Genomic DNA, 53771 nt, shown 5'->3' with positions numbered 1-53771 from the left:
AGGCACTTGCAGCCGGGGCGGGCGAAGCCGACGGGGCCGGCGAGGGACTTGCCGATGCGGCCGGCGCCGGGCTCGCGGTCTGCGCCAGAGCGCCTGACAGCCCATGCGACAAGGCCGCAGCCGGGATCAGCGCGGCCAAAGCGAGGCGACGAAAAGTGTTCATTTTATTCTCCCCGAGGCCCACTTCGTCGGGGCCTCAATTCATCAAGGCCTTACCCACCAAGGCCTTAACCCGTCCGCGCGTCCCGGTTCGCGCGAACCGCGCCGTTCTAACACGCGAGCGCCGAATTCGTCCCATGACAGATGCGTCATGGCAGGCACCTTGCCCGATGTCCCGACCCGGGTGGCAAATCACTGGCCAAGCGGCCGACGATCGCCATATAAGGCAGGCGAAATTCGGGAATTTTCATGAGCGCGCTGGCCAACCACGCATTTGCCAAGATGAACGGCATCGGCAACGAGATCGTCGTTGTCGACTTGCGCGATTCGGCGGCCAAGGTCACGCCGGACGATGCCCGCGCCGTCGCGTCCGCGAACGGCGGCGTGGCTTACGACCAGCTCATGGTGCTTTCGAGGCCGCGGCTCGACGGCACCGAGGCCTTCATCAGCATCTACAACAATGACGGCTCGGAGGCCGGTGCCTGCGGCAACGGCATGCGCTGCGTCGTGCGCCGCATCTTCGAGAAGACCGGGCAGACCAGTGCGACCTTCGAGACGGCCGCCGGCCTGCTCAATGCCTGGCAGGGTCCGGCGCCCGACCTCTACACAGTGGATATGGGCGCGCCGAAGTTCGGCTGGCAGGACATTCCGCTGGCGGAAGAGTTTCGCGACACCCGCTACATCGAATTGCAGATCGGGCCGATCGACAATCCCATTCTGCATTCGCCCTCAGTGGTGAGCATGGGCAATCCGCACGCGGTGTTCTGGGTCGACGACGTCAACGCCTACGATCTCGGCCGCTTCGGTCCGCTCTTGGAAAACCATCCGATCTTCCCCGAGCGCGCCAACATCACGCTCGCCCATATCGTCGATCGCGAGCACATCACGATCCGCACCTGGGAGCGCGGCGCCGGCCTGACCAAGGCGTGCGGGTCGGCGGCCTGTGCCACGGCGGTCGCCGCCGCGCGGCTGAAGCGCGCCGAGCGCAAGGTCGAGATCACATTGCCCGGCGGCAAGCTCGGCATCGAATGGCGCGAGCGCGACGACCACGTGCTGATGACGGGCACCGCGACCTTCGAATATGAGGGCAGCTTCGATCCGGCGCTGTTCGCGCCGGTCGCCTGATGGCCGTCGACATCGTCACCTTCGGCTGCCGCCTCAACGCCTTCGAGGCCGAGGTGATCCGCAGCAAGGCGGAAGTCGCAGGGCTTTCCGACACCATCGTCATCAACAGCTGCGCCGTCACCAACGAGGCGGTGGCGCAGGCGCGCCAGTCGATCCGCAAGTTGAAGCGCGAGCGCCCCGAGGCGCGCATCGTCGTCACCGGCTGCGCGGCGCAGACGCAGGCTGCGATGTTTGCGGGCATGGCCGAGGTCGATCGCGTCGTCGGCAATGACGACAAGATGCGCGGCGAAGCGTGGCGGGAGACGCGCCACGCTTTCGATCTTGGCGCCAGCGAGAAGATCGCCGTCAGCGACATCATGGCGGTGAAGGAGATGGCGCCGCACCTCGTCGATGGCTATGCGAGCGGCCTGCCGCGCGTCTTCGTGCAGGTGCAGAACGGCTGCGATCATCGCTGCACCTTCTGCATCATCCCGTTCGGCCGCGGCAATTCGCGCTCGGTGCCGATGGGCGCGGTGGTCGATCAGGTGCGCACCCTGGTCGAGCGCGGCCATGCCGAGATCGTGCTGACCGGCGTGGATCTCACGAGCTACGGCGCAGACCTGCCCGGCGCGCCCAAGCTCGGCCTGCTGACCAAGCAGATCCTGCGCCATGTGCCCGAGCTCAAGCGCCTGCGTATCTCCTCGATCGATTCGATCGAGGCCGATGACGACCTGCTCGATGCCATCGCGGAGGATGCGCGCCTGATGCCGCACCTGCACCTGTCGCTGCAGTCGGGCGACGACATGATCCTGAAGCGCATGAAGCGGCGGCATTCGCGGCAGGATGCGATTGGCTTCTGCGAGCAGGTACGCCGCCTGCGCCCCGATGTCGTCTTCGGCGCCGACATCATCGCGGGCTTCCCGACCGAGGCCGAGGACATGTTCTCGCGCTCGCTCGACCTCGTCGAGCAATGCGGACTGACCTTCCTGCACGTCTTCCCTTATTCGCCGCGGCCCGGCACGCCCGCCGCGCGGATGCCGCAGGTGGCGGGGCCGGTCATTAAAGAGCGTGCGAAGCGGCTGCGCGCGGTAGGAGAGGCGGCGCTGCAGCAACGGCTGCAAGCCGAGATCGGCGCGATGCGCGATGTGCTGATCGAGAGCGAGGGGCAGGGCCGCACGGAGCACTATCTGCCGGTGGTGATTGCGGGCGAGCGGGTGGGAAGCATCGTGCGGCTGGAGATTGCTGGCATTGATGGCGAGCGGCTCACGACGTAAGCAGCTGCTCTCTTCCTTCTCCCCTTGTGGGAGAAGGTGGCGCGAAGCGCCGGATGAGGGGTTGTATCCGCGCAATCGCATTGAGAGGTCATGCGCGGAGAGAGACCCCTCACCCGTCTCGCCGCTCTCGCGGCGAGCCACCCTCTCCCGCAAGGGGAGAGGGAAAACTACGACGCCCTGACCTGCCAGAATCGCAGCGTGCGCTTGGCGTTCTCCGCCGTCATTCTCGCAAAATGCCCCTGTGTCCTCGCGATGTCCGCGGGCGTCATCGCGCCTGTCGCGAAACGGCATTCGAGCACGGCCATGGTGGTCTCCCAGCTGAGCTGTGCGGCCTTGCACGGCACCAGCAGGCCGTCCTCGCGGAGACTCTGCATCAGCGGTCGGATCACCTCGACCGTCGATCCCGACAACGCCGCCAGCGCCGCCACCGTCTCCTCATAGCGCCGCTGTCTGGCGAAGCCGAGCAACGTCGCCTCGTCGAGCTGGCCGGTGGCCTTGAGGCCGGCGATGGCGCGCTTGGCGCGTTCGAAATCGCGCACCGCCGACATTTCGCGTTCGGCGCCGATGGCGACGGCGGCGATCGCGCTCTGGATTTCCTCGAACAGATGCGGCGGGGCGCGCGACAGCAGGCGGGTGCGCACGGCGTCCGTCGCCGAGCGCAGCAATTGGCGGCGCAGCTCCGACGGGAGGTCGACGCGGACGCCGACGCTGACCGCGAGCTCCGGGTCGCTTTCGGCCTGGCCGACGATGATGGCGAACCCTTTTCCGGAGACGCGCGCGCCGGGATTGGCCGCAAGCCGCCGGCTGACGCTGGGGTAGCGGCGCGCCAGCAGCGCGTCGGTGACGATCTCCTTCAGCCACCAGCGGCCGGCGACCGCGAGCAGATGCGGCTCGCCCTTAGCTGATGCGATCTTCACCAGCTCGCCGTCGTCGAGGCGCGCGGATTCCTGCAGCACGGGGCCGGCGATGCGGATCTCGTCATTGTTGGCGAGGCGGCGGATCACCGACGGCGGCGCCTGCGCGACCGGCGCCAGCTGCGCGCTGATCTCGGCCAGCGCCACGCGCGCTGCCACATCGGCGATGGCGCGCAGCTCGATGGTGCCGATCAGGCGCTCGAGCACGTCGTCGAACAGCGCGATCTGCTCGTCGTCGAAATTGCCGGCGGAGGAGAGGAACAGCTCGGTGACGCGCCGGGCCGTCGCCAGGCCCTTTTCCGGCGAGCCGATCCGCAGTGCGGATTCGACCTCGTCGATGATCGATAGCCCGGAATTGGTCATCGCGCGCGGCTCGTCCTGAGCGGTTACGGAAGCTTGTTCTAAGCAACCGTTATCATTAGAGGCGAGCGCTGAAGGTTTCGTAAACCATGGCACGGTAGCCGAGCACAGCCGCTTCTCGACCGACCACCGCTCCTCATCCCGAGGAGCCCGCGAAGCGGGCGTCTCGAAGGATGGATACGGCCGCGATGCGCGGGGCCTCTATGGCTCGAGACGGCGCTGACGCCTCCTCACCATGAGGGTCTACGAGGCTACTCGCCCTTCCACCCGCAGGCCCGGAGCTTCTCGTGCATATGCGGCGGGGCCGGCGCCACCACGCGGACCGGCTCCTTGTTCCGGGAGATCGGCACCACGATCTCGCGCGAATGCAGGTGCAGGCGCGGCTCGCCGAAGCGCGGACCGTTGCCGTAGATGTTGTCGCCGAAGATCGGCCAGCCGCTCGCGGCCGCATGCACCCGCAATTGATGGGTCCGGCCGGTCACCGGTTCCATGGCAAGCCAGGTGAAACCGTCGCCCCGGCCCATCACCTTCCAGTTCGTGATCGCCTTCTGCCCTTCCGGATCCGGCTTCTGCCACCAGCCGCGTTCGGCATTGAGCCGGCCGAGCGGCATGTCGATGGTGCCTTCGTCCTCGGCAGGGCCGCCTTCGACCACGGTCCAGTAGGTTTTGCCGATCTTGCCGTGCTTGAACAAAAGGCCCAGCGATGCCGTCGCCTTGCGGTGGCGGCCGAGCACGAGGCAGCCCGAGGTGTCCTTGTCCAGCCGGTGGGCCAGCACCGGCGGTCGCGGCAGGCCGAAACGCAGCGCGTCGAAGCAATCCTCCAGATTGGGGCCGCCCTTGGGGCCGCGATGCACCGGCAGGCCGGCCGGCTTGTCGATGACCAGCATCAGGCCGTCGCGATGGAGCACGCGGGCCAAGATCTCATCGGCGGTCATTTGGGGAACATCGAGCAGTCGCAGGACTTTCGGTCAAGGCTTTCGTTTACGGGCCGGAACGGCTAACACGCCACCATGAACGATACCACCTCCGAGACCCCCAAGCTGAGCTGGTGGCGCCGCCTGTCCAATGGGCTGAAGCGCACCTCGTCCTCGCTCGGGACCGCGGTCGCCGACCTCGTCACCAAGCGCAAGCTCGACCGCGCCATGCTCGACGACATCGAGGACGTGCTGCTGCGCGCCGACCTCGGCACGTCGGTCGCGGTGCGCATTGCGGATGCCGTCGGCACGGGGCGCTACGACAAGGCGATCTCGGCGGACGAGGTCAAGGACGTCGTCGCCACCGAGGTCGAGAAGGTGCTGTCGCCGGTGGCAAAGCCGCTCGTGATCGATGCGGCAAAAAAGCCGTTCGTCATTCTCGTGGTCGGCGTCAACGGTTCCGGCAAGACCACCACGATCGGCAAGCTGTCGCAGAAATTCGCCTCCGAAGGCCGCAAGGTGATGCTGGCCGCCGGCGACACGTTTCGCGCCGCCGCCATCGAGCAGCTCAAGGTCTGGGGCGAGCGGACGAAGACGCCCGTCATCGCGGGCGCGCAGGGCTCGGATTCCGCAAGCCTCGCCTTCAACGCGCTCACCGCGGCGAAGGAGCAGAATGTCGACGTGCTGCTGATCGACACCGCGGGCCGCTTGCAGAACAAGGCCGAGCTGATGAACGAGCTCGAGAAGGTCGTGCGCGTGATCCGCAAGGTGGATGACACTGCGCCGCATGCCGTGCTGCTGGTGCTGGATGCGACCGTCGGCCAGAATGCGCTGTCGCAGGTCGAGGCCTTCCATCGCACCGCCGGGGTCACCGGCCTCGTCATGACCAAGCTCGACGGCACCGCGCGCGGCGGCATCCTGGTGGCGCTCGCGGAGAAGTTCAAGCTGCCGGTGCACTTCATCGGCGTCGGCGAAGGCGTCGACGATCTCGCGCCCTTCACCGCGCGCGACTTCGCCCGCGCCATCGCCGGAATCGAATAGCGTCATCCTTCGGGACGCCGCTTGCGCGGCTCCTCAGGATGAGGTCGTGCCACACATGAGGTCCTCATCCTGAGGAGACCGCGAAGCGGTCGTCTCGAAGGATGGGAGATACGGAAGAGAGAATGGACAAGACCCAGCCGCATCCGCTGTTCAAGCTCGCGACCGAGCTCGGTCCGCTGCTCGTGTTCTTCTTCGTCAACGCGAAGTTCAATCTGTTCGCCGCGACCGGCGCCTTCATGGTGGCCATCGCGGTCGCGATGGCCGCCTCCTACATCGTGACGCGACACATCCCGATCATGGCGATCGTCACGGGCGTGATCGTGCTGGTGTTCGGCACGCTGACCCTGGTGCTGCACGACGAGACCTTCATCAAGCTCAAGCCGACCATCATCTACGGCCTGTTCGCCGCGATCCTCGGCGGTGGCCTGTTGTTCGGCCGTTCCTTCATCGCCGTGATGTTCGACCAGGTGTTCAACCTGACGCCGCAGGGCTGGCGCATCCTCACCTTGCGCTGGGCGCTGTTCTTCGCCGGAATGGCGGTGCTGAACGAGATCGTCTGGCGCACCCAGAGCACGGATTTCTGGGTGAACTTCAAGGTATTCGGCGTCACCCCGATCACGATGATCTTCGCCATCGCACAGATGCCGCTGACCAAGCGCTATCATCTCGCGCCGGTCTCGCTGGAGAGAAGCGAGGCCGAGGCGGGGGATGTGAGCAAGGGTTAGGCGAAGGACAGGCGAAGCGTCGCTCCACATACCGCTGTCATGCCCCGGCTTGACCGGGGCATCCAGTACGCCGCAGCTTCTCCGTATACGACTGGCGTCTCTGGAATACTGGATCGCCCGATCAAGTCGGGCGATGACAGTTGAGCGTGTGGTACGAGCGCGGCATCAGCTTCCTGCCTTCAGCGCCTTCTCCAGCTCCGGCATCAGCACGGCCTTGAGATTTTGCGGCGTGATCGGCCCGACCAGCTTGTAGACGATGGTGCCCTCGCGCCCGACGACGAAGGTCTCCGGCACGCCATAGACGCCCCATTCGATCGACGCGCGGCCGTTGGCGTCGACGCCGACGTGGCCGAACGGGTTGCCGTAGCGGCCGAGGAAGCGCCGCGCATTGTCGGCGGCGTCCTTGTAGTTGATGCCGACCAGCTGGAAGCGCTTGTCTTTTGCCATTTCGGTCAAAAGCGGCGCTTCGTCATGGCAGGGCACGCACCAGGACGCCCAGACGTTGACGAGGCTGACCTTGCCCTTGAACGCAGCCGGATCGAGTCCCGGCACCTGCGTGCCATTCTCTTGCAATCCCTGGAGCGGCGGCAGCACGGTTTGCGGTGCGGGCCGGCCGATCAGCGCGGACGGAATCCGCGAGGGATCGCCACTCCCGAGCCGGAACCAGAACAAAAGCGCTAGGCCGATGAAGACGATCAGCGGCAGCATCACCAGGAAGGTGCGGCGCTGCGGCGAAGCGGAGGCAGGCTGATCGCTCATCGCAGCTCCGTCGCGCTGCGGCCCGACGGGCGGGTGATGCCGCGCTGCTCCAGCTCGCGCAGGCGCTGCGTCTGGCTGCGATAATCGAGCATGACCCAGCCGATCAGGATCGCGACCACGAGGGCGACAGCTGCGTAAGACGCCACGATGAAAGAGGCATAAGGACCGAGCGACATCGTCATGCAGCCCCAGCTTCTTTGGACGCGTTGTCTTCACGCGAACCGGCGGCCATGTCGCTCGAAAACGCCATGCGGCTGGCCTGCATCATCTGCAGCGAGCGGACACGGCGGCGCAAAATCTCGTTGCGCATCGCGGCCAGGTGCAGCGTGACGAACAGCAGCGTGAAGGCGACCGCCATCACCAGCAGCGGAATCAGGAACGACTTGTCCAGCGCCGAGCCGCCCATGCGCATCACCGAGGCGGGCTGGTGCAGCGTGTTCCACCAATCGACCGAGAACTTGATGATCGGCAGGTTGATCGCGCCGACCAAGGTCACCACCGCGGCGGCGCGCGCTGCACGCGAGGGATCGTCGACGGCGCGCCACAGCGCCATCAGGCCGAGATACATCAGGAACAGGATCAGCACCGAGGTCAGCCGCGCGTCCCACTCCCAATAGGTGCCCCACATCGGCCGGCCCCAGAGCGAGCCCGTGAGCAGCGCGAGGAAGGTGAAGGCGGCGCCGATCGGAGCTGCGGCCTTGGCGGCGACGTCGGCGAGCGGATGCCGCCACACCAGCGTGCCCAACGATGCGATGCTCATCACGCCCCACACGAACATCGACAGCCAGGCATTGGGCACGTGGATGAACATGATCTTGACGGTCGCGCCCTGCTGATAGTCGTCGGGCGCGAGCGCAGCTTGATAGAGACCGATCGTGAGCAGGATGATTGTCGCGGCCGCCAGCCACGGCAACACCCGCGCTGTCAGCGCGAGGAACCGCGTGGGGTTGGCGAGGTCGATCAGCGTCATGGTATCCTGATAATCACCGGGGGCCGCTCAGGCAATCAGCACGAAAGCCCGTCGCGAAAGTTGATCCGGGTCAAGGTCCGTCGAGCCCATCTCAGTCGAGGCCATGCCGCAGGCTTGCTGCGGCCGCGAACGGGCCGATCACGAGGCTGACCAGCGACAGTGCGCACAGGATCGAGAACGGCGCGCCGAAGGTCATGGGACCGACGATCACCGCCTGCGAGGCCGCAACGCCGAAAATCAGCACGGGAATCGACAGCGGCAGCACCAGCACCGCCATCAACAGCCCGCCGCGATGCAGCGTCACCGCCAGCGCCGCGCCGATCATGCCGGTGAAGGTCAGCGCCGGAGTGCCCGCCAGCAGCGTCAGCGCCACCGCGGCCGTGGCGATCATGTCGAGGTTGAGCAACAGGCCGAGCACGGGGGTTGCGACAATCAGCGGCAGGCCGGCGGCGAGCCAATGCGCCAGCGCCTTGGCGGCGCAGGCGAGTTCCAGCGGCGTCCGGCTCATCGTGATCAGGTCAAGCGAGCCGTCCTCATGGTCGGCCATGAACAGCCGGTCGAGGGTCAGCAGGCTCGCGAGCAGGGCGCCGAGCCAGAGGATCGCAGGTCCCAGCCGCGACAGCAGCGCCAAATCCGGCCCGACCGCGAACGGCATCAGCACCACCACGGTCAGGAAGAACAAGACGCCAATCAAGGCCCCGCCGCCGACGCGGAGCGCGATGCGGATGTCCCGGCGGATGAGGGCGGCAAGGGCGGTCATGGGGCGGCTCTCCCGGCGGAGCGGACGTGGGAGCCGGGCTGGAGCTCCGGGTGCGGTGCGCTCCCTCCCCCGCCTGCGGGGGAGGGGTGGGGAGAGGGTGTCTCGACAACGACGACTCCCCCAGAGGAGAGAACCCTCTCCCGGCGCTCCGCGCCCGCCTCTCCCGTACGCGGGAGAGGCGAGGGAACGGGGAGAGCAGCGCGCGGCCGCTTGGAAAACTGAGGGTGCCTGAACTTCACGCCACACCTCCGATCCGCAGCTCCCGCGATTCGATGCCGAGCGGGGCATGCGTCGCCGCGACGATCATGCCGCCGGAAGCAAGATGCTCGCGCATCAGGCCGGCGAACATGTCCTGACCGGCGACATCAAGCGCATTGGTCGGCTCATCCAGGAGCCAGACCGGGCGGCGGACGGTCAGCAGCCGCGCCAGCGAGAGCCGGCGGCGCTGTCCCGCGGACAGGAATCCGGCGGGCAGATGGATGGCGTGGTCGAGCCCCACCTTGGCAAGGCTCTCGACGGCATCGAAACGCTCGCCGCCGAGAAAATCAGCCCAAAACGTCAGGTTTTCGGCCACGCTCAGCGCCGGCTTCAGGGCATCGCGATGGCCGAGATAGTGGCACTGCTCCGCCAGGGTCAGCTCACTATGGCCCCCCTCCAGCGCGATCGTCCCGCCGGCCGGAACGAGCAGGCCCGCGATCAGCCGCAGCAGCGAGGTCTTGCCCGATCCATTGCGGCCGACCACAGCCACGGCCTCGCCCGACCCGGCCGCGAAATCGAGCCCGGCGAACACCTCGCGCCCGCCCCGCACGCATCTCAGCCCGTGACCTGACAGCCGCATGTCGCCTTGGTTCAGTCCGCTCACAGCCGGGCCTCAGGAAATCTTGGGGTAGCGCATGGGAATTTTTGGCTCGCGAATTGCTGCGGCACGATAGTGGCTGTGGCGGCGCGGTTAGAAAGCTTCTATAAGCCCGGAACTACTTGATGCAGCAACTCAACCTGCCCCTGCAAGCGGCCCAGCCTGATACGCTGACGGTGTTAAAATACCCTGCCGGGTATAACTAGCAATTGGGATCTCCTACATGACCTCGCTCGACAGCTTCAAATGCAAAAAGACTCTCAAGGTCGGCGCCAAGACCTATGTCTATTACAGCCTGCCCACCGCCGAGAAGAATGGTCTGAAGGGAATTTCGAAACTTCCCTACTCGATGAAGGTCCTGCTCGAGAATTTGCTGCGCAACGAGGATGGCCGTTCGGTCAAGAAGGAAGACATCGTCGCGGTGTCGAAATGGCTGCGCAAGAAGTCGCTGGAGCATGAGATCGCCTTCCGCCCGGCGCGGGTGCTGATGCAGGACTTCACCGGCGTGCCCGCGGTGGTCGACCTCGCCGCGATGCGCAACGCGATGCAGAAGCTCGGTGGCGAGCCTGAGAAGATCAACCCCTTGGTGCCCGTCGATCTCGTCATTGACCATTCCGTGATCGTGAACTTCTTCGGCGACAACAAGGCTTTCGGCAAGAACGTCACCGAGGAATACAAGCAGAACCAGGAGCGCTACGAGTTCCTGAAGTGGGGCCAGAAGGCGTTCTCGAACTTCTCCGTCGTGCCGCCCGGCACCGGCATCTGCCACCAGGTCAATCTCGAATATCTGGCCCAGACGGTCTGGACCAAGAAGGAGAAGATGACCGTCGGCAAGAAGACCGGCACCTTCGAGGTGGCCTATCCCGATTCGCTGGTCGGCACCGATTCGCACACCACCATGGTCAACGGCCTTGCCGTGCTCGGCTGGGGCGTCGGCGGCATCGAGGCGGAAGCCTGCATGCTCGGCCAGCCGCTGTCGATGCTGCTGCCCAACGTCGTCGGCTTCAAGCTGAAGGGCGCGCTGAAGGAAGGCGTCACCGCGACCGACCTCGTACTCACCGTGACGCAGATGCTGCGCAAGCTCGGCGTGGTCGGCAAGTTCGTCGAGTTCTTCGGCCCCGGCCTCGACCACCTCTCGGTCGCCGACAAGGCGACGATCGCCAACATGGCGCCCGAATACGGCGCGACCTGCGGCTTCTTCCCGGTCGATGCCGCCGCGCTCGATTATCTCAAGACCTCCGGCCGTGCCTCGGCCCGAGTCGCGCTGGTGCAGGCCTATGCCAAGGCGCAGGGCCTGTTCCGCACCGCCAAGTCGCCCGACCCCGTGTTCACGGAAACGCTGACCCTCGACCTCGGCGACGTCGTGCCGTCGATGGCAGGCCCGAAGCGTCCCGAAGGCCGCATCGCGCTGCCCACCGTCGCGGACGGCTTCTCGCTCGCGCTTGCCAGCGAGTACAAGAAGGCCGAGGAGCCGGCCAAGCGTTTCTCCGTCGAAGGCAAGAACTTCGACATCGGCCATGGCGACGTCGTGATCGCTGCGATCACCTCCTGCACCAACACCTCGAACCCGAGCGTGCTCATCGGTGCCGGCCTGCTCGCGCGCAATGCGGCTGCGAAGGGTCTCAAGGCCAAGCCGTGGGTGAAGACTTCGCTCGCGCCGGGCAGCCAGGTGGTCGCGGAATATCTCGCCAATTCCGGTCTGCAGCCCGATCTCGACAAGGTCGGATTCAACCTGGTCGGCTTCGGCTGCACCACCTGCATCGGCAATTCCGGTCCGCTGCCTGAGGAGATCTCGAAGTCGATCAACGACAACGGCGTCGTCGCGGCCGCCGTGCTCTCCGGCAACCGCAACTTCGAAGGCCGCGTTTCGCCGGATGTGCAGGCGAACTACCTGGCCTCGCCGCCGCTGGTGGTCGCCTACGCGCTCGCGGGCAGCGTCACCAAGAACCTCGCCACCGAGCCGCTCGGCGAGGGCAAGGACGGCAAGCCGGTGTACCTGAAGGACATCTGGCCGACGACCAAGGAGATCAACGCCTTCATGAAGAAGTTCGTGACCGCGTCGATCTTCAAGAAGAAGTATGCCGACGTGTTCAAGGGCGACACCAACTGGCGCAAGATCAAGACGGTCGAGAGTGAGACCTATCGCTGGAACATGTCTTCGACCTATGTGCAGAACCCGCCCTACTTCGAAGGCATGAAGAAGGAGCCGGAGCCGGTCACCGACATCGTCGAGGCGCGCATCCTCGCCATGTTCGGCGACAAGATCACCACCGACCACATCTCGCCGGCCGGCTCGATCAAGCTCACCTCGCCCGCCGGCAAATATCTCAGCGAGCACCAGGTGCGTCCGGCCGACTTCAACCAGTACGGCACGCGTCGCGGCAACCATGAAGTGATGATGCGCGGCACCTTCGCCAACATCCGCATCAAGAACTTCATGCTGAAGGGCGCGGACGGAAACATCCCCGAGGGCGGCCTGACCAAGCACTGGCCCGACGGCGAGCAGATGTCGATCTACGACGCCGCGATGAAGTACCAGGAAGAGAAGGTGCCGCTGGTGGTGTTCGCGGGTGCCGAGTACGGCAATGGCTCCTCGCGCGACTGGGCCGCCAAGGGCACGCGCCTGCTCGGCGTGCGCGCCGTGATCTGCCAGAGCTTCGAGCGCATCCACCGCTCCAACCTGGTCGGCATGGGCGTGCTGCCGCTGACCTTCGAGGAAGGCACCTCCTGGCAGTCGCTTGGGCTGAAGGGCGACGAGAAGGTGACCATCCGCGGCCTCGTCGGCGACCTCAAGCCGCGCCAGAAGCTGACCGCGGAGATCGTCTCCGGCGACGGTTCGCTGCAGCGCGTTTCGCTGCTCTGCCGCATCGATACGCTGGACGAGCTCGACTACTACCGCAACGGCGGCATCCTGCACTACGTGCTGCGCAAGCTCGCGGCGTAAACGCGGATTTGTGAATGATGGCTCACTGCGAAGTGAGTAGAAGCCTTAACGAAGGCGGCCTATCAAAGGCCGCCTTCGCGCGTTTGCGGTACGCTTCAGATGGGCCCGCCCGGCGGAAAACCTCCCTTTGGACGGTGGCCCGGATGGATGAATGTACCGCGCCCCGTAAGACTACGGTGACCATCCGGCGATAAGATTTCCCCCTGAGAGCAACGGTGTGCGGCGTTCGACATGACGACAATGACGGCTTCCCATCTGATTCCACGTTGGTCCGGCGCCCTCTGGTCGGGAGCTCTCGGCATATGTGCGATCATCGCCGTCATTCGTCCTGCCGAAGCTGAACCCCGCGCCGTCGTCGAATTGTTCACCTCGCAGGGCTGCTCCTCCTGCCCGCCCGCCGACCAGATCATCGGCGATCTCTCCAAGGACCCCTCCGTCATCGCGCTGAGCATGCCGATCGATTATTGGGACTATCTCGGCTGGAAGGACACACTGGCGGATTCGCGCTTCTCTGCACGGCAGCGTGCCTATTCGCGCATGCGCGGCGACCGCGAGGTCTACACGCCGCAGGTCGTGGTCAACGGCTCCACCCATGTCATCGGCAGCGATCGCACCGGCATCGAGAACGCGATCGGCAAGACCGACAAGGGCACTGGCGTGATGAGCGTGCCGGTGACGATGTCGCTCTCGGGCAAGCAGATCAACGTGTCGGTCGCCGCAAGCAAGGAGCCCACGGTCTCGCGCGGAGAGGTCTGGATCTGCTCGATCGCGAAGTCGGTGCCGATCGCGATCACCCGCGGCGAGAACAAGGGGCAGCAGGTCACCTATCACAACGTGGTGCGCAGCCTGCTCAAGGTCGGCGACTGGACCGGCCGTCCGGAGAGCTGGACGGTGCCGATCGAGAACCTCACGCGCGACGGCGTCGACGGCGCGGTGGTCTACGTCCAGGACGGCAGCCGCGAGCGACCGGGCCCGATGCTGGGTGCGGCCTACACGTCGCTGCATTGAAGCAGGCAGAACGTCTCAGCAATTGATGCTCGTCATTCCGGGGCGCGCCTCTTGGCGCGAACCCGGAATCCATTTCTCAGCTTGTGATGGTAAATGGATTCCGGGCTCGCGCTTCGCGCGCCCGGGAATGACGGCGGACCCGGAAACATCTCGGCACAAACAAAAAAGGACCAACTTGCGTTGGCCCTCCTTGTCGTGCGTACAGACCCGATCCTGTTCGACCCCGGGGGGCTGGGGGCTGAGGAATCCGGAACCGAAAGGACCGGGTCAACGCACGTCACCCTTTTCGCAGTGCAGGGCGGCAGGCGGTTGGCGGAAAAGCGGCGATACTATGATTCCTGCTAACGATCCCGTGACGGTTTGCCGCGACGGAGTTCCACCCTTGCGTGTGCCCTTATGCGACGCCGATTCGATAGGTCGAGCCCCTTGCGATGCGGAACGGTTGGCGCAATCATGCAATTGTCACGAACGCGGTTCCGGGACGATCTTGGCGGACGCGGGTAGCCGTGCGATGAGGAGGCGCTTCCCATGAGTCTGACGTCGGAGGATGCCGATCCGAGCGAGCAGCGCGCGGCGGCGCGTCCTGCCGCGGCGCATGCGCAGCCGAACCGGGTGACGTTCAACCGGCTCGAGCTGCACCGGATTCTCAATCTCTACGGCCGCATGGTCGCCGACGGCGAATGGCGCGACTATGCCATCGACTTCCTGAAGGACCGCGCCGTGTTCTCGGTCTATCGCCGCGCCTCGGAAGTGCCGATCTATCGCATCGAGAAGGACCCGCGCCTGGCGCGCAAGCAGGGCATGTACAGCGTGATCTCGGCGACCGGCCTGATCCTGCGTCGCGGCCACGAGCTCGAGCGGGTGCTGCTGGTGATCGATCGCAAATTGGCGGTGGTGTAGACCAACCATCGATCGTCATTCCGGGGCGCGACGAAGTCGCGAGCTATGGTGCGCAATTGCGCACCCGAGAATCCATCCCTCCACCGCCCCTGCCGTTCAATGGATTCCGGGTTCGATGCTGCGCATCGCCCCGGAATGACGGATGAACTACTTCCCCGGCACCGTGCTTGCGCCCTCGCCGAGGTCGCGCTGCATCATCACGGTGTCCAGCCAGCGGCCGAATTTCAGCCCGACACTGGGATGCGTGCCGATCATCTTGAAGCCGCACCTTGTGTGCACGCCGATCGACCCGGCATTGGCGGAATCGCCGATGACAGCGATCATCTGGCGAAAGCCGCGCGCTTCGCATTCGACGATCAGCCGTTCCAGCAGCATTGAGCCGACGCCGCGGCGGTGGAAGGACGGATCGAGATAGATCGAGTTCTCCACCGTGAAGCGATAGGCGGGCCGCGGCCGGTAGGCGCCGGCATAGGCATAGCCGGCCACGCGGCCGTCCAGCATGGCGACGAAATAGGGATAGCCGCCGTCGATCAGCGCGCGATAGCGGCGCGTCATTTCCGAGAGGTCGGGCGGCTCCAGCTCGAACGTCGCCGTGCCCTCGCGGACGGCCTGCTGGTAGATGGCGGTGACGGCGGGGAGGTCGGCCTCGGTGGTGGGCCTGATATCGGGTGCGGACATGGGGGAAGGATAGAGCGTTCCCTGAGGGGCCGGAAGAGGCTGCGCTGCCTCCACACCCGTCATTGCGAGCGCAGCGAAGCAATCCAGAAATGCATCTGCGGAGGGGCTCTGGATTGCGTCGTCGCATCGGCGCAAAATTGCTGCGCAATTTTGTCGCGAGCTCCTCGCAATGACGGGGAGAGGCCGTACCCTCAAAACAAAAACCCCGGCCTTTCGGCCGGGGTTCGTGTCCGTTCTCTCGTCTCAGAGCTTACTCGCGCTGGCCGAGGAGCTGCAGCAGCAGCGTGAACAGGTTGATGAAGTTCAGGTACAGCGACAGTGCGCCGGTGATGGCCGAACGCTCTGCGACGTCACCGCCGGCCGAGGCATAGCCGTAGATGTAGTCGTTCTTCAGCCGCTGGGTATCCCAGGCGGTCAGGCCCGAGAACACCAGCACGCCGACCACCGACACGATGAACTGCAGCATCGAGCTGGCCAGGAACAGGTTCACCAGGCTGGCGAGAACGATGCCGATCAGGCCCATGAATAGGAACGAGCCCATGCCGGTCAGGTCACGCTTGGTGGTGTAGCCGTAGAGGCTCAGCGCACCGAAGGTCGCCGCGGTGATGAAGAACACCCGCACGATCGAGGTGTGCGTGAACACCAGGAAGATCGACGACAGCGAGATGCCCATCAGCGCCGCGAACACCCAGAACAGGATCTGGGCGGTCGAGGGTGCCAGACGATTGATGCCTGCCGAGATCACGAACACCATCGCGAGCGGCGCCAGGATGAACAGCCACTTCAGGGGGCTGACGAACATGGCGTAGCCGAACGGCGTCAGGAACACCTTGCCGACGCGGACGGCGTCCGCCGTCGGAACGTCGGTCACGGCGGCCATGTAGACGCCGAGCGCGGCAAGGCCGGTGATGGCCAGGCCAATGCTCATGTAGTTGTAGATGCGCAGCATATAGGCGCGCAGGCCGGCATCGACCGTCGCGGCGTCAACACGCCCGGCGGCCCTGCCGAAAGGAGAAGCGTAGTTACGGTCTAGGTCCGACATGGTCGAATTCCCGTTGGTTGGTCCGGTCCGGCACGAGGGTCGCCATGCCGCCGGTTCGTCAAATTCTATCTCGGAGACCGCTGCCAGCCGACTAAATTTTGGCTCACAATCGGGACTCCGAACCCATCCGATATGTGGGAAACTAACACATTCGCCGCAACCTTCCACGCGCGGCTGAATGTCGCCCTCGGCGTCAATCCTGACGCGAAGCTGACCGGTAGCGTGGTTAATCGCCGAAACCGGGCCGATTCCGGGCAGCTCGATCCGCCGCTACATTTTGTCACAAATTTCGCAACACCGTCGCGGGCTTTTTGTTCAATGCCAGCAGCGTGCCGGCAAGCCCGAGCCCGACGGTCACGACCAGCGCGGCGGCGACCACGCCGGCGGCGCTGCCGGCCTGCCAGACGAAGCTCAGCGTCATCAGCCGCGTCACGATCAGCCAGGCCGCGATGCTGCCCGCGATCACCCCGAACACCGCGGTGGCAAGGCCGATCAGCAGGTATTCGAGGGCATAGGCGCCGAGCAGCCGCAGCCGCGTCGCGCCGAGGGTCTTCAGGATTACCGCATCATAGACGCGGTGGCGGTGGCCGGCGGCGAGCGCCCCGCCCAGCACCAGGATCGCCGAGATCAGCGTCACGGCGCTGGCGCCGCGGATCGCCAGGGCCAGATTGGTCACCACAGAGCCGACCGTCTCCATCACCTCGCGCACGCGCACGCTCGTCACCATCGGATAGGCGTCGGCGACCTCCTTGATGATCTTGCCGTCGCCCGCCGCCTTTCCGCCCGCTTCTGTCAGCGTCGCGATATGGGTGTGCGGCGCGCCCTTGAAGGCGTTGGGCGAGAACACAAGGACGAAATTGATGCCGAGACCCTGCCAGTCGATCGTGCGCAAATTGCTGATCTTGGCCGGAATGTCGCGGCCGAGCACGTTGACCACCACCTCGTCGCCGAGCTTGAGGCCGAGCCCGTCGGCGATCTTCTTCTCCATCGAGACCAGCGGCGGGCCGGAATAATCGGCGCGCCACCATTCGCCCTCGACCACCTTGGAGCCCTTCGGCAGCTCGGCGGTGTAGGTCAGGCCGCGATCGCTCTGCAGCACCCATTCCGAATCCGTGGACGGCTTGAGCTCCTCGGCGCGCACCCCGCGCGCGGCGACGATGCGTCCGCGCAGCATCGGCACGTCTTCGATCCTGGCGCCGGGGGCGATCTGGCGCAGATAGCCATCGAACTGCTCGGCCTGCGCGCTCGGAATGTCGATGAAGAAGAACGATGGCGCCTGGTCGGGGAGCGCCGCCAGGAACTGCCGGCGCAGATTGCCGTCGATCTGGGTGATGGTGACGAGCACGGCGAGCCCTAGGCCCAGCGACAGCACGACGGACGGCGTCAGCGCGCCCGGCCGGTGGATGTTGGCGATCGCAAGCCGCAGCATCGGCAGCCGCGTGCGTGGCAGCCGTCGTGCGATCGTCATCAGCAGGGCGGCGATGCCGCGCAGCAAGACGAACACGACCACTGAGGAGGCCACGAACACCGCGGCGATGCGCCTGTCGAACGACAGGCCGATCACGACCGTGATGAGGAGTGCGATCACGACGGCCATGAACACGAGATAGCTCGCGCGTGGCCGGTGCCATTCGGAGCTGATGGTGTCGCGGAACAGCGCGGCCACCGGCACGTCGTGCACGCGCGCGAGCGGCCACAGGCCGAAGGCGAGCGCGGTGAGGAGGCCGTAGAGGAAGGACAGCGCGAGCTCGTCGGTGTGCACGGCCGGCACCACCGGCAGCGGCAACAGCTTGCCGAACAGGCCAACGATCGCAAAGGGCATCGCCGCGCCGAGCGCCAGGCCGATCACGGACCCGATCGCGGCCAGCAGGACCACTTGCGCCAGGTAGATGCCGAACACGTCCCGGCCGGTGGCGCCGACGGCCTTGAAGGCGGCGATCACCTCGAGCTTGCGGTCGATGTGACTCTTCACGGCATTGGCGACGCCGACGCCGCCGACCAGCAGCGCGGCAAGGCCGACCAGCGTCAGGAACTGCGTGAAGCGGTTGATGTTGCGCTCGAGCTGCGGCGAGGCGTTGGAGCGGCTGCGGATCTCCCAGCCGGCCTGCGGCGCGGCGCTGCGCGCATCCGCGATGAAGGCTTCGGTGGCGCGCTCGTTGTTCGCGGCCTCCGGCAGCTTGACCCGGTAGACCCAGCGCACCAGGCTGCCGGGCTGGATCAGGCCGGTGGCGCGCAAGGCCGCCTCGCTGATCAGAAAGCGCGGCCCGAAGCCGATGCCGCCGGCGAGCTTGTCCGGCTCGGCCTCGACGGTGGAGCGGATCTGGAACGTTGCGGACCCGATCGTGACGCGGTCGCCGGTCTTGAGCGAGAGCCGCGCCAGCAGCGTCGGATCGGCGGCGGCACCGAACGCGCCGTCACGCTCGGCGAGCAGATCGGCCATCGGCAGCTTTGGTGCCAGCGTCAGCTGTCCCAGCATCGGATAGGTGTTATCGACCGCCTTCATCTCGACCAGCGCCAGCTTGCCGTCAGCCGAACGCGCCATGCCGCGCAAGGTCGCAGCCGCCGACAGCGTGCCGCGCGAGCGCAGGAACGCGACCTCTTCCGGCTTGGCCTCGCGCTGGAACAGCACGAAAGAGACGTCGCCTCCGAGCAGCGTGCGGCCTTCGCGCGCCAGACCGTCGCTCAGGCTCGCCGACACCGAGCCGACGCCGGCGATCGCCATCACGCCGAGTGCGATGCAGGCGATGAAGACATAGAAGCCGCGCAGGCCGCCGCGCAATTCGCGCAAGGCGTAGCGCAGCGACAGCGCGACGGCGTTGGGTTTCGCGAACGATTCGGCCACAGCGCTCATGCGGGCGCAGACTGCGTGTCGATGCGACCGGAGCGCAGGCGGATGACGCGATCGCAGCGATGCGCGAGCGAGGAATCGTGCGTCACCAGCACCAAGGTCATGCCGCGCTCGGCGTGCTTGCTGAACAGCAGATCGACGATCTGCTTACCGGTGGTCTCGTCGAGATTGCCGGTCGGCTCGTCGGCGACCAGGATCGCGGGATCGGGTGCCAGCGCGCGGGCGAGCGCGACGCGCTGCTGCTCGCCGCCGGAGAGCTGGGTCGGATAATGATGCAGGCGGTCACCGAGCCCGACCGATTGCAGCTCCTCTGCCGCGCGCTTGGCGGCATCGGGGTTGCCGGCGAGCTCGAGCGGCACTGCGACGTTCTCCAGCGCCGTCATGGTCGGGATCAGGTGAAAGGACTGGAAGACGATGCCGACCTGGCGGCCGCGGAAGCGCGCCAGCGCGTCCTCGTCGAGGGCATTGAAAGGCGTGCCATTCACCACCACCTCTCCGCTATCAGGACGTTCCAGCCCCGCCATAACCATCAGCAGCGTGGATTTGCCCGAGCCTGACGGGCCGATCAGTCCGATCGTCTCGCTCCGGCCGACCCGCAGGCTGATATCCTTGAGGATGTGAACGCGTGCCGCGCCCGTGCCCAATGAGAGGTTGACGTTGGAGATGGCGATGGTGTCCGCGGTAGCGGCGAGCGAAGAGGGGTCGATGCGAGTGTCCATGGTCCGGTCATATGGCAAGTCCGCACGCGGGGTCGAGAGGCGTTACGGATTGTTCATGCACATAGCCGTGTTGATGCTCGCCGTCATGACGATGGCGAATCCCGCTTGGGCGGGTGCGGCAAAGCCGGTCAAGCTCGTCGTCCTCGGCGATTCCCTGAGCGCGGGCCTTGGCCTTCCGGCCCAGGAGGCGTTCCCCCAAAAGCTTCAAAAAGCCTTGCGGGCCAAAGGCATAGAGGTCGACATGACCAATGCCGGGGTGTCCGGCGACACCACCTCGGGCGGCCGCGACCGGCTCGACTGGTCGGTGCCCGATGGAACTGACGGCGTCATCGTCGAGCTCGGCGCCAATGACGCGTTGCGCGGCATCGATCCCGACGTGGCGCGCGCCGCGCTGACCGACATCGTCCAGCGGCTCAAGGCGCGAAAGATTGCGGTCATGCTCTGCGGCATGCTGGCGCCGCCGAATTACGGCGCCGAATACGCCGCGCGCTTCAATTCGATTTATCCGGATCTGGCGAAGACATTCGACGTGCCGCTCTATCCGTTCTTCCTCGAAGGCGTCGCGGCCGAGGCCAAGCTCAACCAGGCCGACGGCATTCATCCGACCGCTGAAGGCGTCGACATCATCGTCGGCAGGATCATGCCCATGGTGGAGGCATTCATTGGCACGATCGCTGAGCAACGGCGTTGAAACCAGGCAGCGCTAACCCTAATTCCCGGGGTTTTACCGGGGTGAGGCGCGCTGTGCTTCGCAGAGTCACACAACTGCGATAGGAATCAGGGTACCGGTGATTCGTCGCCGGCTCTAATTTGGATATGGTTCTCGCTGTTCGAGCACCGTACCCAAGCATCGGGAGTGCGAAACGATGCCGCGTTTGTTCACGGGTCTGGAAATTCCGGCCGAAATCGGCCAGTCGCTTTCCAACTTGAGAGGTGGCCTCCCCGGCGCCCGCTGGATCGATCCCGAAAATTATCACGTCACCCTGCGCTTCATTGGCGACATCGACGGTGCTTCCGCCAACGAGATCGCCTCGATGCTGTTTCGCGTCGACCGCAAGCCGTTCGAGGTGAAGGTGCAGGGGCTCACCAGCTTCGGCGGCCGCAAGCCCCGCGCGGTGGTCGCCACGATTGCGCCGAGCAAGCCGCTGATGGAATTGCAGGCCGAGCTCGAGCGCATGATGCAGCGGATCGGCCTCGACCCGGAGGGACGCAAGTTCATTCCGCACGTCACGCTTGCGAGGCTGCACGATGCCTCCGACCGCGACGTCGCCGATTATCTCTCGCTGCGCGGCTATTTCCCGAGCAAGGCGTTCATGGCCGAACGCTTCGTGCTGTTCTCCTCGCGCGCGTCCACCGGCGGCGGCCCGTATGTGGTCGAGGATGCCTACGAGCTGTGTGAGTAATTTCTTTCTTAACCTCTCCCCGCTTGCGGGGAGAGGTCGGATCGCTCTCGCGATCCGGGTGAGGGGGGGGCAGGTCTTTCGATGGATCTCATACGCGGATAGAGCCCCTCACCCCGACCCTCCCAGCGCGAGCGAAGCTCGTCACGCCCCCGTAAGAACGGGGCGAGGGAGAAGAAACGCGCATACCTCTGACCCCATTTCACGGCTTGCAATTTCCGTCCGTCTCTGGCGGTAAAGAGCCATGCTCTCCACCCCAAATCCCTCATTCCGCGAGGCCTATCAGGCCGAGATCGCGTCCGGCGCGATCGAGCCGGATCCCGCGCAGGCCGAGGTCGCCGAGGCCTATGCGGCGCTGGACCTGCGGCTTTCGACCTACAAGCCCACCCGCAAGCAGGGCCTGCTCAGCCGCCTGTTCAGCTCTGGTGACAAGGACGAGGCGCCGCGCGGGCTTTACATCCACGGCGAGGTCGGCCGCGGCAAGACCATGCTGATGGACCTGTTCTTCCAGCACTCATCGGTCGAGCATAAGCGCCGCGCGCATTTCCACGAGTTCATGGCGGACGTGCACGAGCGCATCTACGATTATCGCCAGAGCATCGCGCGCGGCGAGATCGCCGACAGCGACGTCATCGCTCTGACGGCCAATGCGATCTTCGAGGAGAGCTGGCTGCTCTGCTTCGACGAATTCCACGTCACCGACATCGCGGACGCGATGATCCTGGGCCGCCTGTTCGCCAAATTGTTCGAGCTCGGCACCGTCGTGGTCGCGACCTCCAACGTCGCGCCCGACGATCTCTACAAGGGTGGCCTGAACCGCTCGCTGTTCCTGCCCTTCATCAAGCAGATCACCGACCACATGGACGTCGCGCGGCTCGATGCGCGCACCGACTTCCGCCTGGAGAAGCTGCAGGGCGTGCCGATGTGGCTGACACCGGCCGATGGCGATGCGGACGCCGCGCTCGATCGGGCCTGGAAGCGGATGACGGGCGGCGCCAAATGCCGCTCGCGTGACATTTCGATCAAGGGCCGCATTCTGCACGTGCCGTGCTCGGCCCATGGCGTGGCGCGTTTCTCCTTCGCCGACCTCTGCGAGCAGCCGCTCGGTGCATCCGACTACCTCAGGCTGGCGCACGACTATCACACCCTCCTGGTCGACCATATTCCAGTGATGGACCTCTCCCAGCGCAACGCGGCCAAGCGCTTCATCACCCTGATCGATACGCTCTATGACAACGCCGTGAAGCTGATGGCCTCGGCCGACGCCAATCCGATCTCGCTCTACCTCGCGACCGATGGCACCGAGGCCATGGAGTTCAACCGGACCGCCTCGCGCCTGATCGAAATGAGCTCGGAATCCTATCTGGCGCTGCCTCACGGCCGCAAGGATTCCACCGCCAGCGGCTCGACCAAGGGCTTGGTCGAGACTTAAGTCCTATCCCCGCCGTCATTCCGGGGCGTCGCAAAGCGACGAGCCCGGAATCCATACTCCGGATGGTGGTTATGGATTCCGGGCTCGCGCTTCGCGCGCCCCGGAATGACGGCCGGGGTATGCTGGCTGCTATCTCGGCAAGCCCGACAATTGGGCATTGGGCGACTTGAACGGGGGAGACGAAAGGGATAACCACCCGTCTCAGTTTCCCCTCCTTACGTGTCTAAAGGACAGGTTCACATGGCGCGCGACAAGATTGCTTTGATTGGCTCCGGCCAGATCGGCGGAACGCTGGCTCACCTCATCGGCCTGAAAGAACTGGGCGACGTCGTGATGTTCGACATCGCCGAGGGCGTGCCGCAGGGCAAGGCGCTCGACATCGCGCAGTCCTCGCCGGTCGACGGCTTCGACGCCCACTACACCGGCGCGAACTCCTATGAGGCGCTCGACAACGCCAAGGTCTGCATCGTCACCGCCGGCGTGCCGCGCAAGCCCGGCATGAGCCGCGACGACCTCCTCTCCATCAACCTCAAGGTCATGGAGCAGGTCGGCGCCGGCATCAAGAAGTACGCCCCCGACGCCTTCGTCATCTGCATCACCAACCCGCTCGACGCCATGGTCTGGGCGCTGCAGAAGGCTTCGGGCCTGCCGCACAAGAAGGTCGTCGGCATGGCCGGCGTGCTGGATTCGGCCCGCTTCCGCTACTTCCTCGCCGACGAGTTCAACGTCTCGGTCGAGGACGTCACCGCCTTCGTGCTCGGCGGCCACGGCGACACCATGGTGCCGCTGGTGAAGTACTCCACCGTCGCCGGCATCCCGCTGCCCGACCTCGTCAAGATGGGCTGGACCTCACAGGCGCGCCTCGACGAGATCGTCGACCGCACCCGCAATGGCGGCGCCGAGATCGTCAACCTGCTCAAGACCGGCTCGGCCTTCTACGCCCCTGCCGCCTCCGCGATCGCGATGGCCGAGAGCTATCTGAAGGACAAGAAGCGCGTGCTGCCCTGCGCCGCCTATCTCAACGGCGAGTACAGCGTGAAGGACATGTATGTCGGCGTGCCCGTCGTGATCGGCGCCAAGGGCGTCGAGCGCGTGGTCGAGATCGAACTCGCCGGCAAGGACCGCGAGGCGTTTGACAAGTCGGTCGGTGCCGTGCAGGGCTTGGTCGATGCCTGCAAGAAGATCGCACCCGATCTTCTCGGCCGCTAAGGCAAAGCAATACCCGCCGAAGATCGAAACCCGGTCTTCGGCGGTTTCACTTCCGGACCCCGGCTGACCGGGGTGGGGTTCCGGTCTCGGCAGATCTCGATTGTCAAAGAATCCGGGTTGCAGTTCCTGTGGTATATGGTATGCCAGCCACAAGACTGAGGTGGGCCCATGAGGTCACCGCCCGCGGGTTCAGGGAGCGACCATATGAATATCCATGAATATCAGGCCAAAGCGCTGCTGCATGAATTCGGCGTTCCGATTTCGCGCGGCGTAGCGGTTCTCAAGGCCTCGGACTCCGACGCCGCCGCAAGACAGCTTCCCGGCCCGGTCTGGGTGGTGAAGAGCCAGATCCATGCCGGCGGGCGCGGCAAGGGCAAGTTCAAGGAAGCATCCGCCGGCGACAAAGGCGGCGTCCGCATCGCCAAGTCGGTGGAAGAGGTCAACGAATTCGCCAAGCAGATGCTGGGCGCGACGCTGGTCACCGTACAGACCGGACCTGCCGGCAAGCAGGTCAACCGCCTCTACATCGAGGACGGCTCCGACATCGACAAGGAATTCTACCTCTCGATCCTGGTCGACCGCGAGACCTCGCGCGTCTCCTTCGTGGTGTCGACCGAAGGCGGCGTCAACATCGAGGACGTCGCGCACAACACGCCGGAGAAGATCGTGACCTTCTCGGTCGATCCGGCGACCGGCATCATGGGCCATCACGGCCGCACGGTCGCGAAGGCGCTGAATCTGTCCGGCGACCTCGCCAAGCAGGCCGAGAAGCTCACCGCGCAGCTCTACGCGGCCTTCGTCGCCAAGGACATGTCGATGCTGGAGATCAATCCGCTGGTCGTGACCAAGCAGGGCGAGCTCCGCGTGCTCGATGCCAAGGTGTCCTTCGACGACAACGCCCTGTTCCGCCATCCCGAGATCGCGGTGTCGTTGCGCGATCTGACCGAGGAAGACGCCAAGGAAATCGAGGCGTCGAAATACGATCTCAACTACGTCACGCTCGACGGCAATATCGGCTGCATGGTCAACGGCGCCGGTCTCGCCATGGCGACGATGGACATCATCAAGCTCTACGGCATGGCGCCGGCGAACTTCCTCGACGTCGGCGGCAGCGCCAGCAAGGAGAAGGTCGCGGCCGCGTTCAAGATCATCACCGCCGATCCCAACGTGAAGGGCATCCTGGTCAACATCTTCGGCGGCATCATGAAGTGCGACGTGATCGCCGAGGGCGTCACGGCTGCGGTTCGCGAGGTCGGCCTGAGCGTGCCGCTGGTGGTCCGCCTCGAAGGCACCAATGTCGAGCTCGGCAAGAAGATCATCCGTGAATCGGGACTGAACGTGGTGCCCGCCGACAATCTCGACGACGCCGCGCAGAAGATCGTGAAGGCCGTCAAGGGAGGCTAGCGCCATGGCCCAGGACCATCTCGCCGCATCATCTCCGCTCCCCGAGCATGCGCGCCTCGCCGCGTTCGCCGGCGAATGGGATGGTGAGGAGATGGTCTTCCCGTCGCGCTGGACGGCGGGCGGGCCGGCGACCTCGCGCACCGTCGCGCGCATGGATCTCAACGGCTTTTATCTGATCCAGGACTCCGTCCAGATGCGCGACGGCAAGCAGGTCTTCGCCACCCACGGCATCTTCACCTTCGACCGCGACGACCGGACCTACAAATTGTTCTGGTACGATTCGCTCGGCTACACGCCGCCATCGCCCGCCTCGGGCGGGTGGGCCGGCAAGACCCTGACGCTGGTGCGCGGCTCGCTCCGCGGCAATGCGCGCCACGTCTACGAGATCATCAACGAGGATTCCTACTCGTTGAAGATTCAATTCTCGCCGGACGCGGAAGGCTGGTCCGACGTCCTCACCGGCGTCTACCGCCGCATCCACTGACCCACTCACTCTGTTAGTTTCGCGAAAGCAGACCTCATGTCCATCCTGATCGACAAGAACACCAAGGTCATCTGCCAGGGCTTCACCGGCAAGAACGGCACCTTCCACTCCGAGGCCGCGATTGCCTACGGCACTAAGATGGTCGGCGGCACCTCGCCGGGCAAAGGCGGCTCGACGCATCTGGGCCTGCCGGTGTTCGACACCGTGCGCGAGGCGCGTGAGAAGACCGGCGCCGACGCGTCGGTGATCTACGTGCCGCCGCCGGGCGCAGCCGATGCGATCTGCGAAGCCATCGACGCCGAGGTCCCGCTGATCGTCTGCATCACCGAGGGCATTCCTGTGATCGACATGGTTCGCGTCAAGCGCTCGCTGCTCGGCTCCAAGTCGCGCCTGATCGGGCCGAACTGCCCGGGCGTCATGACCGCCGGCGAGTGCAAGATCGGCATCATGCCCGCCAACATCTTCAAGACCGGCTCGGTCGGCATCGTCTCCCGCTCGGGCACGCTGACCTATGAAGCGGTGTTCCAGACCTCCCAGGAAGGCCTCGGCCAGACCACCGCGGTCGGCATCGGCGGCGACCCGGTCAAGGGCACCGAGTTCATCGACGTGCTGGAGATGCTGCTCGCCGACCCCAAGACCGAATCGATCATCATGATCGGCGAGATCGGCGGTTCCGCCGAGGAGGACGCCGCCCAGTTCCTCAAGGACGAAGCCAAGCGCGGTCGCAAGAAGCCGATGGTCGGCTTCATCGCCGGCGTCACCGCCCCTCCCGGCCGCCGCATGGGTCATGCCGGCGCCATCATCTCCGGCGGCAAGGGCGATGCCGGTTCCAAGACCGAGGCGATGAAATCCGCAGGAATTACAGTGTCCCCGTCGCCCGCCCGCCTCGGCCACACGCTTGCCGAAAAGTTGAAAGGCTAATTCAGTTCTTCGTGCTTTTCCGGGCGAAGTTTCGCAGCAAATAGGGTAAAGGGTGCCTGTCGCGTCGAGCCCTGTCGGGGGAGCTCGGCGCCAGCGCCGTTTGTTATGCGCGAATCGAAATCGCCAGGAACTCAAGTATGTCTCGCCAAGACGCGAACGCAGCCTTTGCCCTGTCATCCTTTTTGCAGGGCACCAACGCCACCTACATCGACGAAATCTACGCCCGCTACCAGAAGGACCCGTCCTCGGTCGATGCCGAGTGGCAGGAGTTCTTCAAGAGCCTGAACGACGCGCCGGCTGACATCAGCAAGAACGCGGAAGGCCCGTCCTGGGAGCGCGACAACTGGCCGCTGACCCCGAAGGACGATCTGACCTCCGCCCTCGACGGCAACTGGGCCGAGGTCGAGAAGACGGTCGGTGGCAAGATCGCCGCCAAGGCGCAGGCCAAGGGGGCCGACATCTCCTCCGCCGACCTGCTTCAGGCGACGCGCGATTCCGTCCGCGCCCTGATGCTGATCCGCTCCTACCGCATGCGCGGCCACTTCCACGCCAAGCTCGATCCGCTCGGCATCGAAGCCCAGCGCAACCGCGAAGAGCTCGATCCGCGCACCTACGGCTTCAGCGAAGCCGATTTCGACCGCAAGATCTTCCTCGATCACGTGCTCGGCCTCGAATACGGCACTCTGCGCGAGATCACCGCGATCTGCGAGCGCACCTACTGCCAGACGCTCGGCGTCGAGTTCATGCACATCAGCAACGCGGCGCAGAAGGCCTGGATCCAGGAGCGCATCGAGGGACCCGACAAGGAGATCTCGTTCACGCGCGAAGGCCGCAGGGCCATCCTGCAGAAGCTGATCGAAGCCGAGGGTTTCGAAAAGTTCTGCGACACCAAGTTCACCGGCACCAAGCGCTTCGGCCTCGACGGCGGTGAAGCCCTGATCCCCGCGCTCGAGCAGATCATCAAGCGCGGCGGCAATCTCGGCGTGAAGGAAATCGTGCTCGGCATGCCGCATCGCGGCCGCCTCAACGTGCTGACCCAGGTGTTGGGCAAGGCCCATCGCGCACTATTCCACGAGTTCAAGGGCGGCTCGGCCAATCCCGACGCGGTCGAAGGCTCCGGCGACGTCAAGTATCACCTCGGCGCCTCCTCGGACCGCGAGTTCGACGGCAACCGCATCCACCTGTCGCTGACTGCCAACCCCTCGCATCTCGAGATCGTCGATCCCGTCGTGCTCGGCAAGGTCCGCGCCAAGCAGGACCAGCACGGCGATCCCCCTGATATGCGCATCTCGGTGATGCCGCTCCTGATGCACGGCGACGCCGCGTTCGCCGGCCAGGGCGTGGTCGCGGAGTGTTTCGGCCTGTCCGACCTGAAGGGCTACCGCACCGGCGGCTCCGTGCACTTCATCGTCAACAACCAGATCGGCTTCACCACCTATCCGCGCTACTCGCGCTCCTCGCCCTATCCGTCGGATGTGGCGAAGATGATCGATGCGCCGATCTTCCACGTCAACGGCGACGATCCGGAAGCCGTCGTGTTCGCGGCCAAGGTCGCGACCGAATTCCGGCAGAAGTTCCACAAGCCCGTCGTCATCGACATGTGGTGCTACCGCCGCTACGGCCACAATGAGGGCGATGAGCCGGCCTTCACCCAGCCGGTGATGTACAAGCGGATCGCCGCCCATCCCTCGACGCTGACGCTCTACTCCAAGCGCCTGATCGCAGAAGGCGTCGTCACCGAGGGCGAGGTCGACAAGCTGAAGGCGGACTGGCGCGCCCGGCTCGATGCCGAGTTCGAGGCCGGCACCTCCTACAAGCCGAACAAGGCCGACTGGCTCGACGGCAAGTGGGCGGGCTTCAAGATCGCCGACCAGGAAGAGGATGCGCGGCGCGGCGTCACCGGCGTCGACATCGCCACGCTGAAGGACATCGGCCGCAAGATCACCAAGGTGCCGGACGGTTTCCGCGTTCACCGCACCATTCAGCGCTTCCTCGATAACCGCGCCAAGGCGATCGAGAGCGGCAACGGCATCGACTGGGCGACCGGCGAGGCGCTGGCGTTCTGCTCGCTGCTCAACGAAAACCACCACGTCCGCCTGTCCGGACAGGATTCGGAACGCGGCACCTTCTCGCAGCGCCATTCGGTCCTGATCGACCAGGAAGACGAAAGCCGCTACACGCCGTTCAACCATCTCGGCCACGAGCAGGGCCATTACGAGGTCATCAACTCGCTGCTGTCGGAAGAAGCCGTGCTCGGTTTCGAATACGGCTATTCGCTCGCCGAGCCGAACACGCTGACGCTGTGGGAAGCCCAGTTCGGCGACTTCGCCAACGGCGCGCAGGTCGTGTTCGACCAGTTCATCTCCTCGGGCGAGCGCAAATGGCTGCGCATGTCCGGTCTGGTCTGCCTGTTGCCGCACGGCTATGAGGGCCAGGGACCGGAGCACTCCTCGGCGCGCCTCGAGCGCTACTTGCAGATGTGCGCGGAAGACAACATGCAGGTGGTCTACCCGACCACGCCGGCGAACTATTTCCACGTGCTGCGCCGGCAGCTGCATCGCGAGATCCGCAAGCCGCTGATCATGATGACGCCGAAGTCGCTGCTGCGTCACAAGCGGGCGGTGTCGCGTCTGGACGAGCTCGCGAAGGGCACGACCTTCCACCGCATCCTCTACGATGACGCCCAGATGCTGCCGAACGAGGCGATCAAGCTCGTCCCTGACGAGAAGATCCGCCGCATCGTGCTGTGCTCCGGCAAGGTCTATTACGACCTCTACGAGGAGCGCGAGAAGCGCGGCATCGACGACATCTACCTGATGCGAGTCGAGCAGCTCTATCCGGTGCCGCTGAAGGCGCTGGTGGCCGAGCTGTCGCGCTTCAAGAAGGCCGAGATGGTGTGGTGCCAGGAAGAGCCCCGCAACATGGGTGCCTGGCACTTCATCGAGCCCTATCTGGAATGGGTGCTGAACCAGGTGAACGGCGCGAGCCGGCGTCCGCGTTATGTCGGCCGCGCCGCTTCCGCCGCGACCGCAACGGGTCTGATGTCCAAGCATCAGGCTCAGCTGAAGGCGTTCCTGGACGAAGCACTGAGCTGAGAAGTTTTTTTAGGACTCTGTCATGCCCCGCGAGGGCGGGGCATCCAGTACTCCGCGGCTTTCGTTCTGATCACGAAAGTCACGGCGTACTGGATTGCCCGTCTTCGCGGGCAATGACGTATGAATTCATGACCGCTACCTGCGATCCCTTGAGGAAGAGACCATGACTGAAATTCGTGTGCCGACGCTCGGCGAATCCGTCACCGAGGCCACCATCGGCCGCTGGTTCAAGAAGGCCGGCGACCCCGTCGCCGTCGACGAGCCCTTGGTGGAGCTCGAGACCGACAAGGTCACCATCGAAGTCCCCGCGCCGACCGCCGGCACGCTGAGCGAGATCATCGCTGCCGATGGTGCGACCGTTGCCGTGGGCGCGCTGCTCGGTCAGATCACCGATGGTGCCGGCGCAGCCAAGCCCGCCGCCGCGCCGGCCAAGGCTGCGGCGCCTGCAGCTGCTGCCGCCGCTCCCGCGCCGGCTCCCGCTGCCGCGAAGGCGCCGCCGGCCGATGCGCCGCTCGCGCCGTCGGTGCGCAAGCTCTCCGCCGAGACCGGCATCGACGCCTCGACCGTGCCGGGCTCCGGCAAGGACGGCCGCGTCACCAAGGGCGACATGCTGGCCGCCATCGAGCGCGCCGCCTCGGCGCCGACGCCGGTCAACCAGCCCGCCGCCGCCGTGCAGGTCCGCAGCCCCTCGCCGGCCGATGACGCCGCCCGCGAAGAGCGCGTCAAGATGACCCGGCTGCGCCAGACCATCGCGCGCCGGCTCAAGGACGTGCAGAACACCGCCGCCATGCTCACGACCTTCAACGAGGTCGACATGACCAACGTCATGGCGCTGCGCGCACACTACAAGGACGCGTTCGAGAAGAAGCACGGCGCCAAGCTCGGCTTCATGGGCTTCTTCACCAAGGCCGTCGTGCAGGCGCTGAAGGACATCCCGGCCGTCAACGCCGAGATCGACGGCAGCGACCTGATCTACAAGAACTACTACCACATCGGCGTCGCCGTCGGCACCGACAAGGGCCTGGTCGTGCCCGTGGTGCGCGACTGCGACCACAAGTCGATCTCCGACATCGAGAAGAGCATCGCCGATTTCGGCCGCCGCGCCCGTGACGGCCAGCTCAAGATCGACGAGATGCAGGGCGGCACCTTCACCATCACCAATGGCGGCATCTACGGCTCGCTGATGTCGACCCCGATTCTGAACGCGCCGCAGTCCGGCATCCTCGGCATGCACAAGATCCAGGAGCGGCCGATGGTCGTCGGCGGCAAGATCGAGGTCCGCCCGATGATGTATCTGGCGCTGTCCTACGATCACCGCGTCATCGACGGCAAGGAAGCCGTCACCTTCCTAGTCCGCGTCAAGGAGAGCCTGGAAGATCCGGCGCGCCTGGTGCTGGACCTCTAAGGGAGGCGACGATGGGGGAGCCGTCGCTCGCGCATGCGCTCATCTCCATGGTGCCGCTCCTGCTGACCACCCTTATCTTTTTCTTCTTTGCGATTCCGATTAGTCGCAGGAAAGGTAAGGGGGTCGGCTTCGCGGCCTTGTGCCTGATCCCGTTTCTCACGCCCTTCATTCTGTTCCATTTGATCAGCTTGACGGACAAGTCCGTGCTTGATCGCTTGGCGGCTCTTGAGGGCAGGACGTCGTAGTGCGCTCGAACTCGTGGGGATTGATGTGACGGATAAAGTCGTTGTCATCACCGGCGGCAGCCGCGGCATCGGGCGGGCGACCGCGCTTGCGGCGGTCGCGCGCGGTTTTCGCGTCGTGGTTGGCTATGCCAGCAACAAGCAGGCGGCCGACGAGGTGGTCGCGCAGATCGCGGCCAGCAACGGCAAGGCCATCGCTGTGAAATGCGATGTCGCCGAGGAAAGCGACATCCTCAATCTGTTCAAGGAGGCCGACAAGTTCGGCACGCTCGGGGCGCTCGTCAACAATGGCGGCATCGTCGGCATGAGCGGCGTGCGCGTCGACGAGATGTCGGCCGAGCGCATCCAGCGCGTGATGGCCGTCAACGTCACCGGCTCCATCCTCTGCGCGCGCGAGGCGGTGAAGCGGATGTCGACCAAGCACGGCGGCACGGGCGGCGTCATCGTCAACCTGTCGTCCGTCGCAGCGCGGCTCGGCGCACCCAACACCTATGTCGACTATGCCGCGTCCAAGGGCGCGGTCGATTCCTTCACCGTCGGCCTCGGCTATGAGGTCGCGGGCGAGGGCATCCGCGTCGCCGCGATCCGTCCCGGCCTGATCGACACCGAAATCCACGCCGCCGGCGGCGAGCCCGACCGCGCCCATCGCCTGGCCCATCTGGTGCCGATGAAGCGCGTCGGCACTGCCGATGAAATCGCCAATGCCATCGTCTGGCTGATCTCGGACGAGGCCTCCTACGTCACCTCAGCCATTCTCGATGTGTCCGGCGGACGCTGACGCGCCGCGCGGGCGCTGACACATCCTCACCACGCCTAACCTTACGGGACTTTCTCTCATGGCTACCTACGATCTCGTCGTCATCGGCACCGGACCGGGCGGTTATGTCTGCGCGGTACGCGCGAGCCAGCTCGGCATGAAGGTCGCCGTGGTCGAAAAGAACGCGACCCTCGGCGGCACCTGCCTCAATGTCGGCTGCATGCCGTCGAAGGCGCTGCTGCACGCCTCCGAAATGTTCGAGGAAGCCGGCCACTCCTTCGCCAAGATGGGCGTCTCGGTCTCCTCGCCGAAGCTCGATCTGCCCGCGATGATGAACTTCAAGCAGCAGGGCATCGACGGCAACGTCAAGGGCGTCGAGTTCCTGATGAAGAAGAACAAGATCGACGTGCTCAAGGGCGCCGGCAAGATCCTCGGCACCGGCAAGGTCGAGGTCTCCGCCGACGGCAAGTCGCAGGTGGTCGAGACCAAGAACATCGTGATCGCCACCGGCTCGGACATCGCGCGCCTCAAGGGCATCGAGATCGATGAGAAGCGCATCGTGTCCTCGACCGGCGCGCTGTCGCTGGACAAGGTGCCAGGCCGATTGCTGGTCATTGGCGCCGGCGTGATCGGGCTCGAACTCGGCTCGGTGTGGCGCCGGCTCGGAGCCGAAGTCATGGTGGTCGAATTCCTCGATCGCATCCTGCCCGGCATGGATGGCGAGATCGCCAAGCAATTCCAGCGCATCCTTGAAAAGCAGGGATTTGCATTCAAGCTGGGCTCGAAGGTGACCGGCGTCGAGGTGAACAGCAAGGCATTGCTCGCGAAAATCGAACCGGCTTCCGGCGGTGCCGCCGAGACCATCGAAGCCGACGTCGTGCTCGTCTGCATCGGCCGCGTGCCCTACACCGACGGTCTCGGCCTCAAGGAAGCCGGCGTCGCGCTGGACGCGCGCGGCCGGGTGCAGATCGATCCGCATTTCGCCACCAGCCTGAAGGGCGTCTATGCCATCGGCGACGTCGTCGCAGGCCCCATGCTCGCGCACAAGGCCGAGGACGAGGGCGTCGCGGTCGCCGAGATCATCGCAGGCCAAGCCGGTCACGTGAATTACGACGTCATCCCGGGCGTCGTGTATACCACGCCGGAAGTGTCCTCCGTCGGCAAGACCGAGGAGGAACTCAAGCAGGCGGGCGTGGCTTACACGGTCGGAAAGTTTCCGTTCACCGCCAACGGCCGCTCCAAGGTCAACCAGACCACTGACGGTTTCGTGAAGATTCTCGCGGATGCGAAGACCGATCGCGTGCTCGGCGTGCACATTATCGGCCGCGAAGCCGGCGAAATGATCCATGAAGCGTGTGTTCTGATGGAATTCGGCGGCAGTGCGGAAGATCTCGCGCGCACCTGCCACGCCCATCCGACGCGCTCGGAGGCCGTCAAGGAAGCCGCGCTTGCGGTCGGCAAGCGAGCCATCCATATGTAACGACGCGCCCAGCGCCGAACCGGGCGGGAAACACATGCTGCGCCGCCTTCTTCAACCGGTCTGGGTCCTGCTCGCGATCGTCTTCCTGATCGAAGCCTGGCTGTGGGACCATCTCGAGCCGATCGTTGCCAGGATCGTCGCAGCCATCCCGCTGGCGCGCTTCAAGCATTGGCTGACGGAGCGCGTCGATGCGCTCTCGCCGGCCATGACGCTGCTCGTGTTTGCGGTGCCCGTCGTCCCGCTGTTTCCGCTCAAGCTGGTCGGGCTGTGGCTGCTCGCGCATGAATACTGGACCGGTGCGTTCTTCACGATCGTGTTCGGAAAGCTTGTCGGCGTCGGCGTCACCGCCTTCGTGTTCGACGTCACGCGCGCCAAGCTTCTGGAGATGCGCTGGTTCGAGCGGATCTACGCCCTGGTGCTGAAGATCCGCGCCAAGGCCGCGGAGCTGGTCGACCCGATCAAGCGCCGCATCCGCGAGCTGATCGCCGGCAACGGCGAGGGTTGGTCCTACCGCACGCTGCGTATGATCCGGCGCTTCAGGAAGAGCGTGCACCAGGCGCGGTGATCTTCGCCACCACAAGGACCGTCCGTAGCCCGGATGGAGCGCAGCGCAATCCGGGACAGGCGTCCCCGCTCTATCCTCCGTCATTGCGAGTGCAGCGAAGCAATCCAGTATCTTTCCCCGGAGGCAGTCTGGATTGCTTCGTCGCAAGGGCTCCTCGCAATGACGCGGTGAGAACCCGGCCTCAACACCTCAATGCAAATGCAGCAGATGTGGCCACCACAGGCCGAGCGCGGTCATGAACAGGCCGGCGATCGTCAGCGCGCCGCCGACATAGGCGAGCGCGATCATGCCGGTGATGATGGTGGCGGACGCCAGCACGATGCCGATCTGGAAGGCGGCCGAGGCCAGCTCGAAATGATGGTATTTCGCGGTCGCCTCGTCGCGGGCGTGCTCGGCGTGCTTGGCCTTGTCCGCAAGCTGCTCGGTGCCTTCGCCGGTCTCGGGCTCGGAGCGGTAGCGCTGCGCGGTCTTGGTCCAGTCGTCGATCTGCTTCTGCACGGCGGGCTTCTGCGCCTCGGCCGCGGCGGCCAGTGTCAGCTTGCCCTGCTCCGCCGCGGTCACCACCACGGTGCGGCGGATGCTCTTGGCCTGGAAGAACGCCCAGAGATTGGCGGCTTCGACGTTCTTGCTGATCGATTCGGTCTGGGCACCCTTGCCGAGCGTCTCCGAGATCGCCAGGAACAGCGCCAGCACGGCGATCAGAAGCGCGATCTTCTTGTTCGAGCCGGACGCGTGTTCGGCGTGCTCGGCATGCTCCATGCTTTCATGTGCGCCCATATAATGTCCCTCCTGTGCCGGTTCCCACGATTTGACCGAACCGTGGGCGCTGTGCAAGAGGCACGCGAGCTATGACGAGAGTGTGTCAGCGCCGCGGATGGGCGCTGGCATACACTTCCAGCAGACGCTCGGAATCGATCCCGGTATAGACCTGCGTCGTCGAGAGCGAGGAATGGCCGAGCAACTCCTGGATGGCGCGCAGATCGCCGCCGCGCGAGAGCAGATGCGTGGCGAAGGAATGCCGCAGCGCGTGCGGCGTGGCGCTGTCGGGCAGCCCAAGCGCGCCGCGCAGCCGCTCCATCGCGAGCTGGATGATGCGCGGGCTCAAGGGGCCGCCGCGCGCGCCGACGAAGATCGGGCCGTCCGCCGGAAGCGGATAGGGGCACATCGCGACGTACTCCTGCACCAGCGCCAGCACGTTCTGCAGCACCGGCACCATGCGCGTCTTGTTGCCCTTGCCGGTCACGACCAGCACGTCGCCTTCGCCGGGTTTCGGCACCTCGCGGCGCTTGAGACCCAGCGCCTCGGAGATGCGCAGGCCCGAGCCATAGAGCAGCGCCATCACCGCGGCATCGCGCGCCAGGATCCAGGTCTCGCGCTCCTCGCCGGCGCGCTCGTCGGCGTCGGCAAGACGTTTGGCCGATGCCATCGGCAGCGGCTTCGGCAGGCTCTTGGCGACCTTTGGCGCGCGGATCGCCGACAATGCGCCGACCTTGCCCTTGCCCTCTCGCTCCAGAAAACGTCCGAACGAGCGCAGGCCCGCCAGTGCGCGCATCAGCGAGCGGCCGGCAATGTCGTCGGCCCGGCGCATCGCCATGAAGGCGCGCACGTCGGTGGCTTCCAGCGCTGCAAACCGCTCCAGCGTCACCCGCTCGCCCCAATGGGCACAGAGAAAATCCAGGCATTGCCGCAGATCGCGGCCATAGGCCTCCAGCGTCTTCGGCGACAGCCGCCGCTCGGCGCCGAGATGCGCCAGCCAGCGCGCCATCTCCTGCGCGATCGAGGGATCGGCGCTGGCGAGCTCGATGTGTGGGGCGGCCGCTTTGCTCATGCGCTCTGGACGTGGTGATTCCGCACAGTATATCGCATCACACTCGTTTATCGTTCGCTAAGGCCGCCGCGCGGCGCTAGCCTCAAAGCCTCAAGGTTCCGATTCCCCCGCTCATGGACCAATCGCCGCGCAAAGACACCGCCCCCGCCACCCGCATGGTCGACGTGCTGGTGCCGGTCGCGCTCGACCAGACCTATTCCTACAAGGTGCCGCGCGGCATGGAGCTGAAGGCTGGCGATCTCATCAGTGTGCCGCTCGGTCCGCGCGAGGTGCTGGCCGTGGTCTGGGGCGAGAACGCCAATCCCGATCCGCGCCTGCATAACCGCCTCAAGGAGGTCAGCGAGAAGCTCGACATTCCGCCGCTCAAGCCGGAGCTGCGCTCGGTGGTGGACTGGGTCGCCAATTACACGCTGAGCCCGCGCGGCATGGTGCTGCGCATGTGCCTGCGCATGGGCGAAAATCTCGGCCCGGAGCGGGTGCGCGCCGGCGTGCGCCTGACCGGCGATCCGCCGAAGCGTCTGACGCCGGCGCGCCAGCGTGTCATCGCGCTGCTGTCGGACCGGCTGCTGCACGGCAAGTCCGAGGCGGCCAAGGAGGCCGGCGTCTCCTCGGGCGTGATCGACGGCCTCGTCGATGAAGGCACGCTCACGGTTGAGCCGATGCCGCCGCCGCCTCCGCCGCCGGCACCCGATCCGGAATTCGGCCGGCCGGATTTTTCGCCGCTGCAGCGTGCCGGTGTGGATGCGATGCGCGCACTCGCGGCCAACGGTACTTTCCACGTCGCGCTGCTCGATGGCGTCACCGGCTCGGGCAAGACCGAGGTCTATTTCGAAGCGGTCGCCGAGGTGATCCGCCGCGGCAAGCAGGCGCTGATCCTGATGCCGGAGATCGCGCTGACCGGCCAGTTCCTCGATCGCTTCGCGCAGCGTTTTGGCGTGCGGCCGATCGAATGGCATTCCGAGCTCACCCCGCGCACCCGCGCGCGCAATTGGGCCGCGATCTCCGAAGGTTCGGCGCCGGTCGTGGTCGGCGCGCGTTCGGCGCTGTTTCTCCCTTACGCCAATCTTGGCCTCATCGTCGTCGATGAGGAGCACGACCAGGCCTACAAGCAGGACGACGGCGTGCACTACCACGCCCGTGACATGGCGGTGGTGCGCGGGCATATCGCAAAAATTCCGGTCGTGCTGGCCTCCGCGACGCCGTCGGTGGAATCCGAGGTCAATGCGCGCAAGAGCCGCTATCAGCGCATCGCGCTGCCCTCACGCTTCGGCGGCCAGCACATGCCGCATATCGAGGCCATCGACCTGCGCCGCGAGCCGCCCGCGCGCGGCCGCTTCATCTCGCCGCGGCTTGCCGGCGAGATCAGGACCGCGATCGAGCGGCGCGAGCAGGCGCTGCTCTTCCTCAATCGCCGCGGCTATGCGCCGCTGACCTTGTGCCGGGCCTGCGGCCATCGCTTCGCCTGCACCATCTGCGATGCCTGGCTGGTCGATCATCGTTTCCGCCAGCGCCTGGTCTGCCACCATTGTGGCTTCTCGATGCCGCGCCCGCATATCTGCCCAAATTGTTCGGCCGAGGAATCGCTGGTCGCGGTCGGCCCCGGCGTCGAGCGCCTGCAGGAGGAGGCGGCTGCGCTGTTCCCGCAAGCCCGCACCATGGTGCTGTCGAGCGATCTCATCACCTCGATCGAGACGATGCGCAGCGAGCTCGCGGAGATCGCGGAGGGCCGCGTCGACATCATCATCGGCACGCAGCTCGTCGCCAAGGGCCACAACTTCCCGCGGCTCAATCTGGTCGGCGTGGTCGATGCCGATCTCGGCCTTTCCAACGGCGATCCGCGCGCGGCCGAGCGCACCTGGCAATTGCTCAACCAGGTGATCGGCCGCGCCGGCCGCGAGCAGGGCCGCGGCGTCGGCTATCTGCAGACCCACCAGCCCGATCATCCCGTGATGCGGGCGCTGATCGCCTGCGACCGCGAGGCGTTCTACGACAGCGAGATCGAGCTGCGCGAGAAGACGCTCTATCCGCCGTTCGGCCGGCTCGCCAGCCTGATCATCTCCGCCGGCGACCGCCCGGGCGCCGAGGGCTTCGGCCGCAAGCTCGTCGCGCTGGCGCCGCGCGACGAGCGCGTCGTCGTGCTCGGCCCGGCCGAAGCCCCGCTCGCCGTCATCAAGGGCCGCTACCGCTTCCGCATCCTGGTGAAATCGGCGCGCGGTTTCGACCTGTCGGACTACTTACGCAACTGGCTCGCGGTCTGCCCGAAGCCGACAGGCAATCTGAAGCTGGAAGTCGACGTCGATCCGCAGAGCTTTTTGTAGGGCCACCGCAGCCATACCCTCTACTGTCATTCCGGGGCGCGCGTAGCGCGAGCCCGGAATCCATCGGGCGGCAGAGTTTGTGGATGAATGGATTCCGGTTCGCGCTCCGCGCGCCCCGGAATGACAAAACAAAAAAAGCCCGCGGTCCCCCAAGACCGCGGGCTTGTTTCACGTGCGCAGCAAACTGATGAAAACTGCGCGCTCGATCAGGCGCGGATCGCGCCTTTAGGAGACGACTTCCGCGGTGACGCGGCCAACGCCGCGACTGGTGAGGCCAATGGCGCGGGCGGCACCCGTGGAGAGGTCGAGCACACGCCCGCGAATGAACGGGCCGCGGTCGTTGATGGTGACGATGACGCTCTGGCTGCCATGGGTGACGCGCAGCTTGGTGCCGAAGGGCAGCGAACGGTGCGCCGCGGTCATGGCGTTCTGGTTGAAGCGCTGGCCCGAGGCGGTCTTGCTGCCGGACTCATTGCCGTAAAAGGACGCGATGCCGGAGAAGCTGCGGCCCGTGCCGGAGGTCGGCGTCATCGACGCATTGGCATTGCGCCAATCGGAGGTCGCGTTGGCCTCGGTCTGGGCGTGGTGGCGGTGGTGATGCCGATGCTTGGATTTGGCGGAAGCTTCGGTGGCAGTTCCACCGACGAGGAGAGTTGCGGCGACGAAAGCAATCGCCGTACGCGGCCGGGTCGCAAAGCCCAGCGTCTTCAAAGACAGCATTTAATGGTCCCTAAGCTAGTATTGCCACATTTGTGGCAAGTGGAGCCCCCATCAGTTTGTGAGCGATTTGGCGTTTCGATTCCCAATGAGGCGTGAATTGGGCAGTAAATCCGGTATGTGTCGTCATGAAATATCTTGTTACCACCGCGAGATATTCAGCCGATGTTCCGTAATCTTCGCCTTTAACGATTTATTAACCTCTAGATTACTTGCGAATACTGTAAAGCGAAGTCATCGCCCCTAGCGTTTAGAATTCGATAAGTATTCGGCGGGTGGAACCGGTGGGAACGGATTCACGCCTCAGCGATCCGTGTTCATGGCCGCTATGCGCTGGGGGCAGGAACCAATGGGAGGTGTCGCGGCAGGGCCGGCGCTGAATTCCGTGACGTGGCAGGTCGCCGCCTCTGTCGGCCCCTGCCGTGCGCAATGTGTTTGCGAGGCTGCGACGAACTGGCGACAGAACCTCATGCCTTTAGTTTGGCGTCATGTTGCACCTGCGCACCTGCTATGTTAGCAAAGCCGCGATTTTAACGAGCCCGGCACCTCCCGTGCTGGTCGAAAATCGAAGTCCCGCTTGAATTCCAAGGGCTTGGATCGCTAGGCGCCGCTTCGTGGCGACGGTTTTTCCCTTGCGAGTTTGACAGCAAAAAGAGCGCGTCTGTGGCTGCAGAAGATACGTCCGTTTCAGGTGTGTCCGGCCGTTATGCAACGGCCTTGTTCGAGCTGGCCCGCGACCAGAACGTGGTCGACGAGGTCAAAGCCGATCTTGATAAATTCGATGCCTTGCTGAACGAAAGCGCTGATCTCAAGCGCCTCGTCCGCAGCCCGGTGTTCGCCGCCGATGCCCAGTCCAAGGCCCTTTCGGCCGTGCTGGACAAGGCGGGCATCGCCGGCATCACCGCCAACTTTCTGAAAGTGCTGACCGCCAACCGCCGCCTGTTCGCGGTGGCCGACGTCAGCCGCGCCTACCGCGCCCTCGTGGCCCGGTTCAAGGGCGAGACCACGGCCGACGTCACGGTGGCGGAGGCGCTCTCAGACAAGAATCTCGATGCCCTCAAGGTTGCCCTGAAGTCGGTGACCGGCAAGGACGTCGCGCTGAACGTGAAAGTCGATCCCTCGATTATCGGTGGCCTCGTCGTCAAGCTGGGCAGCCGCATGGTGGATGGTTCGCTTCGCACCAAACTCAATTCGATCAAGCACGCGATGAAAGAGGCAGGCTGATGGACATCCGCGCCGCGGAAATTTCCGCGATCCTCAAGGACCAGATCAAGAATTTCGGCCAGGAAGCTGAAGTCTCCGAAGTCGGACAGGTGCTGTCCGTCGGCGACGGTATCGCCCGCGTCTACGGTCTGGACAACGTCCAGGCCGGTGAAATGGTCGAGTTCGAGAACGGCACCCGCGGCATGGCGCTGAACCTCGAAACCGACAACGTCGGTGTCGTTATTTTCGGTGCCGACCGCGAGATCAAGGAAGGCCAGACCGTCAAGCGCACCCGCGCCATCGTGGACGCGCCGGTCGGCAAGGGCCTGCTCGGCCGCGTCGTCGACGCGCTCGGCAATCCCATCGACGGCAAGGGCCCGATCCAGGCTGAGAAGCGCATGCGCGTCGACGTCAAGGCGCCCGGCATCATTCCGCGCAAATCGGTGAACGAGCCGATGGCGACCGGCCTCAAGGCCATCGACGCCCTGATCCCGATCGGCCGCGGCCAGCGCGAGCTGATCATCGGCGACCGCCAGACCGGCAAGACCGCGATCGCGCTCGACACCATCCTGAACCAGAAGCCGCTCAACGCGCAGCCGGACGAGAACATCAAGCTGTACTGCGTCTACGTCGCGGTCGGCCAGAAGCGTTCGACCGTCGCCCAGTTCGTGAAGGTGTTGGAAGAGCAGGGCGCGCTCGAATACTCGATCGTCGTCGCCGCTACCGCGTCGGATCCGGCGCCGATGCAGTACATCGCGCCCTTTACCGGCTGCACCATGGGCGAGTACTTCCGCGACAACGGCATGCACGCGGTCATCATCTATGACGATCTGTCCAAGCAGGCCGTCGCCTACCGTCAGATGTCGCTGCTGCTGCGCCGCCCGCCGGGCCGCGAAGCCTATCCCGGCGACGTGTTCTATCTGCACTCCCGCCTGCTCGAGCGCGCGGCGAAGCTGAACAAGGACATGGGCTCGGGCTCGCTGACGGCGCTGCCTGTCATCGAAACCCAGGCCAACGACGTGTCGGCTTACATCCCGACCAACGTCATCTCGATCACCGACGGCCAGATCTTCCTGGAAACCGACCTGTTCTTCCAGGGCATCCGTCCTGCCGTGAACGTCGGTCTGTCGGTGTCGCGCGTCGGTTCGTCGGCGCAGACCAAGGCCACCAAGAAGGTCGCCGGCAAGATCAAGGGCGAGCTCGCGCAGTACCGCGAAATGGCGGCGTTCGCGCAGTTCGGCTCCGACCTCGACGCCTCGACCCAGCGCCTGCTCAACCGCGGCTCGCGCCTCACCGAGCTGCTCAAGCAGCCGCAGTTCTCGCCGCTGAAGATGGAAGAGCAGGTCTGCGTGATCTGGGCCGGCACCAACGGCTATCTCGATCCGCTCCCGCTCAACAAGGTGCGCGCGTTCGAGGACGGCCTGCTCTCGCTGCTGCGCGGCAAGCACGCCGACATCCTCAACGCGATTCGCGACAGCCGCGATCTCTCCGACGATACCGCTGCCAAGCTGAAGTCGGTGGTCGAGGGCTTCGCGAAGTCTTTCTCGTAAGAAGGCCGTCATGGCCGGGCCAAAGCGCGAAGCGCGTCTTCGCAACTGAAGTCCCGGCCATCCACGTCTTGTGCGTGGAAGACGGAGAACGTGGATGCCCGGGACACGCCCGGGCATGACGAAAGGATAGGGTCGCGGTCGAGCCGCAGGCTGATCGCTGGGGACGAAGAATGGCGTCACTTAAAGACATGCGCGTCCGCATCGCCTCCACCAAGGCGACGCAAAAGATCACCAAGGCCATGCAGATGGTCGCGGCCTCCAAGCTGCGCCGCGCGCAGACCGCCGCGGAAGCGGCGCGTCCCTATGCTGACAAGATGAGCGCGGTGATCTCCAACATCGCCAGCGCCGCGGTCGGCTCGCCCGGCGCACCGGTGCTGCTGGCCGGCACCGGCCGGGACCAGGTTCATCTGCTGCTGGTCTGCACCGGCGAGCGCGGCCTGTCCGGCGCCTTCAACTCCTCGATCGTGCGTCTCGCCCGCGAGCGCGCTCTGGCGCTCGCTGCGCAGGGCAAGGAGGTGAAATTCTTCTGCGTCGGCCGCAAGGGTTACGAGCAGCTCCGCCGCCAGTTCGACAAGCAGATCGTCGAGCACATGGACCTGCGCAGCGTCCGCCAGCTCGGCTTCGTCAACGCCGAGGAGATCGCCAAGAAGGTTCTGGCGCGGTTCGACAACGGCGAGTTCGACGTCTGCACGCTGTTCTACTCGCAATTCAAGTCGGTGATCGCGCAGATCCCGACCGCCCAGCAGGTCATCCCGCTGGTCATCGAGGAGGGCGGTGCCGCCAACACGACGTCGTACGAATACGAGCCGGAAGAGGACGAGATCCTCACGCGGCTGTTGCCGCGCAATCTCGCCGTGCAGATCTTCCGCGCCCTGCTCGAGAACAACGCATCGTTCTACGGTGCGCAGATGTCGGCGATGGACAACGCCACCCGCAACGCCGGGGAAATGATCCGCAAGCAGACGCTGGTCTACAACCGCACGCGTCAGGCTCAGATCACCAAGGAACTCATCGAAATCATCTCCGGCGCAGAAGCAGTCTGACCGGACACGAAATTCGGATCGAAGGAGACAGTAAATGGCTACAGCAGCCACACAGATCGGTCGCGTTACCCAGGTCATGGGCGCCGTCGTCGACGTGCAGTTCGAAGGCCACCTGCCGGCCATTCTCAACTCGCTCGAAACCAAGAACGGCAACAACCGCCTGGTGCTGGAAGTCGCGCAGCATCTCGGCGAGTCGACCGTCCGCACCATCGCGATGGACGCCACCGAAGGTCTGGTGCGCGGCCAGGAAGTGACCGACACCGGTCAGCCGATCTCGGTTCCCGTGGGGGACGGTACGCTGGGCCGCATCATGAACGTCATCGGCGAGCCGATCGACGAGGCCGGCCCGATCAAGTCGGAGGGCACCCGCGCCATCCACCAGGAAGCGCCGACCTACACCGACCAGTCGACTGAAGCCGAAATTCTCGTCACCGGCATCAAGGTCGTCGATCTGCTCGCTCCGTATGCGAAGGGCGGCAAGATCGGCCTGTTCGGCGGCGCCGGCGTCGGCAAGACCGTGCTGATTCAGGAGCTGATCAACAACGTCGCGAAGGCGCACGGCGGTTACTCCGTGTTCGCCGGCGTCGGCGAGCGGACCCGCGAGGGCAACGACCTCTACCACGAGTTCATCGAGTCCAAGGTCAACGCCGACCCGCACAATCCGGACCCGAGCGTGAAGTCGAAGTGCGCGCTGGTGTTCGGTCAGATGAACGAGCCGCCGGGCGCCCGCGCCCGCGTCGGCCTGACCGGTCTGACCGTCGCCGAGCACTTCCGCGACCAGGGCCAGGACGTGCTGTTCTTCGTCGACAACATCTTCCGCTTCACGCAAGCGGGTTCGGAAGTGTCGGCGCTGCTCGGCCGTATTCCTTCGGCGGTGGGTTATCAGCCGACGCTCGCGACCGACATGGGCGCGCTGCAGGAGCGCATCACCACCACGCAAAAGGGCTCGATCACCTCGGTGCAGGCCATCTACGTGCCGGCCGACGACTTGACCGACCCGGCGCCCGCGACCTCGTTCGCGCACTTGGACGCTACCACGGTGCTGTCGCGCGCGATCTCGGAAAAGGGCATCTATCCGGCGGTGGACCCGCTCGACTCGACCTCGCGCATGCTCTCGCCGCTGGTCGTCGGCGAGGAGCACTACACCGTCGCCCGTCAGGTCCAGCAGGTGCTGCAGCGCTACAAGTCGCTCCAGGACATCATCGCCATTCTCGGCATGGACGAGCTTTCGGAAGAGGACAAGCTGACGGTGGCCCGCGCCCGCAAGATCGAGCGCTTCCTGTCGCAGCCGTTCCACGTCGCCGAAATCTTCACGGGTTCGCCGGGCAAGTTCGTGGACCTCGCCGACACCATCAAGGGCTTCAAGGGCCTGGTGGAAGGCAAGTACGATCACCTGCCGGAAGCTGCCTTCTACATGGTCGGCACCATCGAAGAAGCCGTCGAGAAAGGCAAGAAGCTGGCGGCGGAAGCTGCCTAAGAGGCGAATGGCGAATGGGGAGTGGCGAATAGAAGCTGCTCCCGTCCGCCACTCGCTATTCGCCACTCGCTACTCGCAGGTTTCCCATGGCCACCTTCCATTTCGATCTCGTCTCTCCGGAAAAGCTCGCCTTCTCGGGTGAGGTCGATCAGGTCGACATCCCCGGCGCCGAGGGTGATTTCGGCGTGCTGGCGGGGCATGCGCCGGTCGTGGCTGCGATCCGGCCCGGCATTCTCACCGTCACCACCGGCGGCCGCCACGAGAAGATCATCGTGCTCGGCGGCCTTGCCGAAGTCTCCGAAAAGGGCCTCACCGTGCTCGCCGACGTCGCGACCTCGCTGGACGAGCTCGACCGTGTCCAGTTCGCCGAGACGATCGCGGAGATGGAAGAGAACTTGAAGGAGCACGAAGGCACCGAGCTCGATCAGGCCATCGAGCGGCTCGACCACTTCAAGAGCATCCAGCATCAGCTCAACGCCACGGCTATGCACTAAGCCCCGGGGCACCGCTCCGGGGCTCGATCTCCAAATTCCTGAACAGTTTCAGCGCTCGTCACGGTCGTGGCGGGCGCTGAAACTTTATTGCGCTATCGCTGGCGCTGTCGCCTATTTTATCGCGGCGCGTCAGACACTTCGCTACTGTGCATGGGGTTGTTTTCGAGAGTTCAGTCGGCGAGGTGCGCAAACTCCTGTGCCACCGCGCGGTAGACCTCGCGGCGGAACGGCACCACGAGGTCGGCGACACGGCCGAGGCGCTCCCAGCGCCAGGCGTCGAACTCGGCGGGCTGGCCGTTGCGCGGCGTCAGCGGATCGATCTCGTCGTCCGTGCCGGTGAAGCGCAGCGCGAACCATTTCTGGCGCTGGCCGCGAAATTTCGCCAGCCGGTGCGTCTGCGGTCCGTCGTAAGGCGGGAATTCATAGGTGAACCAGTCGGTCTCGCCGAGATAGTCGGCACTGACGACGTTGGTCTCCTCCCACAGCTCGCGCATCGCCGCATCACGCAGGTTCTCGCCCTCGTCGACGCCGCCCTGCGGCATCTGCCAGTCGAGCCCCGGCAGGATGATCTCGGGTCCGTCACCCTTGAAGCGATGGCCGATCAGCACGCGACCGTCGGCGTTGAACAGCGCGATGCCGACGTTCGGGCGGTAGGGTTTGTGGGTCGTCACGCGTAACCTTCTCTCGTCATTCCGGGGCGCGCGAAGCGCGAGCTCTGGTGCGCAATTGCGCACCTGAGAATCCATAACCACAGGCCACAATGGGTTGAAAGGCCGTGGCTGCTATCCTTCGCACAACTTCTGCCTGGGGCTATGGACCCCCGCCTTCGCGGGGGTGACGAGCGGAGCTTTAGGCGGGAGCGTCGCTATCCCTCCGCCAGCGCAGAAAATTCCTGCACCACGCGCTCATAGACTGGGCGCTTGAACGGGATGATCAACTCAGGGAGATTCTTCATCGACTCCCAGCGCCAGCTCACGAATTCCGCCTTGTGGCCGCCGCCGCCGGGATGCTCGACGTTGATCTCGCTGTCCTTGCCGGTGAAGCGCACCGCGTACCATTTCTGGCGCTGGCCGCGGTAGCGGCCCTTCCAGGCGCGCCCGGCAACGGTGCGCGGAATGTCATAGGTGAGCCAGTCCGGGACCTCGCCGAGCCGCTCGACCGAGCGCACGCTGGTCTCCTCGTAGAGCTCGCGCTTGGCCGCTTCCCAGGTGTCCTCGCCGGGATCGACCCCGCCCTGCGGCATCTGCCAGACATGGGTGTCGTCGACATGCTCGATGCCGCCGGCGCGGCGGCCGATGAACACCAGTCCCTTTGGATTGATCAGCATCACGCCGACGCAGGTCCGGTAGGGCAGATCCTCGTAACGCGCCATTCCGCCAGACCTCTTGCCTGCTCCTTGGGAAGGCATGCCGGCCCCGCGAGACCCGCGCCGAACCAATTCGTTGATTTAGCTGGATTTTGATTTCAGCATCGCGGTTGTCAATGGCACCAAAAGGATACCTCGGTCGCCCAATGTCTTGGTCCAGGCGCTGATGCGCTCGATCGAGACGGGCAGGGCGGAGGCCGTGCCGACGGCGATGCCGCGCTCGCGCGCCGCCGATTCCAGCTTGTTGAGGGCGCGGTCGATCTCGGTCGCTGTCGGCACCGCGTCGATGGCGATATCGCCCTTGCCGAACGGCACGGCCTGGTTCGCCGCGGCCTGGGGCGCGATGCTGCGGGGCGAGGAGCCGTCGTCGAAGAAGCCGAGCCCGCGCTTGGCCGCCTCGCGGATGATCGGCTGTATCGCCGGCTCCGTGGCGATGAAGCGGGCGCCCATGAAATTGGTGAGGCCGGCATAGCCCTGCATCCGGCTGAGGTGCCAGTACAGGCGGTCCATGTTCTGGTCGGGGCTGAGCGAGGTCAGCAGCGTCTGCGGCCCCGGATCGTTGTCGGGGAAGTCGTAGGGCTCCATCGGGATCTGGAGGAAGATCTCGTGGCGCTGCGCCCGCGCCCGCTCGGCGAGCTTGCCGGGGTCGGAGCCGTAGGGCGTGAAGGCCAGCGTCACCGCCGGCGGCAGCTTCATGATGGCGTCCAGGGTCTTGGCGGCGCCGACGCCGAGGCCGCCGATCACGATCGCGACCACCGGCATCTTGGCGGCCTTGGCGCGGTCGGCGTCCGCCGCATAGACGTTGAACGGCCTCAGCCCGTCGGCGACCACCGGGATCATGCCGTAGCGCGATTTCTCCAGCAGCTTCGGATTGATCCCGGTCATGACGGGCGGCGGGGCGGATGCAGCCTCGCCCTTGTCGGCGGCATCGCCCCCGCCGATCACCACGTCGCGGCGGGCGCCGGTGGAGCCATCGATCATGGTGATGGTCTTCTGCTCGCCTGGCGCGGCCTGCTTCGGCGTTTCCTTGGTCTCGTGCTTGGTTTCCTGGCCTTGGCCGATGGCAGACTTGTCGTCCGTGGCCTTCTCGGCCGGCCTGAGCTGGTTGATCGCGATCCGGCTCATCGGCTCACCGCCGAGCGGGTCCTTGTTGAAGATGGCGAAGCCGGCAAAGGTAACCAGGAACAGGCCGAGCAGAACAGCGAGCAGCTGCATAGACGTGAACGGCAGCCGCAGCCGCCGTTTGCGGCGCGGCTTATCCTGTCCGAGCGGGGCGCTCAGATCATCGGCCGTTTCAGTCATGCGCGATCCCGAATCACTCCAGCCGACGATACCACGCCGAGGTCAAGCGGCGGCAGGCCGGGATAGGCCGGAGGCAGCAGCAGTTCCCAAGCAAAAAGGGCGGCTTCGGGAAGCCGCCCTTTCGCTGGATCGCGTGATACGCCGACCTAGTTCGCCGCTTTGGCCTTGTCGGTCGCCGCCTTGTTGTCGTTGCCGGGCGTCGGCGCCGCGGAGGCGCTGTTCTTGATGCCGTGGAGCAGGTCGCCGGCGAGCTTGAGCGCCTTGTCGTCCTTGGCGTCCGGCGGGACGTAGGACTGCGAGCCCGTCTTCTCGTCGCCGTCGTTCTTCAGGTGGCCGCGCAGCGAAGCCTCGCCCTTGGTGTCGGTGCGCGACTTCAGCTCGTCCGGCACGTCCTGCAGCACTTCGATATCGGGCACGATGCCCTTGGCCTGGATCGACTTGCCCGACGGCGTGTAATAGCGCGCGGTGGTCAGCCGCAGCGCGCCGTTGCCGCTGCCGAGCGGAATGATGGTCTGCACCGAGCCCTTGCCGAACGAGCGCGTGCCGACGATGGTCGCGCGCTTGTGGTCCTGCAGCGCGCCGGCGACGATTTCCGACGCCGAGGCCGAGCCGCCATTGACCAGCACGATGACCGGCCTGCCCTTGGTCAGGTCGCCCGTATGCGCGGCGCGGCGCTGGGTCTCCTCGGCATTGCGGCCGCGGGTCGAGACGATCTCGCCCTTCTCGAGGAACGAGTCGGAGACGGTGACCGCTTCCTCGAGCAGGCCGCCCGGATTGTTGCGGAGGTCGATGATGAAGCCCTTGAGCTTGTCGCCGCCGATCTGGTTCGTGAGGTTGCCGATCTCGCGCTTCAGGCCTTCGGTGGTCTGCTCGTTGAAGGTGGTGATGCGGATATAGCCGATGTCATCCTGCTCGACGCGCGCGCGCACCGAGCGGACGCGGATGTTGTCGCGCACCAGCGTGACGTCGAGCGGATTGTCCTGGCCCTTGCGGATGATCTTGAGCTTGATCTTGGTGTTGACTGGACCGCGCATCTTCTCGACCGCCTGGTTCAGGGTCAGGCCCTGCACCGCCTCGTCGTCGAGATTGGTGATGATGTCGTTGGCCATGACGCCGGCGCGCGAGGCGGGCGTGTCGTCGATCGGCGAGACCACCTTGATCAGGCCGTCCTCCATCGTGACCTCGATGCCGAGGCCGCCGAACTCGCCGCGGGTCTGCACCTGCATGTCGCGGAAGCTCTTCGCGTCCATGTAGCTCGAGTGCGGATCGAGGCCGGTAAGCATGCCGCTGATGGCGGACTCGATCAGCTTGGTGTCATCGGGCTTCTCGACATAGTCGGAGCGCACGCGCTCGAACACATCGCCGAACAGGTTGAGCTGGCGATAGGTGTCCGCGGTGGCGGCTCGCGCGCTGGAGCCCATGAACACCGCGCGCGGCTGGGTCACGAACAGCGTCAGCGCTGCACCGGTGGCGGCGCTGAGGAGGATTACTGAAGTCTTGCGCATCATCCGCGAACCTTCTCGCCTTCATTTGCGGCCCACCATGGGCCTGGATCGATTGGAGTGCCGTCTTTACGGAACTCGACATACAGCACAGGTTGACTCGCATTGGTGGCGAGAATGGAAGCGACCTGAGAGGTCGACCCCATGGTCGCGACCGGCTCCCCCGTGAGCACAAACTGGCCGATGTTGACCGAAATGCGCTCCATCCCGGCGATCAGGACATGATACCCGCCCCCGGCGTTTAGGATCAAGAGTTGTCCATAGCTGCGGAATGGGCCGGCATACACAACCCAGCCATCACACGGCGTCGTGACCTGGGCGCCGGGCTTGGTCGCCAGCGAAATGCCCTTCTGGACGCCGCCGACCCCGTCGGAACCGCCAAAGTCCCTGATCTTGTTACCGTTAACCGGAAACGGCAGGAGGCCCTTGGCCGAAGCGAAGGCGATCGCCGGGGTGGTGCGGGACTTGTCCTTGAACGCGCCCGGGCCCTGTTTGGCGCTGGCGGCCGCGTTTGCCGCCGCCAGTTTGGCCTCCTTGGCCTCGGCCTGCCTTGCGGCCTCGGCAGCCTTCTCGGCCGCCCTGGCGGCGGTTTGCAGATCCTGCTCCATCTTGGCGATCAGCCCCTGGAGATCGCCGACCTGCCTTGACAGCGCGATCGCGCGCGCGCTTTCGGCGTCGAGGTCTTTTTCCCGCGCGGACTGCTGACGCTGCCGTTCCTCGATCAGGGCGGTGAGCCGGGTCTGGTCGCTCCTGACCTTGTCGCGGTCGGAGGCGAGCTGATCGCGCTCGGTGGCTATGGTCTTGCGCAAGGCCACGAGCTCGCCGAGCTCGCTTGCGATCTTCTCGGCGCGGCCGCGCAATTCCGGCACGACGGCGCCAAGCAGCATCGCGGTGCGCAAGGATTGCAGCGCATCTTCGGGCCGCACCAGCAGCGCCGGCGGCGTGCGCCGGCCGGCGCGCTGCAAGGCCGCCAGCACCTCGACGATGTCGGCACGGCGCGAATCCAGCGAAGCGCGCATCTGCTGCTCGCGGCCGTTCAGCGTTCGCAGCCGCGCTTCGGCCTCGTCGATCTTGGCTTCCACGGCGCGCACATTGGCGGCGGTGTCGATCAGCTGCTGATTGAGCTGGGTGCGGTCCTGGCCGAGCGCGGTGATCTCGGCCTTCAGCTTGGCCTGCGCTTCTTCCGCGCTTCGTTGCCTCGCGCGCGCGGCCTCCAGCTCCTGCTCGCGCTGCTTGATCGCATCGGGCGAGACGGCGGCAGTCTGCGGCGACGGCGCAACTGTCTGACCTTGCGTCTGGGCTTGCGCGAGGCTTTCTTCGGCGAAGAGGCTTGCGCCGGCAAGGCCGGTGATCAGCAGCAGGTTGAGGAGCGGCGCTCGCATCGTGTCGGCAAAGGTGCTCGTTGTGGCGCGCATCACGCGCGGTGATAGGGATGGCCGGCCAGGATGGTGGCGGCCCGATACAGCTGTTCCAGAAGCATGACGCGGATCATTTGGTGCGGCCAGGTCGCAGAGCCGAACGCGATCGCGAGCTTAGCCTTACGGCGCAATTCGGGCGAAAGTCCGTCCGCCCCTCCGATCACGAAGATAGTATGTCCGGCGCCCTCGTCGCGCCAGCGCGCCAAGTGCCGTGCGAATACGGTGGACTCGAGATTCTGGCCGCGCTCGTCCAGCGCCACCAGGATCGCCTTGTTAGGAATATGCGCCGAGATTGCCGCGGCCTCTTCGGCCATCCGCGTCGCCGCATCGCGTGCGCGGCTTTCGGGAATTTCGTGGATGCCGAGCTCGCGGAATCCAAGCTTGCGGCCGGCCTCCTCGAACCGCTCGAAATAGCGGTCTGCAAGCTCCCGTTCGGGGCCCTGCTTCAGCCGGCCCACCGCAATGACAGCAACACGCATGATTCTTGAGTCGCGTTGACGAGACCGCGCGCAACAAGCGCGCGCACGACGCTAGCATGCGCGTCAGCCGATTCGAAATCGGCCTTCGAGCCTAGATCGCCTTCGCCGCCCCTGGGCCCTGCGTGTACAACCGCTCGAGGTTGTAGAACTCGCGGACCTCGGGTCTGAACACGTGCACGATCACGTCGCCGGAATCGATCAGCACCCAGTCGCAATTGGGCAAGCCCTCGACATGGATGTTTTTGATGCCGTTTTCCTTGAGGCTCTTGGTGACGTTTTCCGCGATCGCGCCGACGTGCCGGTTCACCCGGCCGGTGGTGACGATCATGTAGTCGGAGTACGCCGATTTGCCGCGAAGGTCGATGGTGACCGTCTCTTCCGCCTTCATGTCCTCGAGGCGGGAGAGGATCAGGCTCAGCGTCTTGTCGGCGTCGGGTTGCGCCTTCAAGGCCGCAGCTTTGGTCGATGTTTTACGCGTAGGCTTGGCAACCTTGGGTAAAACAGACTTGGACAATACAGATGCGGTCAGGGACCATTCCTTTCACTGTATCGCGAACGCCGAATCCGGGCGCCCACTGGTTACACTACATCATGTGGGGTTAAGGGTTTCAATATGCCAGAGAGACCGAAATCCCCACCAGGTCGGCACACTTCGTCTCACTTCGTACCTTTCCAGCTCCCGTCCGGGTTCCGTAGGCCGGTCGAGGACAGATTCAGCTTCAATCCGGTCAGGAACACCCAGGCCGGTGCCGGCCGATCTGCAAGCTGGACAGCCTTGTTCTCGGGCAGACGGTAGCGCGATAACGCCTGGGCCGCGGGCGAGCCGAGCGCGCGAAAACTCTGCGGGGGGCGATCGATCACGGCCATCGGCACCTGGGCGGCGATGCGCCGCCAGTCCTGCCAACGATGGAATTGAGCGAGATTATCGGCGCCCATGATCCAGACGAAGCGCAAGCCAGGGAAGCGGCGGCGCAACGTGTTGATCGTGTCGATAGTATAGCGGGTGCGAATGACGGATTCGAGACAGCTCACCTCGATGCGCGGATCATCGGCGACCTCGCGCGCGGCCTGCATGCGCTCGCCGAGCTCGTGCAGCGTGCCGTTCTCCTTGAGCGGATTGCCCGGCGTAACCAGCCACCAGACGCGATCGAGCTGCAATCGCTTCAGCGCGAAGCGGCTGATCGCGCGGTGCGCCTGATGCGGCGGGTTGAATGAGCCGCCGAGCAGGCCGATGCGCATGCCCGGCGTCGAGGGCGGAACCGCTTGCGCCACGAAGCGCGGCACGACGAGATTGTTGCTCAATGCCCGCGCCCCGCGACGTCTACGGCCGGGTCTGTCCGGTGCCGCGGACGCGATATTTGAAGCTCGTCAATTGCTCGGCGCCGACCGGGCCGCGGGCGTGGAAGCGGCCGGTGGCAATGCCGATCTCGGCGCCGAACCCGAACTCGCCGCCATCGGCAAACTGCGTCGAGGCGTTGTGGAGCACGATCGCGGAATCGACCTCGCTCAGGAACTTGCTCGCCGCAGCCTCATCCGCGCTCACGATTGCATCGGTGTGATGCGAGCCGTGGTCCTGGATGTGCGCGATCGCGCCGTCGACGCCGTCCACCACCTTCGCCGCGATGATCGCGTCGAGATATTCGGTGTCCCAATCCTCCTCGCTCGCCGGCTTGACGCGCGCATCGGCCTTCTGCACGGCCTCGTCACCGCGCACCTCGCAGCCGGCATCGAGCAGCATCTCCACCAGCGGCTTCAGGTTCTTGCCAGCGGCGGCACGATCGACCAGCAGCGTCTCGGCCGCGCCGCAGACGCCGGTGCGTCGCATCTTGGCATTGAGCACGATCGACTTCGCCATGGCGAGGTCGGCGCTGCCATCGATATAGACGTGGTTGACGCCTTCGAGATGCGCGAAGACAGGCACGCGCGCCTCCTGCTCGACCCGCGCGACGAGGCTCTTGCCCCCGCGCGGCACGATCACGTCGATGGCGCCGTCGAGGCCCGACAGCATCATGCCGACCGCTGCGCGGTCGCGCGTCGGCACCAGCGTGATCGCAGCTTCCGGCAGGCCGGCTTCGCGCAGGCCCTGCACCAGGCACTCATGGATGGCGCGGCACGAGCGGAAACTGTCGGAGCCGCCGCGCAGGATCACGGCATTGCCCGACTTCAGGCACAGCACGCCGGCATCGGCCGCGACATTGGGCCGGCTCTCAAAAATCACGCCGACGACGCCGAGCGGCACGCGCACGCGCTCGATGGACATGCCGTTCGGCCGCTGCCAGCGCTCGGTGACGACGCCGATGGGATCGGCGATGCCGCGCACAATGCCGATGCCTTCGGCCATGCCCTCGATGCGCGCCGGCGTCAGCGTCAGGCGATCGATGAAGGAGGAGGTGGCATTGCCGGCGGCACGGGCCTCCGCGACGTCCTCCGCATTGGCGGCGAGGATCGCGGCCGAGTTGGCGCGGATTGCCCGCTCCATGGCTTCCAGCGCGCGGTTCTTCTGCTCCGGCGGCGCCAGCGCCAGCACGCGCGCGGCAGCGCGGGCACGGGTTCCGAGATCGGACATCAGCGCCAAGAGATCGCAAGCGCGATCGGCATTGCCGTCAACGGCTTTGAGGGGGGCGGCCATGGGTCAAACCTTCTGCTAAGGCGGTGTCCTAGCACGGAAATCCCGCTTTTGCGAAGGGCGGGGAGGGTATGGCTGG

Annotated in this window: 49 protein-coding genes; 26 read left to right on the top strand and 23 right to left on the bottom strand. The window is 65.4% G+C overall.

Annotation, left to right across the window (positions count from 1 at the left end):
- The first annotated feature begins 408 nt into the window (after positions 1-408).
- The gene (gene dapF, locus I6F21_RS34635; protein WP_225184116.1) at positions 409-1284 is read left to right on the top strand and encodes a diaminopimelate epimerase; all 876 of its coding nucleotides are present in this window, start codon (positions 409-411) and stop codon (positions 1282-1284) included.
- A complete protein-coding gene (mtaB, locus tag I6F21_RS34630; RefSeq protein WP_225184115.1) occupies positions 1284-2537 on the top strand; it encodes a tRNA (N(6)-L-threonylcarbamoyladenosine(37)-C(2))-methylthiotransferase MtaB in 1254 nt (417 codons plus the stop codon). The genes dapF and mtaB overlap by 1 nt, the downstream gene beginning before the upstream one ends.
- Positions 2538-2704: 167 nt before the next feature.
- On the opposite strand, the gene I6F21_RS34625 is transcribed toward mtaB, so the two are convergent.
- Both I6F21_RS34625 and I6F21_RS34620 read right to left on the bottom strand, forming a co-directional pair.
- A complete protein-coding gene (locus I6F21_RS34625) occupies positions 2705-3814 on the bottom strand; it encodes a DUF2336 domain-containing protein (protein WP_225184114.1) in 1110 nt (369 codons plus the stop codon).
- A gap of 248 nt (positions 3815-4062) precedes the next feature.
- Positions 4063-4746, bottom strand: coding sequence for an RNA pseudouridine synthase (locus I6F21_RS34620; protein WP_193760611.1), 684 nt, complete (start codon positions 4744-4746; stop codon positions 4063-4065).
- Positions 4747-4821: 75 nt separating this feature from the next.
- On the opposite strand from I6F21_RS34620, the gene ftsY reads away from it, so the two are divergent.
- Positions 4822-5766: a signal recognition particle-docking protein FtsY gene (gene ftsY, locus I6F21_RS34615; RefSeq protein WP_036008849.1), complete on the top strand. Its 945-nt coding sequence runs from the start codon at positions 4822-4824 to the stop codon at positions 5764-5766.
- 122 nt (positions 5767-5888) lie between these two features.
- Complete coding sequence (locus tag I6F21_RS34610; protein WP_225138552.1) at positions 5889-6491, top strand: septation protein A; 603 nt, start codon at positions 5889-5891, stop codon at positions 6489-6491.
- A gap of 165 nt (positions 6492-6656) precedes the next feature.
- On the opposite strand, the gene I6F21_RS34605 is transcribed toward I6F21_RS34610, so the two are convergent.
- The 5 genes from I6F21_RS34605 to ccmA all read right to left on the bottom strand — a co-directional run bounded on the left by I6F21_RS34605 (position 6657) and on the right by ccmA (position 9818).
- Entirely contained in the window at positions 6657-7250 is a 594-nt protein-coding gene (locus I6F21_RS34605) for a DsbE family thiol:disulfide interchange protein (RefSeq protein ID WP_036008843.1), read from the bottom strand.
- Positions 7247-7432: a heme exporter protein CcmD gene (gene ccmD / locus I6F21_RS34600; RefSeq protein WP_225184113.1), complete on the bottom strand. Its 186-nt coding sequence runs from the start codon at positions 7430-7432 to the stop codon at positions 7247-7249. Before ccmD ends, I6F21_RS34605 begins: the two co-directional genes overlap by 4 nt.
- Entirely contained in the window at positions 7429-8220 is a 792-nt protein-coding gene (locus I6F21_RS34595; protein ID WP_225184112.1) for a heme ABC transporter permease, read from the bottom strand. Before I6F21_RS34595 ends, ccmD begins: the two co-directional genes overlap by 4 nt.
- 91 nt (positions 8221-8311) lie before the next feature.
- Positions 8312-8980 carry a heme exporter protein CcmB gene (gene ccmB, locus I6F21_RS34590; protein WP_025032861.1) on the bottom strand — a complete coding sequence of 223 codons (669 nt, stop codon included), beginning with the start codon at positions 8978-8980 and terminating at the stop codon, positions 8312-8314.
- Between the two features lie 235 nt (positions 8981-9215).
- Positions 9216-9818, bottom strand: coding sequence for a heme ABC exporter ATP-binding protein CcmA (ccmA, locus tag I6F21_RS34585; RefSeq protein ID WP_225184117.1), 603 nt, complete (start codon positions 9816-9818; stop codon positions 9216-9218).
- Positions 9819-10059: 241 nt separating this feature from the next.
- Here ccmA and acnA point away from each other — a divergent pair, with 241 nt between their 5' ends.
- The 3 genes from acnA to I6F21_RS34570 all read left to right on the top strand — a co-directional run bounded on the left by acnA (position 10060) and on the right by I6F21_RS34570 (position 14688).
- Positions 10060-12780, top strand: coding sequence for an aconitate hydratase AcnA (acnA, locus tag I6F21_RS34580; RefSeq protein ID WP_225184111.1), 2721 nt, complete (start codon positions 10060-10062; stop codon positions 12778-12780).
- 231 nt (positions 12781-13011) lie between these two features.
- Positions 13012-13788 carry a DUF1223 domain-containing protein gene (locus I6F21_RS34575; RefSeq protein ID WP_057026569.1) on the top strand — a complete coding sequence of 259 codons (777 nt, stop codon included), beginning with the start codon at positions 13012-13014 and terminating at the stop codon, positions 13786-13788.
- A gap of 528 nt (positions 13789-14316) precedes the next feature.
- Positions 14317-14688, top strand: coding sequence for a DUF2794 domain-containing protein (locus I6F21_RS34570; RefSeq protein ID WP_036008814.1), 372 nt, complete (start codon positions 14317-14319; stop codon positions 14686-14688).
- A 147-nt stretch (positions 14689-14835) separates the two neighbouring features.
- Here the strand turns inward: I6F21_RS34570 and I6F21_RS34565 are convergent, their stop codons facing one another.
- From I6F21_RS34565 to I6F21_RS34550, 4 genes are all read right to left on the bottom strand, one after another.
- Positions 14836-15366 (bottom strand): GNAT family N-acetyltransferase, encoded by a 531-nt coding sequence (locus I6F21_RS34565; protein WP_036008811.1) that lies wholly within the window; start codon positions 15364-15366, stop codon positions 14836-14838.
- Positions 15367-15616: 250 nt separating this feature from the next.
- The gene (locus I6F21_RS34560; RefSeq protein ID WP_036008808.1) at positions 15617-16408 is read right to left on the bottom strand and encodes a Bax inhibitor-1/YccA family protein; all 792 of its coding nucleotides are present in this window, start codon (positions 16406-16408) and stop codon (positions 15617-15619) included.
- Between the two features lie 280 nt (positions 16409-16688).
- A complete protein-coding gene (locus tag I6F21_RS34555; protein WP_225184110.1) occupies positions 16689-19259 on the bottom strand; it encodes an FtsX-like permease family protein in 2571 nt (856 codons plus the stop codon).
- Positions 19256-19975: an ABC transporter ATP-binding protein gene (locus I6F21_RS34550; RefSeq protein WP_036024603.1), complete on the bottom strand. Its 720-nt coding sequence runs from the start codon at positions 19973-19975 to the stop codon at positions 19256-19258. Before I6F21_RS34550 ends, I6F21_RS34555 begins: the two co-directional genes overlap by 4 nt.
- 55 nt (positions 19976-20030) lie before the next feature.
- Between I6F21_RS34550 and I6F21_RS34545 the strand changes: the two genes are divergently transcribed.
- The 13 genes from I6F21_RS34545 to I6F21_RS34485 all read left to right on the top strand — a co-directional run bounded on the left by I6F21_RS34545 (position 20031) and on the right by I6F21_RS34485 (position 34369).
- Positions 20031-20666, top strand: a complete 636-nt coding sequence (locus tag I6F21_RS34545) for an arylesterase (RefSeq protein ID WP_225141900.1) — start codon at positions 20031-20033, stop codon at positions 20664-20666.
- A gap of 175 nt (positions 20667-20841) precedes the next feature.
- The gene (thpR, locus tag I6F21_RS34540; protein WP_027572985.1) at positions 20842-21378 is read left to right on the top strand and encodes an RNA 2',3'-cyclic phosphodiesterase; all 537 of its coding nucleotides are present in this window, start codon (positions 20842-20844) and stop codon (positions 21376-21378) included.
- A 241-nt stretch (positions 21379-21619) separates the two neighbouring features.
- A complete protein-coding gene (gene zapE / locus I6F21_RS34535) occupies positions 21620-22807 on the top strand; it encodes a cell division protein ZapE (protein ID WP_036024610.1) in 1188 nt (395 codons plus the stop codon).
- A gap of 240 nt (positions 22808-23047) precedes the next feature.
- Positions 23048-24016, top strand: coding sequence for a malate dehydrogenase (gene mdh, locus I6F21_RS34530; protein WP_025032846.1), 969 nt, complete (start codon positions 23048-23050; stop codon positions 24014-24016).
- 204 nt (positions 24017-24220) lie between these two features.
- Positions 24221-25420: an ADP-forming succinate--CoA ligase subunit beta gene (sucC, locus tag I6F21_RS34525; protein ID WP_036008785.1), complete on the top strand. Its 1200-nt coding sequence runs from the start codon at positions 24221-24223 to the stop codon at positions 25418-25420.
- Positions 25421-25424: 4 nt separating this feature from the next.
- Positions 25425-25904, top strand: a complete 480-nt coding sequence (locus tag I6F21_RS34520) for a DUF1579 family protein (RefSeq protein ID WP_036024613.1) — start codon at positions 25425-25427, stop codon at positions 25902-25904.
- Positions 25905-25940: 36 nt separating this feature from the next.
- The gene (sucD, locus tag I6F21_RS34515; protein WP_036008780.1) at positions 25941-26825 is read left to right on the top strand and encodes a succinate--CoA ligase subunit alpha; all 885 of its coding nucleotides are present in this window, start codon (positions 25941-25943) and stop codon (positions 26823-26825) included.
- 137 nt (positions 26826-26962) lie between these two features.
- The gene (locus I6F21_RS34510; RefSeq protein ID WP_036024619.1) at positions 26963-29920 is read left to right on the top strand and encodes a 2-oxoglutarate dehydrogenase E1 component; all 2958 of its coding nucleotides are present in this window, start codon (positions 26963-26965) and stop codon (positions 29918-29920) included.
- Positions 29921-30083: 163 nt separating this feature from the next.
- A complete protein-coding gene (gene odhB / locus I6F21_RS34505; RefSeq protein WP_036008775.1) occupies positions 30084-31325 on the top strand; it encodes a 2-oxoglutarate dehydrogenase complex dihydrolipoyllysine-residue succinyltransferase in 1242 nt (413 codons plus the stop codon).
- An 11-nt stretch (positions 31326-31336) separates the two neighbouring features.
- Positions 31337-31570 carry a hypothetical protein gene (locus tag I6F21_RS34500; RefSeq protein ID WP_036024626.1) on the top strand — a complete coding sequence of 78 codons (234 nt, stop codon included), beginning with the start codon at positions 31337-31339 and terminating at the stop codon, positions 31568-31570.
- 25 nt (positions 31571-31595) lie between these two features.
- A complete protein-coding gene (locus I6F21_RS34495) occupies positions 31596-32345 on the top strand; it encodes an SDR family oxidoreductase (protein WP_225184109.1) in 750 nt (249 codons plus the stop codon).
- Positions 32346-32403: 58 nt separating this feature from the next.
- Positions 32404-33804 carry a dihydrolipoyl dehydrogenase gene (gene lpdA / locus I6F21_RS34490; protein WP_225184108.1) on the top strand — a complete coding sequence of 467 codons (1401 nt, stop codon included), beginning with the start codon at positions 32404-32406 and terminating at the stop codon, positions 33802-33804.
- A 34-nt stretch (positions 33805-33838) separates the two neighbouring features.
- The gene (locus I6F21_RS34485; RefSeq protein WP_225184107.1) at positions 33839-34369 is read left to right on the top strand and encodes a hypothetical protein; all 531 of its coding nucleotides are present in this window, start codon (positions 33839-33841) and stop codon (positions 34367-34369) included.
- A gap of 189 nt (positions 34370-34558) precedes the next feature.
- Here I6F21_RS34485 and I6F21_RS34480 read toward each other — a convergent pair whose 3' ends face one another.
- Entirely contained in the window at positions 34559-35146 is a 588-nt protein-coding gene (locus tag I6F21_RS34480) for a DUF4337 domain-containing protein (RefSeq protein WP_036008765.1), read from the bottom strand.
- 85 nt (positions 35147-35231) lie between these two features.
- A complete protein-coding gene (locus tag I6F21_RS34475) occupies positions 35232-36197 on the bottom strand; it encodes a tyrosine recombinase XerC (protein WP_225141890.1) in 966 nt (321 codons plus the stop codon).
- Positions 36198-36310: 113 nt separating this feature from the next.
- On the opposite strand from I6F21_RS34475, the gene I6F21_RS34470 reads away from it, so the two are divergent.
- Positions 36311-38515 (top strand): primosomal protein N', encoded by a 2205-nt coding sequence (locus I6F21_RS34470; RefSeq protein WP_225141880.1) that lies wholly within the window; start codon positions 36311-36313, stop codon positions 38513-38515.
- A 225-nt stretch (positions 38516-38740) separates the two neighbouring features.
- Here the strand turns inward: I6F21_RS34470 and I6F21_RS34465 are convergent, their stop codons facing one another.
- Complete coding sequence (locus I6F21_RS34465; RefSeq protein ID WP_225184106.1) at positions 38741-39235, bottom strand: septal ring lytic transglycosylase RlpA family protein; 495 nt, start codon at positions 39233-39235, stop codon at positions 38741-38743.
- A 660-nt stretch (positions 39236-39895) separates the two neighbouring features.
- On the opposite strand from I6F21_RS34465, the gene I6F21_RS34460 reads away from it, so the two are divergent.
- From I6F21_RS34460 to I6F21_RS34440, 5 genes are all read left to right on the top strand, one after another.
- Entirely contained in the window at positions 39896-40456 is a 561-nt protein-coding gene (locus I6F21_RS34460; RefSeq protein ID WP_109141817.1) for a F0F1 ATP synthase subunit delta, read from the top strand.
- Positions 40456-41985 (top strand): F0F1 ATP synthase subunit alpha, encoded by a 1530-nt coding sequence (atpA, locus tag I6F21_RS34455; protein WP_036008755.1) that lies wholly within the window; start codon positions 40456-40458, stop codon positions 41983-41985. Before I6F21_RS34460 ends, atpA begins: the two co-directional genes overlap by 1 nt.
- A gap of 170 nt (positions 41986-42155) precedes the next feature.
- Entirely contained in the window at positions 42156-43028 is an 873-nt protein-coding gene (locus tag I6F21_RS34450) for a F0F1 ATP synthase subunit gamma (RefSeq protein WP_225114554.1), read from the top strand.
- A gap of 34 nt (positions 43029-43062) precedes the next feature.
- Positions 43063-44505, top strand: a complete 1443-nt coding sequence (atpD, locus tag I6F21_RS34445) for a F0F1 ATP synthase subunit beta (RefSeq protein ID WP_036008750.1) — start codon at positions 43063-43065, stop codon at positions 44503-44505.
- Between the two features lie 86 nt (positions 44506-44591).
- Complete coding sequence (locus I6F21_RS34440) at positions 44592-44999, top strand: F0F1 ATP synthase subunit epsilon (protein WP_036008748.1); 408 nt, start codon at positions 44592-44594, stop codon at positions 44997-44999.
- Between the two features lie 170 nt (positions 45000-45169).
- Here the strand turns inward: I6F21_RS34440 and I6F21_RS34435 are convergent, their stop codons facing one another.
- From I6F21_RS34435 to I6F21_RS34395, 9 genes are all read right to left on the bottom strand, one after another.
- On the bottom strand, positions 45170-45670 hold the full coding sequence (locus tag I6F21_RS34435; RefSeq protein ID WP_036024643.1) for an RNA pyrophosphohydrolase: 501 nt from the start codon (positions 45668-45670) through the stop codon (positions 45170-45172).
- A 194-nt stretch (positions 45671-45864) separates the two neighbouring features.
- Positions 45865-46371: an RNA pyrophosphohydrolase gene (locus I6F21_RS34430; protein ID WP_036024645.1), complete on the bottom strand. Its 507-nt coding sequence runs from the start codon at positions 46369-46371 to the stop codon at positions 45865-45867.
- A gap of 75 nt (positions 46372-46446) precedes the next feature.
- A complete protein-coding gene (locus I6F21_RS34425; protein WP_225184105.1) occupies positions 46447-47667 on the bottom strand; it encodes a divergent polysaccharide deacetylase family protein in 1221 nt (406 codons plus the stop codon).
- Positions 47668-47813: 146 nt separating this feature from the next.
- A complete protein-coding gene (locus tag I6F21_RS34420) occupies positions 47814-49175 on the bottom strand; it encodes a S41 family peptidase (protein ID WP_036008736.1) in 1362 nt (453 codons plus the stop codon).
- Positions 49172-50551, bottom strand: coding sequence for a peptidoglycan DD-metalloendopeptidase family protein (locus I6F21_RS34415; RefSeq protein ID WP_036008738.1), 1380 nt, complete (start codon positions 50549-50551; stop codon positions 49172-49174). Before I6F21_RS34415 ends, I6F21_RS34420 begins: the two co-directional genes overlap by 4 nt.
- A 32-nt stretch (positions 50552-50583) precedes the next feature.
- The gene (gene rlmH, locus I6F21_RS34410) at positions 50584-51066 is read right to left on the bottom strand and encodes a 23S rRNA (pseudouridine(1915)-N(3))-methyltransferase RlmH (RefSeq protein WP_225184104.1); all 483 of its coding nucleotides are present in this window, start codon (positions 51064-51066) and stop codon (positions 50584-50586) included.
- A gap of 91 nt (positions 51067-51157) precedes the next feature.
- Positions 51158-51514 carry a ribosome silencing factor gene (rsfS, locus tag I6F21_RS34405; protein WP_024338888.1) on the bottom strand — a complete coding sequence of 119 codons (357 nt, stop codon included), beginning with the start codon at positions 51512-51514 and terminating at the stop codon, positions 51158-51160.
- Positions 51515-51723: 209 nt separating this feature from the next.
- On the bottom strand, positions 51724-52368 hold the full coding sequence (locus tag I6F21_RS34400; protein WP_036024650.1) for a nicotinate-nucleotide adenylyltransferase: 645 nt from the start codon (positions 52366-52368) through the stop codon (positions 51724-51726).
- A gap of 19 nt (positions 52369-52387) precedes the next feature.
- Positions 52388-53695, bottom strand: a complete 1308-nt coding sequence (locus I6F21_RS34395) for a glutamate-5-semialdehyde dehydrogenase (RefSeq protein ID WP_225184103.1) — start codon at positions 53693-53695, stop codon at positions 52388-52390.
- Positions 53696-53771 lie beyond the last annotated feature (76 nt).

Origin of the sequence: Bradyrhizobium sp. NBAIM03 (assembly GCF_020194055.1) — a bacterium.
GTDB lineage: Bacteria > Pseudomonadota > Alphaproteobacteria > Rhizobiales > Xanthobacteraceae > Bradyrhizobium > Bradyrhizobium yuanmingense.
The sequence above is the reverse complement of the archived record's forward strand: the minus strand, read 5'-3'. Positions and strand labels throughout refer to the sequence as shown.

Excerpts from the sequence above, each read along its gene's own strand:
- I6F21_RS34570 (WP_036008814.1), top strand. The coding sequence starts at position 14,317 with ATGAGTCTGACGTCGGAGGATGCCGATCCGAGCGAGCAGCGCGCGGCG.
- lpdA (WP_225184108.1), top strand. The coding sequence starts at position 32,404 with ATGGCTACCTACGATCTCGTCGTCATCGGCACCGGACCGGGCGGTTAT.
- zapE (WP_036024610.1), top strand. The coding sequence starts at position 21,620 with ATGCTCTCCACCCCAAATCCCTCATTCCGCGAGGCCTATCAGGCCGAG.
- I6F21_RS34475 (WP_225141890.1), bottom strand. The coding sequence starts at position 36,197 with ATGAGCAAAGCGGCCGCCCCACACATCGAGCTCGCCAGCGCCGATCCC.
- sucD (WP_036008780.1), top strand. The coding sequence starts at position 25,941 with ATGTCCATCCTGATCGACAAGAACACCAAGGTCATCTGCCAGGGCTTC.
- I6F21_RS34620 (WP_193760611.1), bottom strand. The coding sequence starts at position 4,746 with ATGACCGCCGATGAGATCTTGGCCCGCGTGCTCCATCGCGACGGCCTG.
- mdh (WP_025032846.1), top strand. The coding sequence starts at position 23,048 with ATGGCGCGCGACAAGATTGCTTTGATTGGCTCCGGCCAGATCGGCGGA.
- thpR (WP_027572985.1), top strand. The coding sequence starts at position 20,842 with ATGCCGCGTTTGTTCACGGGTCTGGAAATTCCGGCCGAAATCGGCCAG.
- I6F21_RS34605 (WP_036008843.1), bottom strand. The coding sequence starts at position 7,250 with ATGAGCGATCAGCCTGCCTCCGCTTCGCCGCAGCGCCGCACCTTCCTG.
- rlmH (WP_225184104.1), bottom strand. The coding sequence starts at position 51,066 with ATGCGTGTTGCTGTCATTGCGGTGGGCCGGCTGAAGCAGGGCCCCGAA.
- I6F21_RS34450 (WP_225114554.1), top strand. The coding sequence starts at position 42,156 with ATGGCGTCACTTAAAGACATGCGCGTCCGCATCGCCTCCACCAAGGCG.
- I6F21_RS34470 (WP_225141880.1), top strand. The coding sequence starts at position 36,311 with ATGGACCAATCGCCGCGCAAAGACACCGCCCCCGCCACCCGCATGGTC.
- ccmB (WP_025032861.1), bottom strand. The coding sequence starts at position 8,980 with ATGACCGCCCTTGCCGCCCTCATCCGCCGGGACATCCGCATCGCGCTC.
- I6F21_RS34510 (WP_036024619.1), top strand. The coding sequence starts at position 26,963 with ATGTCTCGCCAAGACGCGAACGCAGCCTTTGCCCTGTCATCCTTTTTG.
- I6F21_RS34485 (WP_225184107.1), top strand. The coding sequence starts at position 33,839 with ATGCTGCGCCGCCTTCTTCAACCGGTCTGGGTCCTGCTCGCGATCGTC.
- I6F21_RS34560 (WP_036008808.1), bottom strand. The coding sequence starts at position 16,408 with ATGTCGGACCTAGACCGTAACTACGCTTCTCCTTTCGGCAGGGCCGCC.
- I6F21_RS34545 (WP_225141900.1), top strand. The coding sequence starts at position 20,031 with ATGCACATAGCCGTGTTGATGCTCGCCGTCATGACGATGGCGAATCCC.
- I6F21_RS34575 (WP_057026569.1), top strand. The coding sequence starts at position 13,012 with ATGACGACAATGACGGCTTCCCATCTGATTCCACGTTGGTCCGGCGCC.
- I6F21_RS34415 (WP_036008738.1), bottom strand. The coding sequence starts at position 50,551 with ATGCGAGCGCCGCTCCTCAACCTGCTGCTGATCACCGGCCTTGCCGGC.
- ccmA (WP_225184117.1), bottom strand. The coding sequence starts at position 9,818 with ATGCGGCTGTCAGGTCACGGGCTGAGATGCGTGCGGGGCGGGCGCGAG.
- I6F21_RS34610 (WP_225138552.1), top strand. The coding sequence starts at position 5,889 with ATGGACAAGACCCAGCCGCATCCGCTGTTCAAGCTCGCGACCGAGCTC.
- I6F21_RS34520 (WP_036024613.1), top strand. The coding sequence starts at position 25,425 with ATGGCCCAGGACCATCTCGCCGCATCATCTCCGCTCCCCGAGCATGCG.
- ccmD (WP_225184113.1), bottom strand. The coding sequence starts at position 7,432 with ATGACGATGTCGCTCGGTCCTTATGCCTCTTTCATCGTGGCGTCTTAC.
- I6F21_RS34425 (WP_225184105.1), bottom strand. The coding sequence starts at position 47,667 with ATGACTGAAACGGCCGATGATCTGAGCGCCCCGCTCGGACAGGATAAG.
- I6F21_RS34395 (WP_225184103.1), bottom strand. The coding sequence starts at position 53,695 with ATGGCCGCCCCCCTCAAAGCCGTTGACGGCAATGCCGATCGCGCTTGC.
- acnA (WP_225184111.1), top strand. The coding sequence starts at position 10,060 with ATGACCTCGCTCGACAGCTTCAAATGCAAAAAGACTCTCAAGGTCGGC.
- I6F21_RS34480 (WP_036008765.1), bottom strand. The coding sequence starts at position 35,146 with ATGGGCGCACATGAAAGCATGGAGCATGCCGAGCACGCCGAACACGCG.
- I6F21_RS34440 (WP_036008748.1), top strand. The coding sequence starts at position 44,592 with ATGGCCACCTTCCATTTCGATCTCGTCTCTCCGGAAAAGCTCGCCTTC.
- I6F21_RS34420 (WP_036008736.1), bottom strand. The coding sequence starts at position 49,175 with ATGATGCGCAAGACTTCAGTAATCCTCCTCAGCGCCGCCACCGGTGCA.
- I6F21_RS34500 (WP_036024626.1), top strand. The coding sequence starts at position 31,337 with ATGGGGGAGCCGTCGCTCGCGCATGCGCTCATCTCCATGGTGCCGCTC.
- sucC (WP_036008785.1), top strand. The coding sequence starts at position 24,221 with ATGAATATCCATGAATATCAGGCCAAAGCGCTGCTGCATGAATTCGGC.
- dapF (WP_225184116.1), top strand. The coding sequence starts at position 409 with ATGAGCGCGCTGGCCAACCACGCATTTGCCAAGATGAACGGCATCGGC.
- I6F21_RS34465 (WP_225184106.1), bottom strand. The coding sequence starts at position 39,235 with ATGCTGTCTTTGAAGACGCTGGGCTTTGCGACCCGGCCGCGTACGGCG.
- I6F21_RS34595 (WP_225184112.1), bottom strand. The coding sequence starts at position 8,220 with ATGACGCTGATCGACCTCGCCAACCCCACGCGGTTCCTCGCGCTGACA.
- atpA (WP_036008755.1), top strand. The coding sequence starts at position 40,456 with ATGGACATCCGCGCCGCGGAAATTTCCGCGATCCTCAAGGACCAGATC.
- I6F21_RS34430 (WP_036024645.1), bottom strand. The coding sequence starts at position 46,371 with ATGGCGCGTTACGAGGATCTGCCCTACCGGACCTGCGTCGGCGTGATG.
- mtaB (WP_225184115.1), top strand. The coding sequence starts at position 1,284 with ATGGCCGTCGACATCGTCACCTTCGGCTGCCGCCTCAACGCCTTCGAG.
- odhB (WP_036008775.1), top strand. The coding sequence starts at position 30,084 with ATGACTGAAATTCGTGTGCCGACGCTCGGCGAATCCGTCACCGAGGCC.
- I6F21_RS34625 (WP_225184114.1), bottom strand. The coding sequence starts at position 3,814 with ATGACCAATTCCGGGCTATCGATCATCGACGAGGTCGAATCCGCACTG.
- I6F21_RS34565 (WP_036008811.1), bottom strand. The coding sequence starts at position 15,366 with ATGTCCGCACCCGATATCAGGCCCACCACCGAGGCCGACCTCCCCGCC.
- I6F21_RS34555 (WP_225184110.1), bottom strand. The coding sequence starts at position 19,259 with ATGAGCGCTGTGGCCGAATCGTTCGCGAAACCCAACGCCGTCGCGCTG.
- I6F21_RS34550 (WP_036024603.1), bottom strand. The coding sequence starts at position 19,975 with ATGGACACTCGCATCGACCCCTCTTCGCTCGCCGCTACCGCGGACACC.
- atpD (WP_036008750.1), top strand. The coding sequence starts at position 43,063 with ATGGCTACAGCAGCCACACAGATCGGTCGCGTTACCCAGGTCATGGGC.
- ftsY (WP_036008849.1), top strand. The coding sequence starts at position 4,822 with ATGAACGATACCACCTCCGAGACCCCCAAGCTGAGCTGGTGGCGCCGC.